This window comes from Citrobacter freundii complex sp. 2025EL-00176, from assembly GCF_053309355.1.
The window spans coordinates 230,419-286,733 of sequence record NZ_JBRYHT010000001.1; the positions used below are offsets into that span (position 1 = coordinate 230,419).

General features: G+C 49.8%; 59 protein-coding genes (1 of these 59 running past the window's edge). 38 read left to right on the forward strand and 21 right to left on the reverse strand.

Annotation, left to right across the window (positions count from 1 at the left end; genetic code table 11):
- Positions 1-23 precede the first annotated feature (23 nt).
- Positions 24-1,784 (reverse strand): 30S ribosomal protein S12 methylthiotransferase accessory factor YcaO, encoded by a 1,761-nt coding sequence (gene ycaO / locus ACVXHP_RS01115; protein ID WP_200007022.1) that lies wholly within the window; start codon positions 1,782-1,784, stop codon positions 24-26.
- A 135-nt stretch (positions 1,785-1,919) separates the two neighbouring features.
- Here ycaO and ACVXHP_RS01120 point away from each other — a divergent pair, with 135 nt between their 5' ends.
- The 13 genes from ACVXHP_RS01120 (at position 1,920) to ACVXHP_RS01180 (ending at position 16,891) form a co-directional block, all read left to right on the forward strand.
- Entirely contained in the window at positions 1,920-2,612 is a 693-nt protein-coding gene (locus tag ACVXHP_RS01120; RefSeq protein ID WP_042309456.1) for a DUF421 domain-containing protein, read from the forward strand.
- A 213-nt stretch (positions 2,613-2,825) separates the two neighbouring features.
- Positions 2,826-3,914, forward strand: a complete 1,089-nt coding sequence (gene serC, locus ACVXHP_RS01125; protein ID WP_016152445.1) for a 3-phosphoserine/phosphohydroxythreonine transaminase — start codon at positions 2,826-2,828, stop codon at positions 3,912-3,914.
- A 68-nt stretch (positions 3,915-3,982) separates the two neighbouring features.
- Entirely contained in the window at positions 3,983-5,266 is a 1,284-nt protein-coding gene (gene aroA, locus ACVXHP_RS01130) for a 3-phosphoshikimate 1-carboxyvinyltransferase (RefSeq protein WP_447570706.1), read from the forward strand.
- Positions 5,267-5,437: 171 nt separating this feature from the next.
- Positions 5,438-6,121 (forward strand): (d)CMP kinase, encoded by a 684-nt coding sequence (gene cmk, locus ACVXHP_RS01135; protein ID WP_032939922.1) that lies wholly within the window; start codon positions 5,438-5,440, stop codon positions 6,119-6,121.
- Positions 6,122-6,234: 113 nt separating this feature from the next.
- Complete coding sequence (rpsA, locus tag ACVXHP_RS01140; protein WP_003035776.1) at positions 6,235-7,908, forward strand: 30S ribosomal protein S1; 1,674 nt, start codon at positions 6,235-6,237, stop codon at positions 7,906-7,908.
- A gap of 159 nt (positions 7,909-8,067) precedes the next feature.
- Positions 8,068-8,352, forward strand: coding sequence for an integration host factor subunit beta (gene ihfB / locus ACVXHP_RS01145; RefSeq protein WP_003035780.1), 285 nt, complete (start codon positions 8,068-8,070; stop codon positions 8,350-8,352).
- 205 nt (positions 8,353-8,557) lie between these two features.
- Complete coding sequence (locus tag ACVXHP_RS01150; RefSeq protein ID WP_447570707.1) at positions 8,558-10,822, forward strand: ComEC family protein; 2,265 nt, start codon at positions 8,558-8,560, stop codon at positions 10,820-10,822.
- A 36-nt stretch (positions 10,823-10,858) separates the two neighbouring features.
- A complete protein-coding gene (gene msbA / locus ACVXHP_RS01155; RefSeq protein ID WP_200007014.1) occupies positions 10,859-12,607 on the forward strand; it encodes a lipid A ABC transporter ATP-binding protein/permease MsbA in 1,749 nt (582 codons plus the stop codon).
- Complete coding sequence (lpxK, locus tag ACVXHP_RS01160; RefSeq protein WP_304697685.1) at positions 12,604-13,581, forward strand: tetraacyldisaccharide 4'-kinase; 978 nt, start codon at positions 12,604-12,606, stop codon at positions 13,579-13,581. Before msbA ends, lpxK begins: the two co-directional genes overlap by 4 nt.
- A gap of 41 nt (positions 13,582-13,622) precedes the next feature.
- A complete protein-coding gene (locus ACVXHP_RS01165) occupies positions 13,623-14,855 on the forward strand; it encodes a winged helix-turn-helix domain-containing protein (RefSeq protein ID WP_447570708.1) in 1,233 nt (410 codons plus the stop codon).
- Positions 14,856-14,906: 51 nt separating this feature from the next.
- Positions 14,907-15,089, forward strand: coding sequence for a protein YcaR (ycaR, locus tag ACVXHP_RS01170; RefSeq protein WP_003035793.1), 183 nt, complete (start codon positions 14,907-14,909; stop codon positions 15,087-15,089).
- Positions 15,086-15,832, forward strand: a complete 747-nt coding sequence (gene kdsB / locus ACVXHP_RS01175) for a 3-deoxy-manno-octulosonate cytidylyltransferase (RefSeq protein WP_447570709.1) — start codon at positions 15,086-15,088, stop codon at positions 15,830-15,832. The genes ycaR and kdsB overlap by 4 nt, the downstream gene beginning before the upstream one ends.
- A gap of 165 nt (positions 15,833-15,997) precedes the next feature.
- Positions 15,998-16,891: a YcbJ family phosphotransferase gene (locus ACVXHP_RS01180; protein WP_200007006.1), complete on the forward strand. Its 894-nt coding sequence runs from the start codon at positions 15,998-16,000 to the stop codon at positions 16,889-16,891.
- A gap of 57 nt (positions 16,892-16,948) precedes the next feature.
- On the opposite strand, the gene elyC is transcribed toward ACVXHP_RS01180, so the two are convergent.
- Positions 16,949-17,713 (reverse strand): envelope biogenesis factor ElyC, encoded by a 765-nt coding sequence (gene elyC / locus ACVXHP_RS01185; protein WP_447570710.1) that lies wholly within the window; start codon positions 17,711-17,713, stop codon positions 16,949-16,951.
- Between the two features lie 135 nt (positions 17,714-17,848).
- Here elyC and cmoM point away from each other — a divergent pair, with 135 nt between their 5' ends.
- From cmoM to ACVXHP_RS01220, 7 genes are all read left to right on the forward strand, one after another.
- Positions 17,849-18,652: a tRNA uridine 5-oxyacetic acid(34) methyltransferase CmoM gene (gene cmoM, locus ACVXHP_RS01190; RefSeq protein ID WP_447570711.1), complete on the forward strand. Its 804-nt coding sequence runs from the start codon at positions 17,849-17,851 to the stop codon at positions 18,650-18,652.
- A complete protein-coding gene (gene mukF / locus ACVXHP_RS01195) occupies positions 18,645-19,967 on the forward strand; it encodes a chromosome partition protein MukF (RefSeq protein ID WP_061381858.1) in 1,323 nt (440 codons plus the stop codon). Before cmoM ends, mukF begins: the two co-directional genes overlap by 8 nt.
- Entirely contained in the window at positions 19,948-20,652 is a 705-nt protein-coding gene (mukE, locus tag ACVXHP_RS01200; RefSeq protein WP_042309434.1) for a chromosome partition protein MukE, read from the forward strand. The genes mukF and mukE overlap by 20 nt, the downstream gene beginning before the upstream one ends.
- Entirely contained in the window at positions 20,652-25,112 is a 4,461-nt protein-coding gene (gene mukB, locus ACVXHP_RS01205; RefSeq protein WP_447570712.1) for a chromosome partition protein MukB, read from the forward strand. Before mukE ends, mukB begins: the two co-directional genes overlap by 1 nt.
- 261 nt (positions 25,113-25,373) lie before the next feature.
- Entirely contained in the window at positions 25,374-27,125 is a 1,752-nt protein-coding gene (ldtD, locus tag ACVXHP_RS01210; RefSeq protein WP_447570713.1) for a L,D-transpeptidase, read from the forward strand.
- Positions 27,126-27,302: 177 nt separating this feature from the next.
- Positions 27,303-27,851: a YcbK family protein gene (locus ACVXHP_RS01215; protein ID WP_003831948.1), complete on the forward strand. Its 549-nt coding sequence runs from the start codon at positions 27,303-27,305 to the stop codon at positions 27,849-27,851.
- Between the two features lie 28 nt (positions 27,852-27,879).
- A complete protein-coding gene (locus ACVXHP_RS01220) occupies positions 27,880-28,527 on the forward strand; it encodes an MBL fold metallo-hydrolase (protein WP_316130258.1) in 648 nt (215 codons plus the stop codon).
- Positions 28,528-28,581: 54 nt separating this feature from the next.
- On the opposite strand, the gene aspC is transcribed toward ACVXHP_RS01220, so the two are convergent.
- The 15 genes from aspC to ACVXHP_RS01295 all read right to left on the reverse strand — a co-directional run bounded on the left by aspC (position 28,582) and on the right by ACVXHP_RS01295 (position 40,471).
- Positions 28,582-29,772 carry an aspartate transaminase gene (gene aspC / locus ACVXHP_RS01225; RefSeq protein ID WP_316130259.1) on the reverse strand — a complete coding sequence of 397 codons (1,191 nt, stop codon included), beginning with the start codon at positions 29,770-29,772 and terminating at the stop codon, positions 28,582-28,584.
- Between the two features lie 183 nt (positions 29,773-29,955).
- Positions 29,956-31,032 (reverse strand): porin OmpF, encoded by a 1,077-nt coding sequence (ompF, locus tag ACVXHP_RS01230; RefSeq protein ID WP_200006996.1) that lies wholly within the window; start codon positions 31,030-31,032, stop codon positions 29,956-29,958.
- A gap of 605 nt (positions 31,033-31,637) precedes the next feature.
- Positions 31,638-33,038, reverse strand: coding sequence for an asparagine--tRNA ligase (gene asnS / locus ACVXHP_RS01235; protein ID WP_200006994.1), 1,401 nt, complete (start codon positions 33,036-33,038; stop codon positions 31,638-31,640).
- A 166-nt stretch (positions 33,039-33,204) separates the two neighbouring features.
- A complete protein-coding gene (gene pncB / locus ACVXHP_RS01240; protein WP_200006992.1) occupies positions 33,205-34,407 on the reverse strand; it encodes a nicotinate phosphoribosyltransferase in 1,203 nt (400 codons plus the stop codon).
- Between the two features lie 194 nt (positions 34,408-34,601).
- Positions 34,602-35,894, reverse strand: a complete 1,293-nt coding sequence (locus ACVXHP_RS01245) for a tyrosine-type recombinase/integrase (RefSeq protein WP_126318660.1) — start codon at positions 35,892-35,894, stop codon at positions 34,602-34,604.
- Between the two features lie 44 nt (positions 35,895-35,938).
- Entirely contained in the window at positions 35,939-36,196 is a 258-nt protein-coding gene (locus ACVXHP_RS01250) for an excisionase family protein (protein ID WP_126318658.1), read from the reverse strand.
- Complete coding sequence (locus ACVXHP_RS01255; protein WP_126318656.1) at positions 36,180-36,551, reverse strand: hypothetical protein; 372 nt, start codon at positions 36,549-36,551, stop codon at positions 36,180-36,182. Before ACVXHP_RS01255 ends, ACVXHP_RS01250 begins: the two co-directional genes overlap by 17 nt.
- The gene (locus ACVXHP_RS01260; protein WP_191214993.1) at positions 36,551-36,967 is read right to left on the reverse strand and encodes a hypothetical protein; all 417 of its coding nucleotides are present in this window, start codon (positions 36,965-36,967) and stop codon (positions 36,551-36,553) included. The genes ACVXHP_RS01255 and ACVXHP_RS01260 overlap by 1 nt, the downstream gene beginning before the upstream one ends.
- Entirely contained in the window at positions 36,960-37,829 is an 870-nt protein-coding gene (locus ACVXHP_RS01265) for an ORF6N domain-containing protein (protein WP_126318653.1), read from the reverse strand. The genes ACVXHP_RS01260 and ACVXHP_RS01265 overlap by 8 nt, the downstream gene beginning before the upstream one ends.
- Before the next feature lie 12 nt (positions 37,830-37,841).
- A complete protein-coding gene (locus tag ACVXHP_RS01270; protein ID WP_200020305.1) occupies positions 37,842-38,348 on the reverse strand; it encodes a hypothetical protein in 507 nt (168 codons plus the stop codon).
- Positions 38,338-38,577, reverse strand: a complete 240-nt coding sequence (locus ACVXHP_RS01275) for a hypothetical protein (protein ID WP_079936768.1) — start codon at positions 38,575-38,577, stop codon at positions 38,338-38,340. The genes ACVXHP_RS01270 and ACVXHP_RS01275 overlap by 11 nt, the downstream gene beginning before the upstream one ends.
- Positions 38,567-38,914 (reverse strand): hypothetical protein, encoded by a 348-nt coding sequence (locus tag ACVXHP_RS01280; protein WP_079936767.1) that lies wholly within the window; start codon positions 38,912-38,914, stop codon positions 38,567-38,569. Before ACVXHP_RS01280 ends, ACVXHP_RS01275 begins: the two co-directional genes overlap by 11 nt.
- 96 nt (positions 38,915-39,010) lie before the next feature.
- Positions 39,011-39,295 (reverse strand): hypothetical protein, encoded by a 285-nt coding sequence (locus ACVXHP_RS01285; RefSeq protein WP_232018020.1) that lies wholly within the window; start codon positions 39,293-39,295, stop codon positions 39,011-39,013.
- Between the two features lie 60 nt (positions 39,296-39,355).
- On the reverse strand, positions 39,356-39,577 hold the full coding sequence (locus tag ACVXHP_RS01290; RefSeq protein ID WP_079936766.1) for a hypothetical protein: 222 nt from the start codon (positions 39,575-39,577) through the stop codon (positions 39,356-39,358).
- Positions 39,578-39,769: 192 nt separating this feature from the next.
- Positions 39,770-40,471 carry an XRE family transcriptional regulator gene (locus ACVXHP_RS01295; RefSeq protein ID WP_126318649.1) on the reverse strand — a complete coding sequence of 234 codons (702 nt, stop codon included), beginning with the start codon at positions 40,469-40,471 and terminating at the stop codon, positions 39,770-39,772.
- 124 nt (positions 40,472-40,595) lie between these two features.
- Between ACVXHP_RS01295 and ACVXHP_RS01300 the strand changes: the two genes are divergently transcribed.
- The 5 genes from ACVXHP_RS01300 (at position 40,596) to ACVXHP_RS01320 (ending at position 44,965) form a co-directional block, all read left to right on the forward strand.
- A complete protein-coding gene (locus ACVXHP_RS01300; protein WP_047345111.1) occupies positions 40,596-40,823 on the forward strand; it encodes a transcriptional regulator in 228 nt (75 codons plus the stop codon).
- Position 40,824: 1 nt separating this feature from the next.
- Entirely contained in the window at positions 40,825-41,118 is a 294-nt protein-coding gene (locus ACVXHP_RS01305) for a hypothetical protein (RefSeq protein WP_126318647.1), read from the forward strand.
- 426 nt (positions 41,119-41,544) lie between these two features.
- Positions 41,545-43,164, forward strand: coding sequence for a DEAD/DEAH box helicase (locus ACVXHP_RS01310; protein WP_191214982.1), 1,620 nt, complete (start codon positions 41,545-41,547; stop codon positions 43,162-43,164).
- Complete coding sequence (locus tag ACVXHP_RS01315; protein ID WP_079938072.1) at positions 43,161-44,132, forward strand: toprim domain-containing protein; 972 nt, start codon at positions 43,161-43,163, stop codon at positions 44,130-44,132. The genes ACVXHP_RS01310 and ACVXHP_RS01315 overlap by 4 nt, the downstream gene beginning before the upstream one ends.
- Positions 44,129-44,965 (forward strand): antitermination protein Q, encoded by an 837-nt coding sequence (locus ACVXHP_RS01320; protein ID WP_447570714.1) that lies wholly within the window; start codon positions 44,129-44,131, stop codon positions 44,963-44,965. Before ACVXHP_RS01315 ends, ACVXHP_RS01320 begins: the two co-directional genes overlap by 4 nt.
- Before the next feature lie 310 nt (positions 44,966-45,275).
- Here ACVXHP_RS01320 and ACVXHP_RS01325 read toward each other — a convergent pair whose 3' ends face one another.
- Positions 45,276-45,488, reverse strand: coding sequence for a KTSC domain-containing protein (locus ACVXHP_RS01325; protein WP_079938070.1), 213 nt, complete (start codon positions 45,486-45,488; stop codon positions 45,276-45,278).
- 554 nt (positions 45,489-46,042) lie between these two features.
- On the opposite strand from ACVXHP_RS01325, the gene cspE reads away from it, so the two are divergent.
- Positions 46,043-46,255, forward strand: a complete 213-nt coding sequence (cspE, locus tag ACVXHP_RS01330) for a transcription antiterminator/RNA stability regulator CspE (protein WP_005127641.1) — start codon at positions 46,043-46,045, stop codon at positions 46,253-46,255.
- 411 nt (positions 46,256-46,666) lie between these two features.
- On the opposite strand, the gene ACVXHP_RS01335 is transcribed toward cspE, so the two are convergent.
- Positions 46,667-46,837 carry a YnfU family zinc-binding protein gene (locus tag ACVXHP_RS01335; RefSeq protein WP_162835200.1) on the reverse strand — a complete coding sequence of 57 codons (171 nt, stop codon included), beginning with the start codon at positions 46,835-46,837 and terminating at the stop codon, positions 46,667-46,669.
- Positions 46,838-47,689: 852 nt separating this feature from the next.
- Here ACVXHP_RS01335 and ACVXHP_RS01340 point away from each other — a divergent pair.
- The 8 genes from ACVXHP_RS01340 (at position 47,690) to ACVXHP_RS01375 (ending at position 50,824) form a co-directional block, all read left to right on the forward strand.
- Entirely contained in the window at positions 47,690-47,878 is a 189-nt protein-coding gene (locus tag ACVXHP_RS01340) for a hypothetical protein (RefSeq protein ID WP_003841950.1), read from the forward strand.
- A gap of 153 nt (positions 47,879-48,031) precedes the next feature.
- A complete protein-coding gene (locus ACVXHP_RS01345; protein ID WP_003841952.1) occupies positions 48,032-48,310 on the forward strand; it encodes a phage holin in 279 nt (92 codons plus the stop codon).
- Positions 48,282-48,830 (forward strand): lysozyme, encoded by a 549-nt coding sequence (locus ACVXHP_RS01350; RefSeq protein ID WP_126318641.1) that lies wholly within the window; start codon positions 48,282-48,284, stop codon positions 48,828-48,830. Before ACVXHP_RS01345 ends, ACVXHP_RS01350 begins: the two co-directional genes overlap by 29 nt.
- A complete protein-coding gene (locus ACVXHP_RS01355) occupies positions 48,809-49,354 on the forward strand; it encodes a DUF2514 domain-containing protein (protein ID WP_126318639.1) in 546 nt (181 codons plus the stop codon). The genes ACVXHP_RS01350 and ACVXHP_RS01355 overlap by 22 nt, the downstream gene beginning before the upstream one ends.
- Before the next feature lie 374 nt (positions 49,355-49,728).
- Positions 49,729-49,941 carry a cold shock protein CspG gene (gene cspG, locus ACVXHP_RS01360; protein ID WP_003841958.1) on the forward strand — a complete coding sequence of 71 codons (213 nt, stop codon included), beginning with the start codon at positions 49,729-49,731 and terminating at the stop codon, positions 49,939-49,941.
- Positions 49,942-49,951: 10 nt separating this feature from the next.
- On the forward strand, positions 49,952-50,140 hold the full coding sequence (ymcF, locus tag ACVXHP_RS01365) for a cold shock small protein YmcF (protein ID WP_126319849.1): 189 nt from the start codon (positions 49,952-49,954) through the stop codon (positions 50,138-50,140).
- A 73-nt stretch (positions 50,141-50,213) separates the two neighbouring features.
- Positions 50,214-50,444 (forward strand): hypothetical protein, encoded by a 231-nt coding sequence (locus ACVXHP_RS01370; protein ID WP_032941334.1) that lies wholly within the window; start codon positions 50,214-50,216, stop codon positions 50,442-50,444.
- 206 nt (positions 50,445-50,650) lie between these two features.
- Positions 50,651-50,824, forward strand: coding sequence for a GnsA/GnsB family addiction module toxin (locus tag ACVXHP_RS01375; RefSeq protein ID WP_003841960.1), 174 nt, complete (start codon positions 50,651-50,653; stop codon positions 50,822-50,824).
- Positions 50,825-51,176: 352 nt separating this feature from the next.
- Here the strand turns inward: ACVXHP_RS01375 and ACVXHP_RS01380 are convergent, their stop codons facing one another.
- Positions 51,177-51,716 (reverse strand): cytochrome b, encoded by a 540-nt coding sequence (locus ACVXHP_RS01380; protein WP_191214975.1) that lies wholly within the window; start codon positions 51,714-51,716, stop codon positions 51,177-51,179.
- 277 nt (positions 51,717-51,993) lie between these two features.
- Between ACVXHP_RS01380 and ACVXHP_RS01385 the strand changes: the two genes are divergently transcribed.
- Positions 51,994-52,356 (forward strand): HNH endonuclease, encoded by a 363-nt coding sequence (locus ACVXHP_RS01385; RefSeq protein ID WP_447570715.1) that lies wholly within the window; start codon positions 51,994-51,996, stop codon positions 52,354-52,356.
- A 135-nt stretch (positions 52,357-52,491) separates the two neighbouring features.
- On the opposite strand, the gene ACVXHP_RS01390 is transcribed toward ACVXHP_RS01385, so the two are convergent.
- Positions 52,492-53,007, reverse strand: a complete 516-nt coding sequence (locus tag ACVXHP_RS01390) for a hypothetical protein (RefSeq protein ID WP_061381138.1) — start codon at positions 53,005-53,007, stop codon at positions 52,492-52,494.
- A 232-nt stretch (positions 53,008-53,239) separates the two neighbouring features.
- Between ACVXHP_RS01390 and ACVXHP_RS01395 the strand changes: the two genes are divergently transcribed.
- From ACVXHP_RS01395 to ACVXHP_RS01405, 3 genes are all read left to right on the forward strand, one after another.
- The gene (locus ACVXHP_RS01395; protein WP_042309017.1) at positions 53,240-53,674 is read left to right on the forward strand and encodes a phage terminase small subunit P27 family; all 435 of its coding nucleotides are present in this window, start codon (positions 53,240-53,242) and stop codon (positions 53,672-53,674) included.
- Positions 53,674-55,395: a terminase large subunit gene (locus tag ACVXHP_RS01400; RefSeq protein WP_447570716.1), complete on the forward strand. Its 1,722-nt coding sequence runs from the start codon at positions 53,674-53,676 to the stop codon at positions 55,393-55,395. The genes ACVXHP_RS01395 and ACVXHP_RS01400 overlap by 1 nt, the downstream gene beginning before the upstream one ends.
- Positions 55,396-55,567: 172 nt before the next feature.
- Positions 55,568-56,315: the 5' portion of a phage portal protein gene (locus ACVXHP_RS01405; protein WP_126318631.1), read on the forward strand. It continues 512 nt past the right edge of the window; 748 of the gene's 1,260 nt are visible here — the first part of the coding sequence; it begins with the start codon at positions 55,568-55,570; its stop codon lies beyond the right edge, outside the window.

A 56,315-nucleotide genomic window follows, 5' to 3' on the forward strand; every position in this document is an offset into this window, starting at 1 on the left:
TACTTCACGCAGGCCGTTTGTCACTATTTTGACCAGTGCGCTGCTTTCGCGCGCTGCAGTTTTTCATAGGCTTTCAGCAGAGACTGATGCGCCGGGAACGCGTGCAGATCGCTGTCCACTGGCTGAAGACCATAAAATGCGGCCTCACCACTCAATGCCGCACTTGCCGCTTCAACCGCATCGGCGCCGTACATGCGGACAAACGCGTTCAGATATTGCAGCGGCTGACGATCCTCTTCCTGAGACAATAGCAGCAGCGTTTGCAGGCAACGGTAGTAGTTTGCACGTTCAGCGCTAAAGACGGAGGCGTTGAATTCCATCGTCCACTCTGTCCATACCAGTGCTTGCTCCAGGTCACCACCGGCCAGCGCCAGCATTACTTTAAGCTCGCCAATGCGCAGGGTGTACCAACCGTTATCCGCCCCGGTCGCCAGACCAAGCAGTTCGCGAACGCGGGTGAAGTCGTCAAAACCTTCTTCATCCAGTTGTTCGATCAGATTGAGATAGTCTTCTTTATCCCACTCACTGCCAGGCAGAGAGAGGATCGTTTCGCGCAGATGAGCACCCATTGCGTTGTTGGCTAACCACAGATCTTCCGCCGGATAGATGTCAGACATGCCCGGAACGATAATGCGGCAAGCGTAAACGCTCAGGTGTTCGTAGTCGGCGATATACACTTCTTTATCGTCAGCGTTGAAGATGGCCATCAGGGTGGCGAACTCTTCTTCCGTAGTGCCGGAGAAATTCCAGTCAACGAACGGATAATCAGCATCCTGCTTGAACAGATCCCAGGAGATCAGACCGCTGGAATCAATGAAGTGGGTTTCAAGGTTAGTGTGTTCAGCCACTTCTTCATCATCGAAGGTCGGCGGGGTGAAGACATCAAGATCTTTCAGACCACGACCCTGCAGCAGTTCGGTAACGGTACGCTCCAGCGCAACGCCGAAATCCGGGTGCGCGCCGAAGGACGCAAAGCAGGTACCGTTGGCCGGGTTGAACAGGACAACGCAAATCACCGGGTATTTGCCGCCCAGCGAACCATCGTAGGCGAAAATCGGGAAACCTTCCGCTTCCAGTTTGGCGATGGACTCCACTACCGCCGGGTAACGCGCCATCACCTCGGCCGGGATTTCCGGCAGGCTGATGCTTTCCGCGATAATGCGGTTCTTCACATAACGTTCAAAGACTTCAGACAGGCCCTGAACGCGCGCTTCATTGGGCGTGTTACCCGCAGACATACCGTTAGAAACGTACAGGTTGCCGATAATATTCATCGGAATATAGACGGTCTGGTTATCAGACTGACGGGTAAACGGCAGGCCGCAGACGCCACGATCTTCATTACCGGATTGCAGGTCGATAAGCATGCTTCCGGTCAATTCGTTTTCTGGATCGTAAAACGCGCGCAGACGCGCATCCAGTAGACCTTCCGGCACGTCGTCGTCTTCCGTCAGCGGGAACCATTTTTCGTTCGGATAATGCACGAACGGGCCGTTGGCGATGGTTTCGCCCAGCCAGAAATCTGCAAAGAAGTAGTTCGTAGACAGACGCTCAAAATATTCGCCCAGCGCGGAGGCCAGCGCCGCTTTTTTCGTCGCGCCTTTACCGTTGGTAAAGCACAGCGCGCATTCTTTGTCGCGAATATGTACAGACCAAACGTTAGGCACGGGGTTCAACCATGAGGCTTCTTCAATCTGAAAACCAAGGTCGAGTAATTTTTGCTGGAAGCGAGCGATGGAGTCTTCCAGAGCGGCATCTTTGCCGGGAATAAATGTTTGCGTCATGAAAATCACTTTTGTCGTACGGAAAGCGCGCAATGATACGGGTTTTCAATGAACGGCGCTATCGCCGCCGGAGCCCAGGCGTAAATAAAACTATTGGCTATGCTTTCACACAGTCATCAATGTTAAGAGCACAAAATGAAAGCATTCGATTTACAGCGTATGGCACTGGATAAGGTGCCAATGGAATTTCTTGGCGAGGTTGCGCTGCGCAGTCTCTATACCTTTATATTGGTTTTTCTGTTTTTAAAGCTAACAGGACGGCGTGGCGTACGGCAGATGTCGCTTTTCGAAGTGCTGATTATTCTTACGCTGGGCTCAGCGGCGGGGGATGTGGCGTTTTATGACGATGTGCCGATGATTCCGGTGCTGGTGGTCTTTATTACCCTGGCGTTGCTTTATCGTATTGTCATGTGGCTGATGTCACACAGCGAAAAGCTGGAAGATCTACTGGAAGGTAAGCCAGTGGTCATCATTGAAGATGGTGAATTGTCATGGTCAAAGCTTAATCGCGCCAATATGACGGAATTCGAATTCTTTATGGAGCTGCGTTTGAACGGCGTAGAGCAACTGGGGCAGGTAAAACTCGCTATTCTTGAGACGAATGGGCAGATCAGCGTTTACTTCTTTGCCGATGAAGACGTAAAACCGGGTCTTAGCATTCTGCCTAAACATTGTACGCAGCGATTTAAGGTGGTACCTGAAACAGGCGACTATGCATGCGTACGGTGTAGTGAAGTGGTGCAAATGAGCGCGGGGGATCATCAATTATGTCCGCGCTGCGCAAATCCAGAATGGTCGAAGGCCAGTCGGGCAAAACGGGTCACCTGACAGCGAAAATCTCGGTTTTTACCCGTCAATCCGATAGATTCTGTTGTGTGACCGATGACTCATTTTTACCCCGCTCAGTTTTACCCATTGCGGCGCGTGTCACTGAATGATAAAACCGATATCCACAGGAATAACTTATACCCAATGTCTGTCACAGGATTATCGTCAATGACAGGATGTTGATTGGATAACAACACAACGTGGTGAGGGGAAATGGCTCAGGTCTTCAATTTTAGTTCAGGTCCGGCAATGCTACCGGCGGAAGTACTTAAACTGGCTCAACAGGATCTTCGCGACTGGAACGGTCTTGGCACGTCGGTAATGGAAATTAGCCACCGCGGCAAAGAGTTTATCCAGGTTGCAGAGGAAGCAGAGCAGGATTTTCGCGATCTCCTCAGCATCCCCTCCAACTATAAAGTGTTGTTCTGTCATGGCGGTGGCCGTGGGCAATTCGCCGGTATCCCGTTAAATATTCTCGGTGATAAAACGACAGCGGATTACGTTGATGCCGGCTACTGGGCCGCCAGTGCAATTAAAGAAGCGAAAAAGTACTGCACGCCAAACGTTATCGATGCCAAAGTCACCGTTGACGGTCTGCGTGCTGTTAAGCCAATGAGCGAATGGCAGCTTTCTGACAACGCGGCGTATCTGCACTATTGCCCGAACGAAACCATCGATGGCATCGCGATTGATGAAACGCCGAATTTTGCCAGCAACGTAGTCGTCACGGCGGATCTCTCTTCTACTATTCTCTCTGCGCCGCTTGATGTTAGCCGCTATGGCGTAATCTATGCCGGGGCGCAGAAAAACATTGGTCCTGCGGGACTGACGATTGTCATCGTACGTGAAGATCTGCTGGGTAAAGCGCATGTATCATGCCCGTCAATCCTCGACTACACCGTGCTGAACGACAACGACTCCATGTTCAACACGCCGCCAACCTTTGCCTGGTATCTGTCTGGCCTGGTCTTTAAGTGGCTGAAAGAGCAGGGCGGTGTTAATGCGATGGATAAAATTAACCAGCAAAAAGCAGAGCTGTTGTATGGCGTGATCGACAACAGCGACTTCTATCGCAACGATGTCGCGAAGTCGAACCGTTCGCGTATGAACGTCCCGTTCCAGCTGGCTGATAGTGCCCTGGATAAACTCTTCCTGGAGGAGTCTTTCGCTGCGGGTCTGCATGCGCTGAAAGGGCATCGCGTGGTCGGCGGTATGCGTGCGTCCATCTATAATGCGATGCCGCTTGAAGGCGTAAAAGCACTGACCGATTTCATGGTCGATTTCGAACGCCGCCGCGGTTAATCAGCTGTACTTTTCATCCCCACAGCCCGTCTGTGGGGTTTTTATATCTGTTTTGAGAGTTGAGTTTCATGGAATCCCTGACGTTACAACCCATTGCGCGGGTGGATGGCACCATCAATCTGCCTGGATCCAAAAGTGTTTCTAACCGCGCTTTGCTGCTGGCCGCATTAGCAAATGGCACCACTGTTCTGACCAACCTGCTGGACAGCGACGATGTCCGTCATATGCTCAATGCACTGAATGCGTTAGGGATTAGTTATACCCTTTCCGCCGATCGCACCCGCTGCGAGATTATCGGCAACGGTGGCGCATTACATGCCGAAGGGGCAGTGGAATTGTTTCTTGGCAATGCCGGAACCGCAATGCGTCCTCTGGCTGCTGCGCTGTGCCTCGGCAGTAATGACATCGTGTTGACGGGTGAACCGCGCATGAAGGAGCGCCCGATTGGCCATCTGGTTGACGCGCTGCGCCAGGGGGGAGCCAACATTGAGTATCTGGAGCAGGAAAACTATCCGCCCTTGCGTCTGCGTGGTGGCTTCACCGGAGGGCAGGTTGAGGTGGACGGCAGCGTGTCCAGCCAGTTCCTCACTGCGCTGTTAATGACTGCACCGCTGGCGCCGCAGGATACCACGATCGCCATTAAAGGCGAGCTGGTATCCAAACCTTATATTGATATCACACTGAATCTGATGAAGACGTTTGGTGTTGAAATTGAGAATCAGAACTACCAGCGCTTTGTTGTGCAGGGGCAGCAGCAGTATCAGTCACCGGGTGCCTATCTGGTTGAGGGCGATGCTTCCTCTGCTTCATACTTCCTCGCGGCGGGCGCCATTAAAGGCGGCACGGTAAAAGTCACTGGGATTGGTCGCAACAGTATGCAGGGCGATATTCGCTTCGCGGATGTACTGGAAAAAATGGGCGCGACCATTACATGGGGCGATGACTTTATTGCCTGTACTCACGGCGAACTGAACGCTGTGGATATGGATATGAACCATATTCCCGATGCGGCGATGACTATTGCCACGGCTGCGCTGTTTGCTAAAGGCACCACGACCTTACGCAACATCTACAACTGGCGCGTCAAAGAGACCGACCGTCTGTTTGCGATGGCGACGGAATTACGCAAAGTGGGCGCGGAAGTGGAAGAGGGGCATGACTTCATCCGCATTACACCACCAGCGACGCTGCAGTTTGCGGATATCGCAACCTATAACGATCATCGTATGGCGATGTGTTTCTCGCTGGTGGCGCTGTCTGACACCCCGGTGACCATTCTTGATCCCAAATGTACCGCCAAAACTTTCCCGGATTATTTCGAACAGCTGGCGCGTATTAGTACACCTGCATGATTTTATTGCCGCACTATCAGGTGCGGCACATTCTGCCATCTCCGATTGTCTATTTCTTCTACACTCAGCTTCAATGATTCTGCATTTTTCACACAAAGATAACGATCGTTGTCGTTGGCGCGTATAATGCGCGGCGTTCACGTTAACGTATGCCCGTTTAAGGAGAAAAAGATGACGGCAATTGCCCCGGTTATTACCATTGATGGCCCAAGCGGTGCAGGTAAAGGCACCTTGTGCAAGGCAATGGCGGAAGCATTGCAATGGCATCTGTTAGATTCAGGCGCGATCTATCGCGTACTGGCGCTCGCAGCGTTACATCACCATGTTGATGTCACCTCTGAAGATGCTCTGGTACCGCTTGCCTCACATCTGGATGTGCGTTTTATCTCAACGGACGGCAACCTGGAAGTCATTCTGGAAGGTGAAGATGTTAGCGGCGAAATCCGCACTCAGGAAGTGGCGAATGCCGCATCCCAGGTGGCTGCTTTTCCCCGCGTGCGCGAAGCGCTGTTACGTCGTCAACGCGCGTTTCGCGAAGCGCCTGGCCTGATTGCCGACGGACGCGATATGGGGACCGTCGTGTTCCCGGATGCGCCGGTGAAAATTTTTCTGGACGCCTCCTCGCACGAACGTGCGCATAGACGTATGCTACAGTTGCAGGAGAAGGGCTTTAGTGTTAACTTTGAACGCCTTTTGGCCGAGATCGAAGAACGCGATTACCGCGATCGTAACCGTGCTGTAGCGCCGCTGGTTCCCGCTGCTGATGCTTTAGTTTTGGATTCAACCCGATTAAGCATTGAGCAAGTGATTGAAAAAGCGTTACAATACGCGCGCCAAAAACTGGCACTCGCTTAAGTGCGACCGAATTTGCAGTACCCCCGTTGCAATGGACTGACAGCGGGTATGTTAAACAACCCCATCCGGCATGGAGCCAGGTGGACGTTAAATATGAAACCTGAAGATTAAACATGACTGAATCTTTTGCTCAACTGTTTGAAGAATCCTTAAAAGAAATCGAAACCCGCCCGGGTTCCATCGTTCGTGGTGTTGTTGTTGCTATCGACAAAGACGTAGTACTGGTTGACGCCGGTCTGAAATCTGAGTCCGCCATTCCGGCAGAGCAGTTCAAAAACGCCCAGGGCGAGCTGGAAATCCAGGTTGGTGACGAAGTTGACGTTGCTCTGGATGCAGTAGAAGACGGCTTCGGTGAAACCCTGCTGTCCCGTGAGAAAGCTAAACGTCACGAAGCTTGGATCACGCTGGAAAAAGCTTACGAAGAAGCTGCAACCGTTACTGGTGTTATCAATGGCAAAGTCAAGGGTGGCTTCACTGTTGAGCTGAATGGTATTCGCGCGTTCCTGCCGGGTTCCCTGGTAGACGTTCGTCCGGTCCGCGACACGCTGCACCTGGAAGGCAAAGAGCTTGAGTTCAAAGTCATCAAGCTGGATCAGAAGCGTAACAACGTTGTTGTTTCCCGTCGTGCCGTTATCGAATCCGAAAACAGCGCAGAACGCGATCAGCTGCTGGAAAACCTGCAGGAAGGCATGGAAGTTAAAGGTATCGTTAAGAACCTCACTGACTACGGTGCATTCGTTGATCTGGGTGGCGTTGACGGCCTGCTGCACATCACCGACATGGCATGGAAACGCGTTAAGCATCCGAGCGAAATCGTAAACGTTGGCGACGAAATCACTGTTAAAGTGCTGAAGTTCGACCGCGAGCGTACTCGTGTATCTCTGGGCCTGAAACAGCTGGGCGAAGATCCATGGGTAGCTATCGCTAAGCGTTATCCGGAAGGTACCAAACTGACTGGTCGCGTGACCAACCTGACCGACTACGGCTGCTTCGTTGAAATCGAAGAAGGCGTTGAAGGCCTGGTTCACGTTTCCGAAATGGATTGGACCAACAAAAACATCCACCCGTCCAAAGTTGTTAACGTTGGCGATGTAGTGGAAGTTATGGTTCTGGATATCGACGAAGAACGTCGTCGTATCTCCCTGGGTCTGAAGCAGTGCAAAAACAACCCATGGCAGCAGTTCGCGGAAACCCACAACAAGGGCGACCGTGTTGAAGGTAAAATCAAGTCTATCACTGACTTCGGTATCTTCATCGGCCTGGACGGCGGCATCGACGGCCTGGTTCACCTGTCTGACATCTCCTGGAACGTTGCAGGCGAAGAAGCAGTACGTGAATACAAAAAAGGCGACGAAATCGCAGCAGTTGTTCTGCAGGTTGACGCAGAGCGTGAGCGTATCTCTCTGGGCGTTAAACAGCTCGCAGAAGATCCGTTCAACAACTGGGTTGCACTGAACAAGAAAGGCGCAATCGTAAACGGTAAAGTCACTGCAGTTGACGCTAAAGGCGCAACCGTAGAACTGGCTGACGGCGTTGAAGGTTACCTGCGCGCTTCTGAAGCTTCCCGTGACCGCGTTGAAGATGCAACTCTGGTTCTGAGCGTAGGCGACGACGTTGAAGCTAAATTCACCGGCGTTGATCGTAAGAACCGTGCAATCAGCCTGTCTGTTCGTGCTAAAGACGAAGCTGATGAGAAAGATGCAATCGCAACTGTTAACAAACAGGAAGATGCAAACTTCTCTAACAACGCAATGGCTGAAGCTTTCAAAGCAGCTAAAGGCGAGTAATATCGAGTACTCTAAATCCTTTGTGCTGTTAACAGCACAAAGGGTGACGAGTAGCTTGACAGATTACAGGATTCGTCCTGTAATCAATGACAAAGGGCGGCTACGGCCGCCCTTAATCAATGCAGCAGCTAATTATGCCTTTAAGGAACCGGAGGAATCATGACCAAGTCAGAATTGATTGAAAGACTTGCAACCCAGCAACCTCATATTCCCGCGAAAGCGGTTGAAGATGCAGTAAAAGAGATGCTGGAACATATGGCCTCGACTCTTGCGCAGGGCGAGCGTATTGAAATCCGCGGTTTCGGCAGCTTCTCTTTGCATTACCGCGCACCACGCACCGGACGTAATCCGAAGACCGGCGATAAAGTGGATCTGGAAGGGAAATACGTTCCGCACTTTAAACCAGGTAAAGAACTGCGCGATCGCGCCAATATTTACGGTTAAGTTTTTAGCGAGACTTAACGCCGAGAAAAGCACCTGTATGGGTGCTTTTTTCATTTCTGCAGGTCCATACTGGAATCCTCATCCCAGTTAATTCGCACGTTACATCCGCCGCTAAATATCAGCGGAACGCATGCCGTATAACAGTAAATTGTCGCCAGACAACCGTTGAGTATTACTGCATACTTCCCGCAACAGGGAGGTATTGATGAAAATAACAACGGTGAGTACGTGTGCATTGTGCGGCATTCTCCCTCTGATGCTATTACCCGCGCTTCCCGAAATGTTGAGCATCGGCGTTGTATTTTTTCTGGCATGTCTGCTCTGTCTTTTTCCTTACAAACATATGCGTTTCGCCGGATTAACCCTGCTGTTTTTTCTTTGGGGAATAATGGCGGCGAAAGATGCGCTTTGGGCGGGTAATACGCTTCCTGCTAAAAACCAGCAGGCAATCGTGCGCATAACCGGAACTGACAATATGACCACGCACTATGGTCAGATCACGCACCTGGAGGGGCGGCGAATCTTTCCTGCGCAGGGAATCGTGCTGTATGGGCAGTACCTGCCCGGCGACGTTTGCGCGGGGCAGACATGGGCGATGACGCTGAAAGTTCGCGCCGTACACGGCCAATTAAATGAGGGCGGATTTGACAGCCAACGTCACGCATTAGCACAGCATCAGCCGCTGACGGGACGGTTCTTGCAGGCTTCGGTCATCGCGCCACAATGTAGCTTGCGTTCGAAGTATCTCTCTTCACTAAAAACCCAGCTCGTCAACTATCCCTGGCAGCAGGTCATACTGGGGCTGGGAATGGGGGAGCGCTTATCTGTATCACAAGAGGTAAAAGCCATTATGCGTGATACCGGCACGGCGCATTTGATGGCTATCTCTGGGCTGCATATTGCGTTTGCCGCACTTTTGGCGGGAGGACTGATTCGCGGTGGACTGTTTTTTATGCCAACCAAATGGATTTACTGGCAGGCTCCGCTGGTTGGCGGGATTATCTGCGCAACATTCTATGCCTGGTTAACGGGGCTTCAGCCTCCTGCATTGCGCACGATTGTCGCGCTGATGGTCTGGGGAGCGCTGAAGCTAAGCGGCAGGCAGTGGAGCGGATGGTCGGTCTGGGTCTGTTGTCTCGCAGCCATCGTGGTGGTGGATCCTCTCGCTATTTTGTCACAAAGTCTGTGGTTGTCTGCTTTTGCCGTCGCGGCGCTGATATTCTGGTATCAGTGGATACCTTTGCCTGCCTGGTCGCTCTCTCGCACTGGACGCATACTGTTGGCCCTCGCTCATCTGCAACTGGGTATGACGATTCTGCTTCTGCCAGTGCAAATTTCGATGTTTCATGGCATTAGCCTGACTTCATTTGTGGCTAATTTATTTGCTGTACCGCTGGTCACGTTTATTTCCGTACCGCTGATATTAGCCGGCATGCTCGTGCATTTAACGGGTCTGGGAGGGCTGGAATCAGGACTGTGGTATTTAGCCGATCGCTCTCTGGCGCTGTTATTTTGGGGACTTAATGCTCTGCCTCAAGGCTGGATCAATATAGATGCCCGCTGGCAATGGCTTGCATTGGCACCTGGGCTAATGCTCATCGCATGGCGACTGAATACCTGGCGTACTCTACCGATGCTTTGTTTCACAGCGCTATTTTTGCTGAGTGAACCGCTCTGGCGAGCACCACGCACGGATGCATGGCAAGTGCATATGCTGGATGTCGGGCAGGGACTGGCGATGGTGATCGCCCGCAATGGGAAAGCGATTCTATATGATACGGGTCTGGCATGGCCTGAGGGCGATAGCGCGCAGCAATTGATCATTCCCTGGTTACGTTGGCACAACCTCGAGCCAGAAGGGATAATTTTAAGCCACGAGCATATGGACCACCGGGGTGGGTTGCGCTCGCTGCAACAAGCCTGGCCATTATTATGGATAAGAAGCCCACTGGGCTGGAAAGGTCATCTCCCGTGTTTTCGCGGGGAACGCTGGCAATGGCAAGGATTAACGTTCAGTGCACACTGGCCCCTGCGTGGAAATACAGCGCAGGGGAATAACCAATCCTGCGTGGTTAAAGTCGATGACGGATACCAGAGTATTCTGCTGACCGGTGATATTGAGTCTCCCGCTGAACAAAAAATGCTAAGTCACTACTGGTCTCATCTGCAGTCAACTGTTATGCAGGTGCCACACCATGGCAGCAATACCTCTTCATCACTGGCGCTGATTCAGCGTGTCGGCGGACAGGCTGCGTTGGCCTCGGCATCCCGTTACAATGCCTGGCGACTGCCTTCCTGGAAGGTGAAGCGGCGCTATCGGCAACAAGATTATCACTGGCTGGATACGCCACATCAGGGGCAGATTACGCTGGATTTTTACCCACATACCTGGCAAATACACAGCATGCGAGATCAGATTTTACCCCGTTGGTATCATCAGTGGTTTGGCGTGTCGGAGGATAACGGGTAGAATATGCGGCTATTCTAACAAATGCTGGTTTTTTGAATGCATAACGATAAAGATCTCTCTACGTGGCAGACGTTTCGCCGACTATGGCCAACCATAGCGCCTTTTAAATCGGGTCTGATCGTGGCGGGTATAGCGTTAGTCCTTAACGCGGCCAGCGATACCTTCATGTTATCGCTCCTTAAGCCATTACTGGATGATGGTTTTGGTAAAACTGACCGCTCGGTGCTGCTGTGGATGCCGCTGGTGGTTATTGGGCTGATGATAGTTCGTGGCTTAACCAGCTATGTCTCCAGCTATTGTATCTCATGGGTGTCAGGCAAAGTGGTTATGACCATGCGCCGCCGCCTGTTTGGTCACATGATGGGCATGCCAGTCTCCTTTTTTGATAAACAGTCTACAGGTACGTTGCTGTCACGTATTACCTATGATTCAGAGCAGGTAGCGTCATCGTCTTCCGGCGCGCTGATCACCGTGGTACGTGAAGGGGCCTCAATTATTGGCTTGTTCATCATGATGTTCTATTACAGCTGGCAGCTGTCATTGATCCTGATAGTACTGGCGCCAATTGTGTCAGTAGCGATTCGTGTGGTTTCTAAGCGCTTTCGTAGCATCAGTAAAAACATGCAAAACACCATGGGGCAGGTTACAACCAGTGCGGAGCAGATGCTGAAAGGCCACAAAGAAGTTCTGATTTTTGGTGGTCAGGAAGTCGAAACCAAACGCTTTGATAAAGTCAGCAACAAGATGCGTTTACAAGGTATGAAGATGGTTTCCGCCTCTTCTATCTCCGACCCTATCATCCAGTTGATTGCGTCTCTGGCTCTGGCCTTCGTGTTATATGCAGCCAGTTTCCCAAGCGTCATGGAAAACCTGACGGCAGGGACCATTACCGTTGTCTTCTCGTCAATGATCGCGCTGATGCGTCCGTTGAAATCGCTGACTAACGTCAACGCGCAGTTCCAGCGTGGTATGGCGGCATGCCAGACCTTATTTACGATTCTGGATAGCGAACAGGAGAAAGATGAAGGTAAACGCGTTATCGAACGCGCTACCGGCGATCTGGAATTCCGCAATGTGACCTTTACTTATCCAGGACGTGAAGTCCCTGCGCTGCGTAACATCAACCTGAATATTCCGGCGGGCAAAACTGTCGCTCTCGTGGGGCGTTCGGGTTCAGGTAAATCCACCATCGCCAGCCTGATTACGCGCTTCTACGATATCGATGAAGGGCAGATTCTGATGGACGGACACGATCTGCGCGAATATACCCTGGCATCCCTGCGCGATCAGGTCGCTTTGGTTTCGCAGAATGTGCACCTGTTTAACGATACGGTCGCGAATAACATCGCCTACGCGCGTACCGATTTGTACAGCCGTGAGCAGATTGAAAAAGCAGCGCAGATGGCCTATGCCATGGATTTCATCAATAAGATGGATAATGGTCTGGATACGGTGATTGGCGAAAACGGCGTATTGCTTTCCGGCGGACAGCGTCAACGTATCGCTATCGCCCGTGCCTTACTGCGTGACAGTCCGATCCTAATCCTTGATGAAGCTACGTCGGCTCTCGATACTGAATCCGAACGCGCGATTCAGGCGGCACTGGATGAGCTGCAGAAAAACCGTACTTCTCTGGTCATCGCACACCGTCTTTCTACCATTGAACAGGCGGACGAAATCATCGTAGTGGAAGACGGTATTATTGTTGAGCGCGGAACCCATAGCGAGCTGATTGAGCAACGCGGTGTGTATGCGCAATTACACAAAATGCAATTCGGTCAATGATCGCACGTATCTGGTCTGGTGAATCGCCGCTGTGGCGCTTATTGCTTCCACTCTCCTGGCTGTATGGCCTGGTGAGTGGCGGGATCCGCTTATGCTACAAGCTTGGGCTCAAGCGCGCATGGCGCGCGCCAGTACCCGTTGTCGTAGTGGGAAACCTTACCGCAGGCGGGAACGGTAAAACGCCGGTGGTGATTTGGCTGGTTGAACGACTACAGCAACGTGGTATCCGCGTGGGCGTGGTTTCTCGTGGTTATGGTGGAAAAGCCGCGGCTTACCCGCTGTTACTGACCGCTGATACCACAACTGCTGAAGCGGGCGATGAACCTGTGCTCATCTACCAGCGCACCGGCGTGCCGGTAGCGGTTTCTCCGAACAGAGCAGATGCGGTCAAAGCGATTTTGGCGCATCAAGATGTGCAGATTATTGTGACGGACGATGGTCTACAGCATTATCGTCTGGCGCGAGATGTTGAAATCGTGGTGATTGACGGCGAACGTCGGTTTGGCAATGGCTGGTGGCTTCCGGCCGGTCCCATGCGGGAACGCGCAGGTCGGCTTAAATCGGTGGATGCGACAATCGTTAACGGTGGCAGTCCACAGCCGGGGGAGATTCCCATGCGACTTGAACCCGGGCTGGCCGTTAATTTACGCACGGGTGAACGCCGTGATGTGGCGCAACTAACCCATATTGTCGCCATGGCGGGTATTGGTCATCCGCCACGTTTTTTTGCCACGCTTGAAGCGTGCGGAGCCAAACCACAAAAATGTATTGCGCTGGCAGATCATCAATCTCTGACCTACAGTGACGTCAGTGCGTTTTCAGACGCAGGGCAAACGCTGGTGATGACGGAAAAAGATGCGGTTAAATGCCGCGCATTTGCTGATGATAACTGGTGGTATTTGCCTGTGGACGCACATTTGTCAGGCGAACGGCCTGAAGTGTTGCTGAATAGCTTAATTTCGCTGACTCGCTAACGGATTCAAGCTGCGGCAGCGAATCATTTATGAGGTCATAAATGTCGTTGCCGCGCCTTTCTCTGACGGATGCTCGTCATCTTCACCTTGCTGCCCAAGGGCTGCTGAAAAAAACACGCCGCCGGGCAAATCCTGCAGATATTCTTGCCACCATCTCGCGCATGTCTTTACTGCAAATCGATACCATTAATATTGTGGCGCGCAGTCCTTACCTGGTGCTGTTCAGTCGATTGGGTGATTATTCCCCGCAATGGCTGGATGACTCGCTACGGCAGGGTGAGCTGATGGAGTACTGGGCGCATGAGGCCTGCTTTATGCCGCGTAGTGACTTTATGCTGATACGCCACCGCATGCTGGCGCCGGAGAAAATGGGCTGGAAATATAAAGCGGCGTGGATGACAGAACATGCCCATGAGATTGAGCAGTTGCTCCAGCATATCCACCATAATGGGCCGGTACGCTCAGTCGATTTTGAACATCCCCGTAAGGGGGCTAACGGCTGGTGGGAATGGAAGCCGCATAAGCGACACCTTGAAGGACTGTTTACTGCCGGGAAAGTGATGGTGGTGGAGCGGCGTAATTTCCAGCGAGTCTATGATTTAACCCATCGCGTCATGCCGCACTGGGATGATGAACGTGACAGGCTTTCACAAGAGGAAGCTGAAATTATCATGCTGGATAACAGCGCCCGTAGTCTGGGAATTTTTCGCGAACAGTGGTTGGCAGACTACTATCGCCTGAAGCGCCCGGGGTTAAAAAACTGGTGTGATGTGCGCAAGGAGCAGCAACAAATTACCCCGGTCGACGTTGAAGGGCTGGGAACCCTGTGGTTGCATAGCGATTTTCAACCGCTGCTTGAGCAGGCGCTGGCGGGTAAATTAACGGCAACGCATAGCACGGTTTTATCGCCGTTTGATCCGGTGGTCTGGGATCGCAAACGGGCAGAGCAGCTATTCGATTTTAGCTATCGGCTGGAATGTTATACGCCAGCAGCGAAACGTCAGTACGGTTATTTTGTCCTGCCGTTGCTGCATCATGGGCAGTTAGTGGGGCGGATGGATGCCAAAATGCACCGTAAAACAGGTGTGTTGGAGGTGATCTCGCTATGGTTACAGGATGGGGTCAAACCTGGCGTTACTCTGCAAAAAGGGTTGTTCCAGGCGATTGATGATTTTGCCCGCTGGCAGCAGGCAACGCGCGTGACGCTGGGGCACTGCCCTGAAGGTTTATTTGCTGGCGCACGGCATGGTTGGGAAATAGCCCCAGCCCGTTAAGCGATTATGTTAATATTTACGGATTCACAATCCGGTCCATCTGGAGGAACTATGGATCATCGTCTGCTTGAAATCATTGCCTGCCCGGTATGCAATGGCAAACTCTGGTTTAACCAGGAAAAACAGGAACTAATTTGTAAACTGGATAACCTTGCTTTCCCACTGCGTGATGGCATTCCCGTTTTACTGGAAACCGAAGCCCGCGTTCTGACTGCGGATGAGAGTAAATCATGAGTTTTGTGGTCATTATTCCTGCGCGTTATGCGTCCACACGTTTGCCGGGCAAGCCACTGCTGGATATCAACGGCAAGCCGATGATCGTGCATGTACTGGAGCGTGCGCGTGAATCTGGCGCTGAACGCATTATCGTTGCCACCGATCATGAAGATGTCGCTCGTGCGGTAGAAGCGGTGGGAGGGGAAGTCTGCATGACCCGTGCCGATCACCAGTCTGGCACCGAGCGTCTGGCGGAAGTCGTCGAGAAATGTGGCTTTAGCGACGATACCGTTATTGTGAACGTTCAGGGTGATGAACCGATGATCCCGGCGATCATTATTCGTCAGGTGGCCGAAAATCTGGCGCAACGCCAGGTTGGTATGGCGACCCTTGCGGCCCCCATTCATAGTGCGGAAGAAGCATTTAATCCCAATGCGGTGAAAGTCGTTCTGGACAGCGAAGGGTATGCTCTCTATTTTTCACGTGCAACCATTCCCTGGGATCGTGACCGTTTTGCCAAAAGCCTGGAAACGGTAGGCGATACCTTCCTGCGTCACCTCGGTATTTACGGTTATCGCGCCGGTTTTATTCGCCGCTATGTTAACTGGCAGCCCAGCCCACTTGAGCATATTGAAATGCTGGAGCAACTGCGTGTGCTGTGGTACGGCGAAAAAATTCACGTGGACGTCGCTAAAGAAGTACCGGGTACCGGCGTAGACACTGCCGAGGATCTTGAGCGCGTTCGCGCTGAAATGCGTTAGTTTTTCTCATGGCACTCCACCCATAATGCCGCGTATTTTTGGGAGGAGTGTCGTATCGTTACGTTTTCCTTGTGCTTTTCTTTTCATCAATTGATCTCATCCGGGTGACATCTGTCTGCGTGACGCTCATTATGAAAGCAGTAGCTTTTATGAGGGCAATCTGAAATGGAACAGTTGCGTGCCGAACTCAGCCATCTGCTGGGTGAAAAACTCAGTCGTATTGAATGCGTGAATGAAAAAGTGGATACCGCCCTGTGGTCACTGTACGACAGTCAGGGCAATCCGATGCCGCTGATGGCGAGAAGTTTCACCACGCCGGGTATGGCGCAGCAGCTGGCATGGAAAACCTCCATGCTGGCGCGCAGTGGCACGGTACGTATGCCGGTCATTTATGGCGTCTTAACGCATGAGGAGCATCCCGGTCCTGATGTGCTCCTGCTTGAGCGTTTACGCGGCGTGCCGGTGGAAGCGCCTGCCCGAACGCCCGAGCGCTGGGAACATTTAAAAGATCAAATCGTAGAAGGTTTGCTGTCATGGCATCGGCAGGATAGCCGCGGCTGCGTGGGTGCGGTGGATAACACGCAAGAGAACATCTGGCCGTCCTGGTATCGCCAGCGTGTCGAGGTATTGTGGAGCACGTTGAATCAGTTCAACAATACCGGACTGACGATGCAGGACAAGCGGATTCTGTTCCGCACCCGTGAATGTTTACCCGACCTATTTGCCGGATTTAATGATAACTGCGTGCTGATCCACGGCAATTTCAGTTTACGCAGCATGCTCAAAGACGCTCGTAGCGATCAGCTCCTGGCAATGGTGGGACCGGGCTTGATGTTGTGGGCGCCAAGAGAATATGAATTGTTCCGCTTAATGGACAATGCGCTGGCGGAGAGCCTGCTTTGGCAATATCTGCAACGCGCGCCAGTGGCGGAGTCATTCATCTGGCGGCGCTGGTTGTATGTGTTATGGGATGAGGTTACGCAACTGGTCAATACCGGACGCTTTAATCGTGCCAACTTTGATCTGGCGACAAAATCCCTACTGCCGTGGCTCGCCTGACTATCCGGCCTGGAATTCTGCGCTGAATCTGTAGGCCTGATAAGAGGCAACATTCTGTCAATGTTCCGCTCCCTTCAGCCACTGCCAGATGCGCCCCAGCGTTTCGTATCCGACACGATCGCTGTGCATTAACCAGACGGGTGAGGGAATAGCCCGTTCCCATGGATTAAGCGGGGAGTCAATCGCTAACTGATTGGCAGGGGCTGGCAGCGGATGTAGCCCGGCCTGCTGGAAGAAAATCATGGCGCGCGGCAAGTGCGACGCGGAGGTCACCAGCAGAAACGGCGCGTTGCCGATGGCCTGCTTTACTGCCGCTGCTTCTTCTTCAGTATCTTTGGGTTGATCCAGTGTAATGATGTCACCAGGCGGCACTCCCAGCGACTGCGCTACGCGGGCGCCAGCTTCTGCGGTACTGACGTTATTCGTTTTTGCGGCCGCGCCGGTAAAGATAAGCTTTGATCCCGGATTAGCGCGCCATAGGCGAATACCTTCATTCAGGCGTGGAAGGCTGTTGTTAATCAGGTTTGAACTCGGCGCCCACTGTGGATTCCAGGTATATCCTCCGCCCAGCACCACAATGTATTCCACTTTTTGCGTATCCTGCCAGGTGGGATAACTGTCCTCAATGGGTTTCAGCAGACTGTCGGCGACGGGTTGCAAACTCAGGAGTAATAGAGCCAGCCAACTCAGGCTGATACACACTTTCCCTGTTTTTTGAAAGCGGCTAAACCAGACCAGCGCCAGGCCAATACCCATCATCGTTAGCATCAGCGGAAGCGGCAGCATCATGCCGCCAATCACTTTCTTCAGCGTAAAAAGCATCCTTTTTGGTTCCTTTTTTAACCATACAGCAGGGGATCTGCAGGGATATTACACCAGGAAGGTTCATTCTCGGCGTGGGTGTGACAAAATAGCGGTTTTACTTAGTCACCCTAAAGCCAGTATGTGGAGAGCCCGATGCGGGATCGCAATTTTGATGACATTGCAGAGAAGTTTTCCCGTAACATTTACGGCACCACCAAAGGTCAATTAAGACAAGCTATTCTTTGGCAGGATTTGGATCGATTATTGGCGACATTCGGCGAGCAAAAATTGCGCATTCTGGATGCCGGCGGTGGTGAAGGGCAAACGGCCATCAAGATGGCGCAACGTGGGCACTTCGTGACATTATGCGATCTGTCAGGCGAAATGATCGCCCGTGCGCAACAGGCGGCAGAGGCAAAAGGTGTGAGCGGAAACATGCATTTTATACAATGCGCCGCTCAGGACGTTACTGCGCATTTGGAAACCCCGGTTGATCTGATATTGTTTCATGCTGTGCTGGAATGGGTGACGGATCCCGTCAGCGTATTGCAGACGCTGTGGTCAGTATTGCGCCCCGGCGGCGCGCTGTCGTTAATGTTCTACAATGCTAACGGTCTGTTGATGCATAACATGGTCGCAGGGAACTTTGACTATGTGCAGGTGGGGATGCCGAAACGTAAAAAGCGCACGCTTTCACCGGACTACCCACGCGATCCGGGGCAGGTTTACCAGTGGCTGGAAGAGATCGGTTGGCAGATAACGAGTAAAACGGGCGTCCGTGTGTTTCATGATTATCTGCGGGATAAACATAAGCAGCATGACGACTACGAAATGTTACTTGAGTTAGAAACGCGCTATTGCCGCCAGGAACCGTATATCAGCCTTGGGCGCTATATTCATGTCACCGCGATTAAAAGTCCGGCCCGAGCCGCAGATGCAAGGATAACCTATGAGTGAATTTTCCCAGACAGTCCCCGAACTGGTTGCCTGGGCCAGAAAAAATGACTTCTCCATCTCTCTGCCGGTAGACAGACTTTCGTTCCTGCTGGCGGTCGCCACTCTGAACGGTGAGCGACTTGACGGTGAGATGAGTGAAGGTGAGCTGGTGGATGCGTTCCGCCATGTGAGTGATGCGTTTGAGCAAACCAGCGAAACCATAGGCGTACGCGCTAACAACGCGATCAACGATATGGTGCGTCAACGTCTGCTGAACCGCTTTACCAGCGAGCAGGCGGAAGGCAATGCCATATATCGTTTAACGCCGCTTGGAATTGGCATCACGGATTACTACATTCGTCAACGCGAATTCTCTACGCTGCGTCTTTCTATGCAGTTGTCGATTGTGGCTGGTGAATTGAAGCGCGCGGCGGATGCGGCAGCGGAAGGTGGCGATGAGTTCCACTGGCATCGCAATGTTTATGCGCCCCTGAAATATTCGGTGGCGGAGATTTTTGACAGTATCGATCTCACCCAGCGCATCATGGATGAACAGCAGCAGCAGGTGAAAGACGATATCGCGCAATTGTTGAACAAAGACTGGCGGGCGGCGATTTCCAGCTGTGAACTGCTGCTTTCTGAAACTTCCGGGACGCTGCGCGAACTGCAGGATACGTTGGAAGCGGCGGGCGATAAGCTACAGGCAAACCTGTTACGCATCCAGGATGCCACGATGACGCATGACGATTTGCATTTTGTCGACCGACTGGTGTTTGACTTACAAAGCAAACTCGACCGCATTATCAGTTGGGGTCAGCAGTCGATTGATTTGTGGATCGGTTACGATCGTCATGTGCATAAGTTTATCCGTACCGCGATTGATATGGATAAAAACCGCGTCTTTGCCCAGCGTTTGCGCCAGTCCGTGCAGACTTATTTTGACGATCCGTGGGCGCTGACTTATGCCAACGCCGACCGTCTGCTGGATATGCGTGATGAAGAGATGGTCCTGCGTGACGAAGAGGTCACCGGTGAGCTTCCGACAGATCTGGAATATGAAGAATTTAACGAGATCCGTGAGCAACTGGCGGCGATTATCGAAGAGCAGTTGGCTATCTACAAATCCAGACAAACGCCACTGGATCTCGGTTTGGTAGTGCGCGAGTATCTGGCGCAATATCCACGTGCGCGTCACTTCGACGTCGCGCGTATTGTTATCGATCAGGCGGTACGTCTTGGCGTAGCGCAAGCAGATTTCACCGGACTGCCAGCCAAATGGCAGCCGATTAATGATTACGGAGCCAAGGTACAGGCGCATGTCATTGACAAATATTGAACAAGTGATGCCGGTAAAGCTGGCGCAGGCGCTGGCGAATCCGTTATTTCCGGCGCTGGATAGCGCATTACGTTCGGGCCGACATATCGGCCTGGATGAACTGGATAATCATGCCTTCCTGATGGATTTTCAGGAATATTTTGAAGAATTTTACAGCCGCTATAACGTGGAACTGATCCGCGCGCCGGAAGGGTTCTTCTATCTTCGCCCGCGTTCAACGACGCTCATTCCGCGTTCGGTTCTGTCCGAACTGGATATGATGGTCGGTAAAATTCTTTGCTATCTCTATCTCAGCCCGGAACGCCTGGCGAATGAAGGGATTTTTACCCAGCAAGAGTTGTACGACGAGCTGTTGACGCTGGCGGATGAAGCGAAACTGCTGAAGCTGGTGAACAATCGTTCAACCGGTTCGGACGTTGACCGTCAGAAGCTACAGGAAAAGGTACGTTCTTCGCTAAACCGTCTGCGTCGCTTAGGCATGGTGTGGTTTCTGGGCCACGACAGCAGCAAATTCCGTATTACGGAATCGGTCTTCCGCTTTGGCGCGGACGTGCGCAGCGGTGACGATCCGCGTGAAGCTCAGCGTCGCTTAATTCGTGATGGCGAAGCGATGCCGGTCGAGAACCGCCTGCAGCTCAACGATGAGCCCGAAGAGAATCAGCCGGACAGTGGAGAAGAAGAATAATGATTGAACGCGGTAAATTTCGCTCACTAACGCTGATTAACTGGAATGGTTTTTTTGCCCGTACGTTCGACCTGGATGAACTGGTCACTACGTTGTCCGGTGGTAACGGTGCGGGTAAATCCACGACCATGGCGGCATTTGTTACGGCGCTCATCCCGGATTTAACCCTGCTGCATTTCCGTAATACCACCGAAGCCGGTGCGACCAGCGGTTCACGTGACAAAGGTCTGCACGGTAAGCTGAAAGCGGGTGTCTGTTACTCAATGCTCGACGTCCTCAACTCCCGCCATCAGCGCGTGGTTGTCGGCGTTCGTCTGCAACAGGTTGCCGGTCGCGATCGTAAAGTGGATATCAAGCCGTTTGCCATTCAGGGGCTGCCGATGTCGGTGCAGCCCACTCAGTTGGTTACGGAAACGCTGAACGAACGCCAGGCGCGCGTCCTGTCTCTCCCTGAGCTGAAAGAGAAGCTTGATGAGATGGAAGGCGTGCAGTTTAAGCAGTTCAATTCGATAACGGATTATCACTCGCTGATGTTCGATCTGGGCATCATTGCCCGTCGTCTGCGCTCTGCGTCCGATCGTAGTAAATTCTATCGTCTGATTGAAGCCTCGCTGTATGGCGGTATCTCCAGCGCTATTACTCGCTCACTGCGTGATTACCTGCTGCCAGAAAACGGTGGCGTGCGCAAAGCGTTCCAGGATATGGAAGCCGCGCTGCGTGAAAACCGCATGACGTTGGAAGCGATTCGCGTAACCCAGTCTGACCGCGATCTGTTTAAGCATTTGATCAGCGAAGCGACCAACTACGTGGCAGCGGATTATATGCGCCATGCCAACGAGCGCCGTATTCATCTGGATAAAGCGCTGGAATATCGTCGTGAGCTGCATACCTCGCGCAAGCAGTTGGCTGCTGAGCAGTATAAGCACGTGGACATGGCGCGCGAACTGGGCGAGCACAACGGCGCAGAGGGCGATCTGGAAGCTGATTACCAGGCCGCGAGCGATCACCTCAACCTGGTGCAAACCGCGCTGCGTCAGCAGGAAAAAATTGAACGCTATGAAGCGGATCTCGAAGAATTACAGGTCCGTCTCGAAGAACAAAATGAGGTCGTTGCGGAAGCCGTTGACCGCCAGGATGAAAACGAAGCCCGCGCGGAAGCTGCTGAGCTGGAAGTGGATGAGCTGAAAAGTCAGCTTGCCGATTACCAGCAGGCGCTGGACGTCCAGCAAACGCGAGCTATCCAGTATACTCAGGCGATTCAGGCGTTAAGCCGGGCCAAAGAGCTGTGCCACTTACCGGATCTGACAGCCGACAGCGCTGCTGAATGGCTGGAAACCTTCCAGGCTAAAGAGCTGGAAGCCACAGAAAAACTGTTGACGCTGGAACAAAAAATGAGCGTGGCGCAAACCGCGCACAGCCAGTTTGAACAGGCTTATCAGTTGGTGGCGGCTATCAACGGCCCACTGGCGCGTGGTGAGGCCTGGAACGTGGCGCGTGAACTGCTGCGGGAAGGTGTTGAGCAGCGTCACCTGGCGGAACAGGTGCAGCCGTTGCGTATGCGACTCAGCGAGCTGGAACAGCGTCTGCGCGAACAGCAGGACGCCGAGCGACTGCTGGCTGAATTCTGCAAACGCCAGGGTAAACAGTTCGATATCGATGAGCTGGAAGCGCTGCATCAGGAGTTGGAAGCGCGCATCGCCGCCTTGTCGGACAGCGTATCGTCTGCCAGCGAACAGCGAATGACGCTGCGTCAGGAACAGGAACAGCTACAGTCGCGTATTCAGCATTTGATGAAGCGCGCGCCGGTCTGGCTGGCCGCGCAAAATAGCCTGAATCAACTTAGCGAACAGTGCGGCGAAGAGTTTACCTCCAGCCAGGACGTAACCGAGTATCTGCAGCAATTGCTGGAGCGCGAGCGTGAAGCTATTGTTGAGCGTGATGAAGTTGGCGCACGCAAAAACGCGGTTGATGAAGAAATTGAACGTTTAAGTCAGCCGGGCGGGGCGGAAGATCAACGTCTGAACGCGCTGGCGGAACGCTTCGGCGGCGTGCTGCTGTCAGAAATTTATGACGACGTTAGCCTTGAAGATGCGCCGTACTTCTCCGCGCTGTACGGTCCTTCACGCCATGCTATCGTGGTGCCGGATCTGTCGCTGATCACCGAACAGCTTGAAGGACTGACGGATTGCCCGGAAGATCTCTATTTTATCGAAGGGGATCCGCAGTCGTTTGATGACAGCGTTTTCAGCGTGGATGAGCTGGAAAAAGCGGTGGTGGTGAAAACCGCCGAGCGCCAGTGGCGTTATTCCCGCTTCCCGACGGTACCCATTTTTGGTCGTGCGGCGCGCGAAAGCCGTATCGAAACCCTGCATGCCGAGCGTGAAGGACTGTCTGAACGTTTCGCCACGCTCTCTTTTGACGTCCAGAAAACCCAGCGTCTGCATCAGGCGTTCAGCCGCTTTATCGGCAGCCATTTGTCGGTGGCGTTTGAAGCCGATCCGGAAGCAGAAATTCGTCAGTTGAACAGCCGCCGCGTTGAGCTGGAGCGTGCGCTGACCAATCATGAAAATGATAACCAGCAAAGCCGTATGCAGTTTGAACAGGCGAAAGAGGGGGTCTCTGCGCTGAACCGCCTGCTGCCGCGTTTGAATCTGCTGGCCGATGACACGCTGGCCGATCGCGTGGACGAAATTCGCGAGCGTCTGGATGAAGCCCAGGAAGCGGCGCGTTTTGTGCAGCAGCACGGCAATCAATTAGCCAAACTGGAACCGATGGTTTCGGTTCTGCAAAATGACCCTGAGCAGTTTGAACAACTGAAGGAAGATTACGCCTATTCCCAGCAGATGCAGCGTGACGCGCGTCAGCAGGCGTTTGCGCTAACTGAGGTCGTACAACGCCGGGCGCACTTTAGCTATTCCGATTCAGCCGAAATGCTGAGCGGCAACAGCGATCTGAACGAAAAACTGCGCCAGCGTCTGGAACAGGCGGAAGCTGAACGTACCCGCGCTCGTGAAGCGCTGCGCAGCCACGCCGCGCAGTTAAGCCAGTACAATCAGGTCATGGCGTCGCTGAAAAGCTCCTATGACACTAAAAAAGAACTGCTCAACGATTTACAACGTGAACTGCAGGATATCGGCGTTCGTGCTGACAGCGGTGCGGAAGAGCGTGCCCGTATCCGTCGTGATGAACTGCATGCGCAGCTCAGCAACAACCGTGCGCGCCGTAACCAACTGGAAAAAGCGCTGACCTTCTGCGAAGCGGAGATGGACAACCTGACCCGCAAACTGCGTAAACTGGAACGCGATTATTTTGAGATGCGCGAACAGGTTGTCACCGCGAAAGCCGGTTGGTGTGCGGTGATGCGCATGGTGAAAGACAATGGCGTTGAACGCCGTCTGCACCGTCGCGAGCTGGCGTATCTTTCTGGTGATGAACTGCGTTCGATGTCGGATAAGGCGTTGGGCGCGCTGCGTCTGGCGGTGGCGGATAACGAACACCTGCGTGATGTGTTGCGCATGTCTGAAGATCCGAGGCGCCCGGAGCGTAAAATTCAGTTCTTTGTCGCGGTTTATCAGCATCTGCGTGAACGTATTCGTCAGGATATTATTCGTACCGACGATCCGGTGGAAGCGATTGAACAGATGGAGATCGAACTGAGCCGTCTGACGGAAGAATTAACCTCGCGTGAACAGAAGCTGGCGATCAGCTCCCGCAGCGTGGCGAACATCATTCGTAAGACGATTCAGCGCGAACAAAACCGTATTCGTATGCTGAACCAGGGTCTGCAAAGCGTATCGTTTGGCCAGGTAAATAGCGTTCGTCTGAACGTCAACGTGCGTGAAACCCACGCCACCTTGCTGGATGTCCTGTCCGAGCAGCATGAACAGCATCAGGATCTGTTTAACAGCAACCGTCTGACCTTCTCTGAAGCGCTGGCGAAGCTGTATCAGCGACTGAATCCGCAGATTGATATGGGACAACGCACGCCGCAAACCATTGGTGAAGAGCTGCTGGACTACCGTAACTATCTGGAAATGGAAGTTGAGGTTAACCGTGGTTCAGACGGCTGGCTGCGTGCTGAATCTGGCGCACTGTCAACCGGTGAGGCGATCGGGACCGGGATGTCGATCCTGGTGATGGTTGTACAAAGCTGGGAAGATGAAGGTCGCAGACTGCGCGGGAAAGATATCTCGCCTTGTCGTCTGCTGTTCCTTGATGAAGCTGCGCGACTTGATGCCCGCTCTATCGCGACCCTGTTTGAACTGTGCGAGCGTTTGCAGATGCAGCTGATTATCGCTGCGCCGGAAAACATCAGCCCGGAGAAAGGCACCACCTACAAACTGGTGCGTAAAGTCTTCCAGAACACCGAGCACGTTCACGTGGTGGGTCTGCGCGGATTTGCCCCGCAGTTACCTGAGCCACTGCCAGGAACTGAAGACGCTTCCTCGCAGGCAAGCTAAGTAAGAAGGCGGCTAAATAGCCGCCTTCTTCTTTTCTGAAAAGCACATAATGCCTGGTGTAATTTCTTTAGACTTCTTTACATTAGGTTAGGCAAAAACTATTTGATGTTTATATACTAAAGGTAAGCCTAACTCGTGGCAGGCTTGCTCGTCATACTTCAGCGTGTATTGGCGTTTTACAGGTCCGACCCCAGCAAAATATAAGGGGAATGCATACGGCCTGGCTACTCAAAGTATGATAAAGAAAACAGGGGGCAAGGGATGTTGCTTAATAAAATGTGTGGTCGTCGGCTGTCGGCAATCAGTTTGTGCCTGGCCGTAACATTCGCTCCACTGTTCAATGCGCAGGCCGATGAGCCTGAAATGATCCCTGGCGATAGCTCAGCGTCCGTCAGTGAACAGCCAACAGCGTTATCGCAACCGCAGGTTCAGTCTTCCGCTACTGCTATCATGGCGGGTATTCAACCGCTGCCGGAGGGCGTGTCTGTCGATAACGCTCGCGCCGAATTACAATCTCAACTTCCCGCAGGCTTCACGCCGGTTTATATGAGCCAGCTGGAATTGCTGTATGCCGCTCGCGAAATGAAACCGATGTGGGAAAATCGAGAGGCGGTAAAAGCGTTTCAGCAACAGTTAGCCGAGGTAGCGATTGCCGGATTTCAGCCGCAATTCACCACCTGGGTCGCATTGCTGACTGACCCGGCGGTAACCGGTCAGGCGCGAGACATCGTGCTGTCTGATGCCCTGATGGGATATCTGCACTTTATCGCGAATATTCCTGTCAAAGGTAATCGCTGGCTCTACAGTAATAAGCCCTATGCGCTGGCAACTCCGCCGATTTCCGTGATCAACCAATGGCAGGTGGCGCTGGACAATGGCCAACTGACTTCGTTTATTACCGGCCTGGCGCCTCAGCATCCGCAGTATGCAGCTATGCATGAATCGTTGCTAAAACTGGTGAGCGATACGCGTCCCTGGCCGCAGTTAACCAGTACCGCGACGCTGCGTCCTGGCGAGTGGAGTAACGATATCCCCGCGTTGCGTGAAATCTTACGCCGTACCGGGATGCTCGAATCAGTCGTCAGTACGGCTGCTAAAGAAGGGCGTAGCGCTTACAGCAGTGATCTGGTCGCGGCGGTGAAGCGTTTCCAAACGTGGCAGGGGCTGGGGGCCGATGGCGCAATTGGACCCGCGACGCGTGACTGGCTGAACGTAACGCCCGCGCAGCGTGCGGGTGTGCTGGCGTTGAATATTCAGCGTTTGCGCCTGCTTCCGAGTGATTTATCTACCGGTATCATGGTGAATATTCCTGCCTACTCGCTGGTTTATTATCAGAACGGCAATCAGGTGCTGGCCTCACGCGTTATTGTCGGGCGTCCCGATCGCAAAACGCCGATGATGAGCAGTGCGCTGAATAATGTGGTCGTTAACCCACCGTGGAACGTACCGCCGACGCTGGCACGTAAAGATATTCTGCCTAAGGTGTGGAATGACCCTGGATACCTTGAGCGTCATGGCTATACCGTAATACGCGGCTGGAATAGCAAAGAGACGATAGATCCGTGGCAGGTTGACTGGGCGACCATCACCGCATCGAATCTGCCGTTCCGCTTCCAACAGGCGCCGGGCGCGCGTAACTCGCTCGGCCGTTATAAATTTAATATGCCGAGTTCAGATGCTATTTATCTGCACGATACGCCAAACCACAACCTGTTCCAGAAAGATACGCGGGCGCTTAGCTCAGGCTGCGTGCGTGTGAATAAGGCATCTGAGCTGGCGAATATGCTGCTACAGGATGCGGGCTGGAATGATTCGCGCATCTCGGACGCCCTGAAGCAAGGGGATACGCGGTACGTGAATATTCGTCAAAATATTCCAGTCAATCTTTACTACCTGACCGCGTTTGTGGGGGCGGATGGGCGGACGCAGTATCGTACAGATATTTACAATTACGATCTGACAGCGCGATCCAGCGCACAAATTGTGTCAAAAGCCGAACAATTAATCAGATAAATGAAGCAGTTCGAGGAAAATGATTGTCGTAAGTTATGTTGGAAATGGGGCTAAATGGCTGCAAGCCCCGTATTTCCTGGGGTTGGGAGCCTTGACGTGGACTACTTAGCCAGATAAGGTTTCCCGCGTGCGCTAGAGCATACATACGATAACATTGACCTTGTAGACCTTAATACCATGGACAAATTTGACGCTAATCGCCGCAAACTGCTGGCGCTTGGTGGCATTGCCCTCGGCGCTGCCATCCTGCCTACGCCTGCGTTTGCCACACTCTCCACCCCACGTCCGCGTATATTGACTTTGAATAACCTGCATACCGGTGAGTCAATAAAAGCAGAGTTTTTTGATGGCAGGGGCTATATTCAGGACGAATTAGCAAAACTTAACCACTTTTTCCGTGATTTTCGGGCCAATAAAGTGAAATCCATTGACCCGGGATTGTTTGACCAACTCTTCCGTCTGCAGGGCCTGCTGGGCACGCGTAAACCCGTACAGCTGATCTCAGGCTATCGCTCAATCGATACCAATAATGAACTCCGTGCGCGCAGCCGTGGTGTCGCTAAGAAAAGCTACCACACGAAAGGCCAGGCTATGGATTTCCATATTGAAGGCATCGCATTAAGTAATATTCGCAAAGCTGCGTTATCTATGCGCGCAGGTGGTGTAGGATACTACCCCAGCAGTAACTTTGTGCATATTGACACCGGACCTGCACGGCACTGGTGATCCGTAAGCTTAATGAAACAGGAGCTGTATGAACTATCGTATTATTCCGGTCACTGCATTTGCCCAGAACTGCTCGTTAATCTGGTGTGAGCAGACACGTCTGGCCGCGCTGGTCGATCCCGGCGGCGATGCCGAGAAAATCAAACAGGAAGTGGATGCCAGCGGTCTGACGCTTATGCAGATCCTGCTTACCCATGGTCATCTTGACCACGTAGGGGCGGCGGCTGAACTGGCACAGCATTATGGTGTACCGGTTATTGGCCCGGAAAAAGAAGATGAGTTCTGGCTAGAGGGGCTGCCTGCTCAGAGCCGGATGTTTGGCCTGGGAGATTGTGAGCCGCTGACGCCCGATCGCTGGTTGAATGAAGGCGACCGGATAAGCGTGGGTAATGTCACATTACAGGTGCTCCATTGTCCGGGTCACACGCCGGGACATGTGGTCTTCTTTGATGAGCAATCAAAGTTACTGATTTCGGGTGACGTGATTTTCAAAGGTGGCGTAGGGCGCAGTGATTTCCCTCGCGGAGATCACAGTCAGCTGATCGATTCGATTAAACGTAAACTGTTGCCATTGGGCGATGACGTGACGTTTATTCCGGGTCACGGTCCACTTTCTACACTGGGTAACGAACGGTTGCATAACCCGTTCCTGCAGGATGAAATGCCTGTCTGGTAAAACCGTTGAAGAATAAAAAAGGCCGCTATTGCGGCCTTTTTTGCGCGCTATCGATTACAGTACTGCGACAATCGCTTCGCACAGCGGCGCCATGTTATCTGGCGTCATTCCGGCTACGTTTACACGTCCGGAGGCGACGGCGTAGACACCAAACTCTTCACGCAGGCGCAGAACCTGCTCTTTGGTCAGGCCGCTGAATGAGAACATGCCGTTCTGTTTGATGATAAAGCTGAAGTCGCGGCTTGCCCCTTTCTCCTGCAGCGTATTCACGAACAGTAAACGCATGCGCTGAATGCGTTGGCGCATATCAGTCAGCTCTTGTTCCCAGATGGCGCGCAGCGCGTCGTTGCTCAGAATCGTAGCGACTACGGATGCGCCGTGGGCTGGCGGGTTGGAATAGTTAGCGCGAATGGCTGATTTCATCTGGCTAAACGCGCGGTCAACGGTTTCAGCATCGGCTGCAACAAGCGTACAGGCACCTACGCGCTCATTGTACAGACCAAAGTTCTTGGAGTAGGAACTGGCGACGATCAGCTCTTTGTGCAGCGCGGCGAATGCGCGCAGACCTTCCGCATCTTCTTCCAGACCACGGGCAAAACCCTGGTAGGCGAAGTCAAACAGCGGCAACCAACCTTTTTCGACGGAAAGCTGAGCCAGCGTTTGCCACTGCTCCAGCGTAGGATCGATACCGGTTGGGTTATGGCAGCAGCCGTGGAATAACACCACATCGCCTGCCTGCGCTTCGCTGAGGCTTGCCAGCAATGCATCAAAGTCTAATGAATGGTTTGCCGCATCGTAATAATTGTATTCACGAACTTCCAGACCGGCAGAGTTAAAGACGCTCTTATGGTTCGGCCAGCTTGGGTTGCTCACCCAAACGCGTTTAGCCGAGGTGTTTTTTGCCAGGAAATCAGCTGCTACACGCAGTGCGCCAGTGCCGCCAGGGGTCTGGGCTGTACGTGCGCGTTTGTCGTTGATAAGCGAACTCTCTTTACCAAACAGTAATTCCTGAGTGCAGCGACCAAACTCTGGAATACCGTCAATGCCAAGATAGTTTTTGGTGGTTTCATTTTCCAGTATATATTGCTCGGCTTTTTTAACGCTGGTCAGTACCGGCGTTTTGCCTGTCTCATCTTTATATACACCGATCCCGAGGTTTATTTTTCCTGGGCGGTCATCGGCACGAAACAAATCAGCCAGACCCAAAATGGGGTCGGCAGGAGCGGCGGTAATGTTCTCAAACATGACGAGGTTCCATAGTGATTACAGAAGAGAAGTCCGCTATCAGGTTAACGGTAGATTTACAAAATGCCAACCGTTACTGACGAAAAGCTGAGGTGTTTTTTTAAGACGCAAGAATCCGCTAGCAGAGATAAAAAAACAGGACCGAAGTCCTGTTTTTAAGGCATTTAACAAAGAGGTCTGCTATTAGAACTGGTAAACGATACCCACTGCAACGGTGTCGTCAGAGCCTACGCCCAGTTTGTTGTCAGAATCGATCTGGTTGATGATGTAATCAACATAGGTGGACATGTTTTTGTTGAAGTAGTAAGTCGCACCCACTTCGAAGTAGTTCACCAGATCTACGTCACCGATACCTTCAATATCCTTACCTTTAGATTTGGTATAGGCGAGGGACGGACGCAGGCCGAAGTCGAACTGGTACTGAGCAACCAACAGCACGTCTTCAGTTTTGTTAGCATAACCGTTAGCGATACGGGTAGCGTTACGGGTTTCGCTGTAGTTCGCCGCCAGGTAGATGTTGTTCGCATCGTACTTAACGCCGGTCGCCCACTGCTCAGCTTTGTCGCCATGACCGCGCAGAGCCGGGTTCTGCTGGGCATCGGTACGGTCAGCCGCACCATAAGCACCTACGATACCGAAGCCGTCGAATTCGTAGCTGATAGAACCGCCAACGCCATCGCCGTTAGAGCGACGAACGTCATCACGCTCGTTTTTGCCCAGGTACTGAACGGCGAAGTTCAGGCCTTCAACCATGCCGAAGAAGTTAGAGTTACGGTAGGTTGCGAGACCGCCGTTACGCTGGGAGAAGAACTGGTCAGAAGCAGCGGTATCACCACCGAATTCTGGCAGCATATCGGTGTAACCCAGTGCATCGTATACGACGCCGTAGTTACGACCGTAGTCGAAGGAGCCCGCATCGCCGAATTTCAGACCGGCAAATGCCAGACGAGTTTTGTTGCCGTCCTGAGCGTCACTACCGCCTTCGGAGTTATTACCGGCAAAGTTGTATTCCCACTGGCCGTAACCGGTCAGTTGGTCGTTAATCTGAGTTTCCCCTTTGAAACCAAGACGGGCGTATGTCTGATCGCCGTTAGCAGCGTAGGCATTTTCACCGTTGTGCTTGGAAAAATAGTGCAGACCCACGGCTTTACCGTAGACGTCTACTTTGTTGCCATCTTTGTTATAAACTTCTGCAGCGTTAGCTGCCCCGGCTACCAGCAGAGCAGGGATAACCACTGCCAGAATATTGCGCTTCATCATTATTTATTACCCTCATCGGTTTTTATATGACACCTGCCACTGCCGCCAATAAATTCCGTCAATTAAAATTTACGGAACTATTGATGAGAGTTTGGTGTCTTTATGTGTCTGACAGGCATCTTTCCATTCAAACTACCGTTTCGCTACTCTCAAAGTGCTACAAATATAAAGATTTGGTTTCAAAAAGAAAAAATGTGTAACAAAATGTTATTTTTATGCAACTTTGTGAACAACTTCAAACTTCAGATGTCTCCGCGCTAAAAATCGCCGCTGCTATTTCTATTTATATGATTTTCTTATGTTTAATTTTGCTAAGACCGCTTTTTCTCTGTCATGACTAAAAGGACTGATTTTGCCGAAGGCAATTTATGGACATCTGGATTGCTATTTGAGAGGTTAAAAAATGTACTATTTAATCAGAAAATGCTAATCCACAATAAAATTACTGATTATTTTTTGTGCAAATGTGTTGCGGTGAAATATTACGTAACAGGAAGGGGGGAGGTGAAGGGTTGTATTTAACGTGTGATAGGGATCTCTATACCGCGAAGCGGTTACAAAAAAGGCCAGCAATGAAATGCTGGCCTTTGGATTAAAATTCAGGTTTAGAAGCTGGCGTTACGTGGAGTACGCGGGAACGGAATAACATCACGGACGTTCTGCACGCCAGTAACGTAGGCAATCAGACGCTCGAAGCCTAAGCCGAATCCGGAATGCGGAACGGTACCGTAGCGGCGCAGGTCGCGATACCACCAGTAATCTTCTTTGTTCAGCCCCATCTCCAGCATACGGGCATCCAGCACGTCCAGACGCTCTTCACGCTGAGAACCACCGATGATTTCACCGATTCCCGGGGCCAGTACGTCCATTGCCGCAACGGTTTTACCGTCTTCGTTAAGGCGCATATAAAACGCTTTGATATCTTTCGGGTAGTTTTTAACCACGACCGGCGCTTTAAAGTGCTCTTCAGCAAGATAACGTTCGTGCTCGGAAGAGAGATCCACACCCCAGTAAACCGGGTTTTCGAACTGTTTGCCGCATTTTTCGAGAATGCTAACCGCGTCGGTGTAGTCCACCTGCGCGAAGTCGGCGTCAATGAAACGTTCCAGGCGTGAAATCGCGTCTTTGTCGACGCGTTCAGCGAAGAATTTCATATCATCCGCGCGCTCTGCCAGTACGGCCTTGAAAGCATACTTCAGCATGGCTTCAGCCAGGCCTGCCACGTCGTCCAGGTTGGCGAAAGCCACTTCTGGCTCCAGCATCCAGAATTCCGCCAGGTGACGGCTGGTGTTAGAGTTTTCCGCACGGAACGTCGGGCCAAAGGTATAAATTTTGGACAGGGCGCAGGCGTAGGTTTCGCCGTTCAACTGACCGGAAACGGTCAGGAAGGCTTCTTTACCGAAGAAGTCTTTATCGAAATCGACTTTTCCCTGATCGTTACGCGGCAGGTTTTCCAGATCCAGCGTAGAAACGCGGAACATTTCACCTGCACCTTCCGTATCGGAAGCCGTGATCAGCGGCGTGGATACCCAAAAGAAACCCTGCTCGTGGAAAAAACGATGCAGCGCTTGCGCCAGCGTATGACGTACACGCGCTACCGCACCAATCATGTTGGTACGCGGACGCATATGCGCGACTTCACGCAGATACTCAATGCTGTGACGTTTGGCCGCCATTGGGTAGGTGTCAGGATCGTCAACCCAGCCCGTGACTTCAACCTCAGTGGCCTGAATTTCAAAGCTCTGTCCCTGTCCAGGCGACGCAACGACTTTACCCGTTACGATAACTGAACAGCCCGTTGTCAGGCGCAATACGTCCTGATTGTAATTGGGCAGAGAATTATTGATGACGGCCTGTACAGGATCAAAGCAGGAACCGTCATAAACGGCGAGGAAGGAGATGCCAGCTTTTGAATCTCGGCGGGTACGCACCCATCCGCGCACGGTGACTTCGCTGTCAACGGCTACGCGGCCCTGGAGTACGTCGGCTACAGGCACAACGCTCATAATATTCTCTCTGTTAATAGTCGGATATATAAACACATGTCCACCCGTAATGGGGGGTATACCTATGTTACCTGGCATCTGCAATCAGACAAGCAGAATTCGTAGCTGGAGTGAAAGATTTCGGAAATAAACGCGAAAAGGGAGCCGATGTGGCTCCCTGTGAGGACTAACTGGCTTTTTTAATATGCGGTAAATCGAAAGCTTTGCGTAGCGCACGAACAAACGCTTTATCGTGGCAGATAGTTTTACCGGGGCTGTCAGATAACTTCGCCACCGGTTTACCGTTACATTCCACCAGCTTGATAACAATATTGAGCGGCTTAACCTGCGGAATATCACATGTTAGCCGTGTCCCGATACCAAAACTCAACTGCACGCGAGAAGAGAAGTGGCGGTAGAGCTCAATCGCTTTTTTCAGATCAAGGTTATCTGAGAACACCAGCGTTTTGCTCAGCGGATCAATCCCCAGTTTTTCATAATGGGCAATGGCTTTTTCACCCCATTCTACCGGATCGCCTGAGTCGTGACGTAAGCCTTGGTAACGGGTCGCAAACTCGACACCAAAGTCGCGTAAAAACGCGTCCATGGTGATGCAGTCGGTCAGGGCAATCCCGAGTTGGTCAGGATATTCATTTAACCAGGCGGCAAGGGCAACGCGCTGGCTGGTGGCAAGCTCTGGGCTGATTTGCTGATGAGCCTGGAACCACTCATGCGCCTGCGTACCCATCGGGGTTAATGACAGACGACGGGCGAGATCGTAGTTGCTGGTGCCGACAAACCAGGATTCTTGCTGCAAGCGTTTAACAATAGCCTGCTGTACTTCGCGTGAAAAACGACGGCGCGTACCGAAATCCATCAGATGGAAGCGGGACATATCGACATCTTTCGTTAAAGCAGAGAATTCGACTAGTTTGCTTTCCAGCTCATTGAGTGCCTGTGGGACGCCTGATTCAGGCGAACGGTAACGGTGCACCAGTTCGCTGATAACCGCCAGCAGCGGGACTTCCCACATGATCACTTCACGCCATGGACCGGTTAAGCGGATGTTCAGCTTGCCGTTATCGTTGGTGACGCAAACCTGTTCCGGGTTATAGCGGAAATCGCGTAACCAGGCGAGGTAATCAGCTTTAAAGAAAGGCAGGCCGGAGAGCCACTGGTACTCGTCCTCCTGCAGTCGCAGGTGCTGCATAGCATTCACCTGCTCACGAATAGCATCGGCGTAAATACCGAGCAGGTCATCGCCACGGCAACGAAATTCAGCCGCTACCTGTACATCATAGTAGTGGTGAAAAACGGCTTGCTGCATATGCAACTTATAAGCGTCTGTATCCAGCAGCGAGTGCAGAACAGGAGAAGCGAATTGTGTCATAGGTGCGCAGTAGCATCCTCTCACGGGAGCGTTTAGTACAATAAACAACTAAGAAAACCGCTGGAGTATACCCTGTTTAGCGATTTATTGAACCCCGATCACACCATAAGCTGTCTTTCTGGTCGAGGGCAATTCGTGCCGCGTGTTATGAACATGTAGCAATAGGGCTGCTAACCATTTGAATTTAAGGTTTTCTACTGCGCTACTATCATGCTTTGGGGCAGTGATGGGGCAAAACGTGAAAGTGCCTGGTTGAGCAGAGATACCTGTTCGGCGCTCTTCTCTGACATCCACTTTCCATATACCTTGTAAACCATCTGTGCATCTGCATGCCCCATCTGAGTTGCTATAAAGTTTGGGTTCGCTCCCGCAGACAATGACCAGCACGCATAGGTATGTCGAGACTGGTAGGCGTTGCGGTACCGTATTCCGGCGCGCTTGATTATCGGACCCCAAATTTTATTTATGGAATTAACCGCGTAGTGATATCCTCTTCGTGGCCCACGTTTTACGCATTGAGGGCTGAAAACGAAAGTGCATGGATGTATGACTGACTGGCCATATCCCCGTAATTTCACTTCAACCTCATATTGCCGGCCAAGGCGCGTAAGCTGGGCCTGATTCCTCAGGGCATCAATAGCTGGTTGAATGAGATATATGACCCTGTCAGTGCCTGCGTCTGTTTTTGGCAGGGTGAACTCATCCGTCTGGGTAAGGTTGCGCTTCACAGTGATGGTCCCGGCATGCAAATCGATATCTTCCCAGGCCAGACCGCACAGCTCCCCATGCCTCATTCCGGTATAGACTGCCAGTGACCAGAGATTTCTCATCTGCTGGTGGCTGCATGCCTGGATAAACCTGATGAACTCGTCTGTCGTGAGTGGGTCTGGCTCACCCTTTGCTTTCTTGAGGCGGTTAATTCCGCTAAACGGGTTTTCTTTTGCATAGCCGTTATCAGTGCCAAACTGGAAGATCTCGGCCATCAGCATCATGTAATTGTTCACGGTGGAAGACTTCCGGCCCTTTACCTGCGTCCGGTGATCCTTCTTCATCACATGAAAACCTGTCAGCAACTCCTTCCTTACGTACAGCAAATCCTCAGTGGTAACCGCTGAAACCAACTTGTTTTCGCCAATGCGCGGAAGCATGTTTTTTATGATGGATTCATACCGACTCATGGTGTTTGTGCTGATCTCCATTCGTTTCAGCTCAGACCATTTTTCGGTAAGTTCCAGCACAGTAATTTCCTTTCTATCCTGACCGAACCGGGCAAGGTTCGGCGAGTTTGGGAATTTTTCCGCATAGTTAAAATTCCCCATCCTTATTGCAAAACAGACCGATGAACGAAGCTCACCTGCTATCTTGCGATTTTTGGCTGTGTCAGGGACACCGAGGTTTTCCCTGACACGTTTGCCTTTATACAGAAACCATATGCGGAGTGAACCGCCGTGGTTTTCGACGCCTGTCGGGTATGATGCATTAGCCATTAATCCCTCCTGACGTCCAGGAGCATGGATGAGTGTACTGCTTTTCATGCTTTCTGCGCACCAGGTTGGTTTTTTTTCTGTGCCTCGATCCAAAGGTCGATCGCTTTCCTGTTGTACATACATTCGCTCGAAGGTTTGGGATTACCGTCTGGTGAGACGTGCAGATATTCGCGACCCAGCATCCAGGATTCTTTTCTGGCACGGGTGATGGTCCCGGGTTTAAGCCCGGTAACTGCAATCAAAACCCTCTCGCTAACCCAGTCATTCGGTAGCAAAAGAACGACATCAGCACTGGTCTGCATGGATCTCCTCCACTTTCTCTTTAGCCAGACGTACGCACCGCGCAAAAGAGGAGGGCGTTACAATTTCGCGCAGAGCCTGAACCAGAAAATCATTGTGCTGCTGGTGTAGCTGCAGGTTGCGTTCTTTTTCCTCATGACGCAGGATCGCCAGACGGGCTGTGATGATGCGGCGCTTACTTTTGATCAGCCGCAGCGCGTTCTCTGCCTTTTTGCGCCATGTACTCCAGTCGCTGCTACTGTTCGATCTCGCCAGTTGTTCTTCAATACTGATCTGTGCCTCTTCAGCATTAATCAGTTGCTGCAGGCAATCGCTGATTGTGTTCAAGTTGTCAGTGTCGATTATTGTCTTTTTCATTAGTCACCCACTCTGAATTTACTGACACTCCTATCCCAGCCATCACTACTGTTAACCATTTCTCCCAGCCTTGAGAAACAGGCATTCATCCAGCGCACCCCTCGAGGAGTTAGTGTCGGCACTGTTCCCCAGTCAATGAAATCTGAGTTTTTTCGACCCATATATCTAATAAGATCGAGCATGTTGATGTAATGCGCCCGGCGTCTTTCCATATCCCACCCCTTGTCTTCCAGATACGAATCGATAAAGGCATTAAGCGCTGGCTGGCCTAGTGAAATATCCCCGTACTGATGGCGGTACACCGGGTGATGATGCATGCTGACTAAGTGGAACATGTAGGCATCAGACACCCATGTCAGAGCTTGCTGATGTGCTTCTTGTAATGATCCCGCGGGATACCAGAATTGCTTATTCATGCCCGCAACCCTCCGGCGTATAAATCGCTTTATCGTGGCTGTACTCGCCATTCCAGGTTTTTTTCATTGGCAGATCGCCTTTCATGTATAACTGGTAAAGGCGGTGGCAGCCTTTCTCCAGCAATACCGGAGTAAACTTCGTGAAAGCATCTTTACCGTGTGGGGTGATCTGCGTCTGGTCTTCAGTCAGATACTTATCGCGGGCATAGGAAGCTACACGCCAGCGCGGATCCTTTTCAGGGTCGCGTTGTTCGTTGAACACCCAGTCCCGCCCGAACGCCCACCACATCATTTTGTTGATGTTGACGCCGTTCAGCGCTTTGCAGAACGCCGGGATGGTCATACCTTTAGTGAAATGTTTCTCCAGACTCTCAACTGTGGCGTTGAGGGTTTTGTTTTCCAGTGCAACTGCTTCGGCGTGTTCCTCGGCCTCGATTACCATCAGCGCCAGTTCTTTACGGCCAAGCGCTGCTTGACTTACTGACGCGGAAATGGCGTCGCGCTGTGTGAAGTAAAACTCCACTAGGTCTTCGTGGTAACCCCATGCCTGATCGGTTTCCAGCATTTTTGCGTGGTTGGCCGCACCGCGCTCTGTCCACAACATAAGAGAGCGGGTTTTGTTGGAAATTTGCAGGTAACTAAAAGTCACTCGCAAATTTGCCAGCTCTTCCCCTGTGACTTTGAAGAAGTGTTTTCCTTGAGCAAAGCGGGAAGCGTTGCGTGAATAGTTCATCTTGATGTTGACAATATCAGTACCATACCCGCTCGCCAGCTGCTCAGTGGTCACAACGCGCTGACCGCGATACTCGACGATTTGTAAGTCACGAGCCGCTACTGGTGCTAATTCAGTTTTCATTGCCATCCTCGTTACCCCTTAATGCAAAACTTGTTTCACTGGCAGCTTTTCTCCAGCACGTAGCCGGACAGCTAGATCTGCAAACATGTCGTCGATAAACTCTGCAAACCACGAATGACCGTCTTCTTTCAGGCGCTGATCGTTGGCATAGTAGAACTGGAATACAGCTAGATACCGTTCTTTAGGCTTGTGCTCTATCAGTGTCCCTTCTACATGCTCAATTAACAGGTTTTCGATAAGCTCCCGCGTTAAGCCAAAAACAAACTCACCAGTTTTAAATTGGTATTCACCGTCACGAAGGCCCCAGCGCTTTTCGCATTCAATCAGGTAGAGAAGGGCGACAGTACTGCGCATGGACTGGCAGATGGTTTCTGCCCACTCATGCTGCTCGTTTAAAGTTAGATCTCCTTTGCCATAGCGGTTTTCGTCAAGCATCCAGGCTGGAATTGTGACGTTGGATTGCTGGTGTATTTCTTTTAGCCTGGCGACAAGTTGTTTAACGTTTTCATTTTTGCTAACAGTCATTTGATATCTCCTCAAGGCGTAGCCCCGCTTCGCGAACCATTTCAATAAAAGTGTCCAGTGAGCAAATGTGCTCGTCGTCGAACAGCCGGCGGTCGCATGTCACACGACCTTTTTCGATGTAAAGAACAACGCGCCCTGTGAAATCAGGAAGCACATGTAGATCCACGTTCAACACGGGGCGGGGAATCTGCATTCCCTGATAAGTCATCATTTGCTGGTTAACTTGCATTCTGAGTCTCCTGTTTATTCGTTAACTCTTCAGCCAGCGTTGCAATAACAGCATTCATAAAATCCACGCCAAGCGGTGTTAGCTTGTTAATTCCGGTGCAATTTGAATAATGATTTGAAATTAATATTTCAGCTTCGGCTCGTTTATGATTTTCATGAATCATTGTTTCGAAAAACTTTATTAATGATTTTGTTAAAATGTCGCTATCCAGTTCGACAGGGAGTTTTGTTCCATCATTCATGTCAACTATCTGAAAATAATTACCAGTCCTTCTTTTTAGTGATGCCAGTTTTACCTGTACAAGTCGGCGGCGACGGTTCTCAATCAATATGTTCATAATTACCGCCCGTAAGCCTTGCGCAGAAAAAGGTTTGCAATATGCAGATAACTATTTCCATAAGAGGCAAAGATCTTTGCTGTCTTGTGTGCTTCTTTATCTTTCAGAAACGTCATTATTGCCCCCCATTTTTGAAGTGTTCTTCATTGTCATTGTGGTCATGAAGCAAAGTTCATTAAGTAACGATGTGAATCGCCCAGCCACCTTCACATCAGTGCGTGTGATTGCTGGCATGAGCAATTCAATAAATTCTGCGCGCAATTCCTGAGCGTACTTATTTGCTGTTTCTGCGGTTTTTGCTACGTCATTAATATAGAGAACGACTGATTTGCGATATGTACGATTAACTATTGGTAACTGAATAACATTATTATTTTTCATAAAATATTTCTCAAGGTGAGTTTGTTCGCACCATTAAAGGAGTTTATTGATAAATTAATTTCAAAGTTTATTTGTATCGAAATCTACAATTTTGTCGTTAACTTCTTCCAGTGTTTTAACGACCAGAGTTATAAGAGCATGCTCACGTTCTTCTTCCTGGCTAACCATCGTTTCAAGTAATAGCCATAAAGAAGCAGAGCAACAGCGTAGATCGTGAGACCAGTTCATGAGCATATCGCTTGTTTCAAGTCGGTCTAATTGAACTGTTTTATTGGTTTCCATGCTCCCTCCTACATTAAGTGAGTTAAGCAATTAAGAATGTCGTTTAATTACTTAAGTTGTAATAAGGATGGATCGTTATACGGAAAAGGTCAACCACTAAAGTGATTTTAATTTTAATTTCTAAAGTAATTTGTTGTTTGATAAGCAAAAAAAAAGACCGCCTAAGCGGTCTGATTCGATAAGTTGGAGGGGTTAGGCAAAACGCTTGATCGCGGCAGATTGCTTAACTAATACTTTCGCTAAAACGTGGAACTGATCTTCATCAGTGGCATCAATTTGCCAAGAGCTATACAGCTTGTTATCTGATAGGACAACCAAGCTGTTCTTCTGCATCTGCAGCCGTTTTATATGAATGGTTTTACCGAACACAAACACGTAAATTCCGTCGCCGTCAAAGTAATTAACCGTTGTGTCAACAAAGATAAAGTCACCTGGATCAATGGTTCCCTCCATGCTGTCGCCCCTAACTGTAATCACTTTTATTGCGGAAGCAGGCCGGTTACCAAACATGCTTCTGGCATGCTCCTCTGTGAACTCAATGGCGCGAATGGTTTCGATAAACTCAGAAGACAAAAATGTGCCGGGGCCTGCACTCGCCTGTATATCCAGCAACTCAACCCTGTAAGCGCCAGTGCTAACAGACTCCACTACCTTCATGGGCAGCAGCTCAGAAGATTGATCGCTTACTGGCATTTCACCTGAAGCAAGCCATTCGGGTCGAACATTCAGAGCTTTTGCTAGCTCTACTGTTCTGCGCGAGCCAGAGGCATTGCCTGACGTTAACTTCCAAATACTTGATTGCGACATCCCAACTAATTTAGCCAGGGATGCTTGAGTCATTCCCGCCGCTCTCATGGCTTCCGTTAGCCTATCTGCAAAAGTGTTATTCGACATAATGATTACTCCAAAAGTTGTTAAAAATTTAGACCAAATGAAGAATCAAGTCAAAAAGTAATTGGCATCCTTGCAAGTAATTACTCTAATCGCTAAAGTAATATTTAATTACTAAGGGGGGTTTATGATTTCAGAGCCTATCGATATAGCAATCAGATGTGCCGGAAGCCAGGGCGCGCTTGCAAAGCAGTGTGGTGTATCGCAAGCAACGGTCTGGAAATGGCGTCATGGGAAAAAAGTTAAGGCCGAGCATGTATTGAAAATTGTGGCTGCGGCCAGTGGCCAAGTAGCTGCATATCAAATCAGACCTGACTTGCCGGAGCTATTCCCAAAGCCAGAAAAAGAGCAGTGATATGGCTCTTGATTATCAACCGGTTGATATGCCCGTGGCTTTTAGCCAGGCCGATGCCGATTGGATCAAGCAGCAGTTACTGAGCCTGACGCCAGCAGCACGGCAAAAAGCCATTCAGCGTTATGCCGCTGTGTATCAGGATACGTTCGAGTCTGAACCCGCTTCCTACCGCAAGGAGAACCGGGCAAGGCATGAAGCAAATATGCGGCTTCGCCTGTTTGTGAGAAATCACGGCAGGGCTTTACAGGGGTATACCGCCGAACCACCCCTGGCAGGAACGCCAACGCGTTCCTGACTGTTGCGGGTTTAAAGGTACCCGGACAAAAACAGGATTAAAGGTGCCTGTTCAGGTTGGCAACCCACTAACTCAACTCCCTGTATGTACTAGGTAAGTAGTACGTTTTATGGGGAAGAGGGAAAGGGGGGTAAGGGGGGATTGGGTGTAGGGGTAGGAATAGGGTCTTTTCCAACAGGAGAGATCCATTGGTTTAGTAGATCACTGTCTTAAGGGCGCAATTAAAAAAACGTCTGTATCAGCAAGGCAGTACAAAGCGCTCAGGCGCTGAGAAACAAAAAGAGTTCTTTCTGGAAGAGTGATTTTTCAGGGGAGCTGAATCAGAAGAGAGGCTGGCAGCCTTTGGGGAAGCCACCAGCCATGTGAGGGGGAATCCATGAAAACCACATCACAGAATTATTATCTCATCACCACGGGGGCCGCACAATGCAGCTGATGATCACACCGAATTTTGCACAGGAACGAGCACTTAACCAGCTGCGCCGTAACTGGAAGGATACAGAAACCTTCATGGTGTACTCGCCGACGGGCAGCGGTAAAACAGGCCTAGCCGCCTTCATCGTTGCCGGGTTCGTCAGTCGTGGTATGCGAGTAATGTTTTGCGCGCCTTACCAGATCCTCATTACCCAAACTGCAAACCGTTTTGTGGAGTATGGGTTGCCGAGTGATGAAATCGGCTATGTCTGGGCGGATCACCCAAACTACGATCCTTCCCTCAAAATACAAATTGCCAGCGCTGATACGCTTATTCGTCGCGTGTTCCCTGACAATATCGATCTGCTGATTATCGACGAAGCGCACCTGCGAAAAAAACGCATCCTGCAGGATATCGAACGCCTGCGCGAAAAAGGCGTGAAAGTGATCGGCCTGTCGGGGACACCGTTTTCTCCGTTCCTGGGCAAATACTATGACCGACTGATTAAGCCAACCACCATCGGCGAGCTGATTCAGCGCGGCGACCTGAGTAAATACGAATTTTACGCGCCCACAAAGCCGGATCTGAAAGGGGTTAAAACCTCTCCGTCCCTGCAGTACGGTACCGACTACAACGAGGCGCAACTGGCGGAGATCATGTGCGGTTCAACGCTGGTGGGCGATATCGTCCAAAACTGGCTGGAGAATGGCCGTGACCTGCCGACAATCGCGTTCTGCGTCAACGTAGACCACGCTAATTTTCTGACTATTCAGTTTAACCAGGCAGGCGTAAATGCAGAGATTATGACTGCAGATACGCCTGCGGAAGAACGCCAAACCATCATTCACCGCTTCGAAACTGGCGCCACAAAAATCATCGTCAGTATAGGGGTGCTAGTTGCCGGGTTCGACAGCGATGTTCGCTGCATTATCTACGCCAGGCCAACTAAGAGCGAAATTCGCTGGCTGCAGGCGCTAGGGCGTGGCTTGCGCACCGCACCGGGTAAAGAGTCCTGCCTCATCTTCGATCACAGCGGCACCGTGCACCGCCTGGGCTATCCGGACTCTATCGAATACGACGATCTTCCGGGTAAATCAGACGGGATGGAGGAGGGTGCGCGCCGCGCAGCTGAGGAACGAGCAGAGAAGCTGCCTCACGAATGCTCACAATGCCACTTCATGAAGCCTGCTGGCGTCTATGTCTGCCCTAAATGTGGCCACAAGCCGCTGTCCGGTGAGGACATTGATACCGACACCGAGCGCAAACTCAAAAAACTGCGTAGCGAGCCGCGCCAGCCGACGAAGGCAGAAAAACAGGACTGGTGGAGTCAGATCAAATTCTATCAGCGCCAGCGCGTATCGCTGGGGAAAAAGCCTGTCAGCGATGCCTGGTGTTCTCACACCTTCCGCGAACGGTTTGGCGAATGGCCTAACGGCCTGAGCGATTACCCGATGGAAATCACACCAACAGTCTCGAACTTCATTATGCACAAGCGGATCGCCTTTGCTAAGCAACGTGAAAAAGAGCAGCGCCTGCAAAAGCAGGCAGAAGAGCAGCCGAACGCGGCAAGAGTTCAGCAGGCGCTTAACCACGTCAGTGAGATCAGACAGCAGTTAGGAAAACGAGCATGAAAACGGTAGAAGCAGCAAAAGGCCAGTGGGCTATGATTTTTGAGCATTACGGACTGCCGCCAATCACCGGTAAAAACCACTTTAAAGGGAAATGCCCGCTGTGTGATTCGGTTGGCAAATTTCGCATCGATGACCGCGACGGCGCAGGAACATGGATCTGCACCTGCGGCTGCGGTACGGGAATGGACTTGGTTACCAAAACCCAGGGGAAACCATTCAACGAGGTTTGCCGCGAAATCGATGCTCTGATCGGCAATACGTTCAGACGTGACAAAGTTCCCGAGGCTAGCGACGCTTCCAAACTTCGGAGAAAGGTGCTCAATAATTTCTCAAAAATGTCACCTCTGCGCGGTACATGCGCCGCTGAATACCTTAACTCACGCGGTATTTATCAACTTCCGGCTGAGGCCGTGCGGCTTAACCCCAAGCAACGGCATAACGGACGGGTGTACCAGTCTATTTATTCACTGGCAACAGACGATAAAGGGGAGCTGTGTTACCTCCATCAGACATTATTGGATGGCGCAAAAAAGGCTGACATCGGGGCCAGCGCCAAGCGGCAGAAATCGCTGCAGGAAGATAACTATCTTGATCACGCTCGTTCGGTTGCTGTCCGTATGTTCCCGGTCGCCAGCACACTTGGCATTGCTGAAGGGATCGAAACTGCGTTGTCTGCTTACCAGATTTACAAAGTGAATACCTGGGCGACCATGACCGCCAATTTTATGAAGAAATTCCGGGTCCCGGCAGGCGTTAAGCATCTGATTATTTTTGCTGACCGTGACGAGAACAGCGCTACGGGTTTGGCTGCTGCCTACGAATGCGCTCACGCAAATCTGGTGGCTAAAAATGACCTGCAGCGCGTGAGCGTGTACTGGCCGGATCACGATGATTTCAACAATATGCTCATGAATGGCGATCAGGTTCGTGAGCTGGTTTTCTATAAAAAACAGCAGGTGGCCGCATGAAACTGGAAGCATCAATCAAACATTTTAGCCCTCAGGGAATGCACATCACCGACGACGTGAAAGGAACATCTCCGGACCGCCTTACAGGAACAGATGTAATGGCGGCGATTGGTACCACCAGCAGCCGTGCGCGCTTCGGTCTGGCTGCTTTCTTCGGAAAGGCCGGTATCAGCAAAGCGGATGAACAGCTCGCAGTTCAGGCACTGGCGCGATATGCGATGGACGCCGCACCAAAGAATGTTCGCAAAGCAGCTGGTGGACAGTTCGGATGGTGCATGCAAATATTGGCACAATTTGCCTTTGCTGAATATTCCCGTTCGGCGGCGACCAGTGTGATATGTCACTGTTGCCGCGGTAGCGGAAGAACAACCCGCGAACAGGTCACACGTAAGGTTTCGTACCCGTGGGGTAAAGCGCCGTACTGGGCCAGCCGATCCCGCGCTGTTCGTCCCTCAGACTGGGAGAAATGGACAGAGGTAACGGAGATTGTGCCAGCGGTCTGCGATGCCTGTGAAGGGAAGGGGGCGATAAGTGCCAGGTGTCGTTGCGGAGGTAAAGGTGAGGTACTCGACCGCATCGCAACAAAAGAACGTGGTGTGCCGGTGTTTAAAACCTGCGAACGCTGCAGCGGAAATGGATTCCCTGCGGTACCGTCTACGGCTGCTCACAAAGCGATTCTCAGACGTCTGCCGGATCTGCATGTAAGAACATGGACCCGTAACTGGAAACCGTTCATGGAATCGCTGGTGGACATCTGCCACAGGCAAGAGCATAAAGCTGATTCAACTTTTCAGGATATAACCAGTTTGTGTGACAATGTGTGTGATATCTAGCATTTTCGCGACGCAGGACTTGATTTTGTCCGAAGTTGTCGTGTATGCTTCTAATCATGTGAAGTTGTATCTGAAGCATTTTAGTCACGGAAGCCCTGCCAGAGGTGGTGGCGCTTCTGTTTTCTGAAAATTCGAAAGCCGTCTGAATTCCTGTATTGCAAAGATTCATTTTAACCAGAGGTAACGAAGACGGGCGTGGTGTTTTATTGGGTACCAACTTCCTGTTCTGGTGGGTGACAAAAACAGGAAGGAACAGAGCGTAGTTTTACGTTATCAACAGCAAAAATCTGTACGGCGTAATTTTCTTGAATCACCCGGTTTTTCGACACAAGAATTTACCTTTAACAACTCCATCAAAGAAACGACTTTTAGATTGTACTGTTAGAAAAGAGTTATAGACGCTTTCTGGAACACCGACATATTGGAAAGTTGAAGAATTTACAAACCCTATCTCCAGAATTTTTTCCAATGGATAGTAACCAATAAATTTAATTTTTGATGATGTCATTTCTTGTCGTTGCATTTTGTCTCCTTCGAAACTCTTAATTTCCTTACTCTGATAATACACAGTTATGAAACGAAAGGGGCATAGTATTTGTAAATACTGCCATTGTATTTGAGTTAACTGGTCAGGTGATATGATTCTCTTTGTTGCGACTAATTCACCAGGACAAGAAAAAACAGAGTAAAAAAACTTTTCTGGAATTTAACTATGATAACTTAAGTTTATTTATAGGTACATGATAAGATTGAAGTATTCGTTTTGTTGCCTATACAGATAATGACTATCGGGTTACTGTCGCGGACCAAAAATACTGATTCTGTTGCCATAGTAACCATTTCTCAGATTTAGCGAATATTTTTTAATGAAAAAATATCTTGCTATTGTTTGTGACTTGTGTGATTAATGAGTGGTTGGTTTGGTACACAGACCCATTAAAGCGGTTTAGTAAAGCAGTTCTCATCTCAAGCGTTATCACTGATAATCCTTCCTTTTGAGCCTTCTTATCGTTACTAATTAGATTGTGTGCGAAAACCTTTTCGCCGTAAGGCTACATAGAATTTAAGGAATTATCAGTGTCTAATAAAATGACTGGTTTAGTAAAATGGTTTAATGAGTCTAAAGGTTTTGGCTTTATTACTCCTGATAATGGTAGCAAAGATGTGTTTGTTCACTTCTCTGCCATTCAAAGTGGTGGTTTTAAAACGCTGAATGAAGGTCAAAAAGTTGAGTTCAGTATTACTGCAGGTGCAAAAGGGCCTTCAGCCGAAAACGTTGTTGCTGCCTGATTTTTTCTGAACTTAAACTAATATGCGATAACGAAGACGGTTTAGACCTGAGTAGACATATTGACAGAAGTAATGGAAGTATTGTTGGATCAGTAGAGTTAAAATGTTACTGATCCGGCATTAAAGGTAACGGTAAGCATATTTCATCTCAATCTCGAATGAGAAAGTATGCTGACCATTGTCGTTGAGTGTAGGTTCACTGCACGAAAAGTATAACGGTAGAGACTGACTGCTTGCTTTACACGATAAAGTACGCAAGGGGATGGTTTTCCCAGATATCACCATAATTACTATTCATTTAATAGGAAAATACTAAACCCGCAGCCAGCGGGTTTTTTATTATCTGTAGCTTAATTAATCTTAAAATACAGATGAAGTGATTCTGTGCGAGAAACAGTATCTCAAACAGATTCAGGCTGCTTCTTTTTGATTCGTCTGGAATACTTTATTGCAATGAGGACAGATTAAAAGGGAACCTTTTTGTACTCTTGAAAAACTGTGTTCAGATTGCTGGGTACAGTTTGGGCAGGTGCATTTGACAAGATAGTTACGGCGTGATTTAGAATCTTTACGTTCTGACATAGGCTTTTCCTTGATGGATGGACTTCAACTTTACCTTAATTTGCCCAGAAAATCTTATTTTTATGAAAAGATGTGGGCTGATAAAAAATATCGGTGACTGAATTGATATAGCCATTAGTAAGATAACGAGTATAGATTGATTGTGATGAGGCACCGAGAAGACAGTGTTTGCGGGAATAGCACTAAGAAAACAGTTTCGCAAAGAACCTGCTGATGAGAACTCTCCTCTCAGGAACAATGTTGTTTTTGAACTGGTTATTTGAACGGATTTTTTACTCTCCCCTCCTGTTCGTCCCAGCCGACTTTGTTTTGCATGAAAGGTAAGCAGGTCGGATTTTGTGCAAACGACATAAATTTATGTTCAAAAAGAGAACCAGATAACAACTCCTGCCAAGGTGATCACTATAGCGGTGAGGCAAACGTTTTTAAATCTCTCTCTTTTAACTGCCTTCACAAACGGGTTTACGGTTTGGCAATGTGGGCACATCAGGGCATGTAAGGTAATCAATTTCCCGCAAAAGGGGCAGGGTTTAGTAATCAATGGTACAAAGTGAATTAAAGGTATATATCCAGATTTTACCACACTTATCGAGTTGTTTTAATGAACACTCTGATATTTCAGACATTTTCACTAGTTGCAGACTTACGCGAAACATCCGCTACGTGCTTTGTTGATAAATCCAGCCCGTGAAGCCTGATCCTTTCATCACACACAGCGCCATCTGAAGAAATCGGAGGTAGGGCTATGACCAGAATGAGCACCATGGACAGCAAACATTGAGTTGTGGCTTCTGGCAACGCTGCATTATCTGTTCCGCTCTATACTATCTGCTGAGTATCGCGGAGGAATGTATGAAAGAAGGGTATTACTGGATTCAGCATGTCGGTGTTGTACAGGTAGCGTACTACACGAATGACACTGTTGATGATCTGGAATCGGGTAAAACAATCACAGGTGTCTGGCATCTGACAAGGGGGGATGACATTTGCCATAACGGTGAAGCAGAGGTGTTAGAAGGTCCTCTCTCTCCGCCAATGTAAACAACTTAACTCACTTCGAGGCTGCCAACTGGCAGCCTTTTTCATTTCAGGCTCACGGGTATCACTCACTACGTGCTTTGTTGATAAATCCAGCCCGTGAAGCCTGACCCTTTAATTACACACAACGCCATCCGAAAAATCGGAGGTAGGGCTATGACCAGAATGAGCACCATTTACAGCAGACTTTCATATGGAACAGGAACCACGCTGACCGGCTGCGGTGTATCAGCGAAGGCATATGCCGAAACAGCTAAAACAGCAAAAGAGGTGTCCTGGATGTTGGCCGACAGAATTGCAGGGTTAAGCCTGAGCGACTGGGCAATTATTGTCGGTATTGCATGCACTGTTATCACCTGTGCAGTGAACTGGTATTACAGGAAAAAGGAAAGGGAGGACCGGCTTAATGGCAATGCCACCAAAGCTGAAGAATAAACTGAGCGCAGCGGTCGTTGGTCTGATTCTTGCGGGGGCTTCCGCACCCGTTATTCTCGATCAGTTTCTGGATGAGAAAGAGGGTAACAGCCTGACGGCATATCGCGACGGCGGCGGAGTGTGGACCATTTGCCGTGGCGCCACGATGGTTGACGGTAAGCCAGTAGTTCAGGGTATGAAGCTGTCTTCTGAGAAATGCGCCCAGGTGAACGCCATAGAACGCGACAAGGCGCTGGCGTGGGTTGAGCAAAATATCAAGGTACCCCTGACCGAACCACAGAAAGCCGGGATCGCATCTTTCTGCCCATATAACATCGGCCCCGGAAAATGTTTCCCGTCTACGTTCTATAAGCGAATAAATACTGGCGACCGTGAAGGCGCCTGTGAAGCGATCCGCTGGTGGATTAAAGACGGCGGCCGCGATTGTCGCCTGACAAAAGGTCAGAAAAATGGCTGTTACGGTCAGGTAGAGCGACGGGATCAAGAAAGTGCGCTGACATGCTGGGGGATAGACCAGTGAATAAAATATTTGCTGTGCTGCTGCTGGTGGCCGGTGCGTTTCTTGCCGGAAGCGTCTGGAGCGACCGTGGCTGGCAGAAGAAATGGGCGGAACGCGACAGCGCTGAATCCTCTCAGGAAGCTAATGTCCAAATTGTCGCCCGTATTATTGAACAGGGGCGAATTATTGCCCGTGATGAGGCCGTTAAAGATGCACAAGCACAAGCCGCTAAAGCAGCTGCTACTGCTGCTAGTCTGTCTGTTACTGTTAGCCAGTTGCGCAACGAAGCAACCAAACTTGCCATCCACCTGGACGCCGCAAAGCACACCGCAAATATTGCCGCTTCCGCCAGAAGCAAAACAGCCGGAGCCGACGCCACAATGCTTGCCGACATGTTCGGAAGTATTACAGCAGAAGCTAAATATTATGCTGAGATTGCTGACGACCGCTTCAATGCCGGATTGACTTGTGAAAGCATTTATGGGGCCATAAGGAATACTAATAGTGGACCGCATAGAAAGATGCTGAATAAAGCGAAAAATTAAGAGGTTAGTACTTTTTATAGGTACTACATTTGAATTGTCCAATGAATGAAATACGACTCGTCCGTGAGTCAAAAATCCCTGACAACTTAGGGTGATAGATAAAGGTCTTAAGCAGCATGGCATAATTTTCAATTTTAGCCATTTAAAATAATTTTTATGTTCAAAATCATGGGTGATTTCCTTACAAAACTAAACCTTGCTATGTTTGGTTAATCATGCGTTAATGAATCTCTGGTTTGTTACGAATTTATCTGAAGCAGTCGCTGTAATAATTTTATTTCTTGTTCCTGTTGAGATTTCCTTGTTAGCTTTTCTCTCTGATAATTTTTTTCGGACCATTCTGCCCAAGGGCTCACTCAATTAAGGTAATTATTATGTCTAATAAAATGACTGGTTTAGTTAAATGGTTCAATCCTGAAAAAGGTTTTGGGTTTATCACCCCTAAAGATGGCAGTAAAGATGTGTTTGTACACTTCTCTGCTATCCAGAGCAATGATTTCAAGACACTGAATGAGAATCAGGAAGTAGAATTTAGTGTTGAACAGGGACCTAAAGGCCCCTCAGCAGTTAATGTCGTGGCTGTATAAGGGTACTGTTATCACTAACAATATTCACTTCAGATGCCCGTGTTGTCACGGATCTCAGTACAGAACGTCAAGCTTTGATGTTACTGAAAAAAATCCTTTCGGAGCAAAATGTATTTTTTGCAAATCAACAATGATAACATTTGATAATGTTGCACTATACATTCGCTCTAGTCAGTCTTCGTTAGATTTTAGAAAATAAATTTCAGGCTCCTTATGGAGCCTTTTTTGTATGCTTAACCGTTCATTTATGTAAGAACCATCACGGTATAATTATGAAAAAAGTAATTGTTTTTTTTAACTCCGAACCAGCAGTAGTTGTATCCGTAATGAAGGGTATTACAACGATAATGCGTGAGTTTCCTAATGGGGAAAAAGCTCATCTACCCGTGATGTCTGCGGGATTTCCATCTCTGACAGGAGACCATAAAATAGTTTATGTAGCCTCCGATCGTGATGTCAGTTCCGAAGAGATTCTCGAAGCAGCATCGAAGCTTTTGAAATGATATCTGATGGTTTCGTTATCGACCCAGATTTCAGCTCAGCGGTTTGTGTGGTTTGTGAGCTATTATTGTATGAGGATTGTACTGCAACCTCTTGATTATTGGGTCTTTCCATTCTATCTTTTAAGCATGTCAGCGCTTTTAAAAGTGCTCCATGGGGAATGTAACATGCCTGGCGTGGATATGTTAGAGATCAAGAGAGGTAAACAATGAACGTTGAAGATTTAAAAAGAAAAACTGAAGCGGATATTTCTGAATTCATTACGAAAAAAATTATTGAACTCAAAAAAAAGACAGGAAAAGAAGTTTCCGACATCCAGTTTACTGCCCGTGAAAAAATGACTGGGCTTGAAAGCTATGATATTAAAATTACATTAATTTAATAGTTATAAGACTCAATTCGAGTGAAAAAGCATTACCTTTCAAGGTAATGCTTTTTTATTTCTGTCATAAAATTAAGAACGTTGTCAAAGCCTTCGCTTCTAATCATAGATTTTCTGGTCGGGTCCTCCTGGTGATTCTGACCACCGAGGGGCTGCAGTTGCGCGGGATTTGGAGCATTTTTGATTTTTCACGCAACCATTTCAGCATTTGATGCTGATGACGGTAACACTATCCCCGTTTGGTTGCATTCTCTGATTCAGAAGAACACAGTGTGCTTCAACTTGACTGAGCAGCCATTACAGCAGGCATTCACTGAGCGCTTGCTGTAATGTTAAACATTAAAATTTGTATTTATTTCTTATCGTTACAATCAGGGATCATCCTCAAAAGAGTGTTATCTTTCTGGACGTAGTGATGAAATAACGCTGCACCAGCATGCGCTGCGATTAAAAAATATCCGATGTTTGCCAGTGTTTCGTGAATATCTTTGATAAGTGATTTTGTTTCCTCGTCAGGAGTAACGAACGATACAACGTTAAAACCTAAGAAACTCCAGTCCTTTCCACCGTAAGCCATAATTGCAATACCTAATAATGGTAGAGCCAAAAAAGAAATGTAGAGCAGGATATGCATTATTTTAGCAGCCACCATCTGCCATGCAGGCGGGGGCGGGGTGATAGCTGGGTCATGATACTTATGTTTAATAATTAACCGTATTATCATTAAAAACCAGACAAATACCCCGGCATTGTAATGTGTTTCTTTCATGAGAAGGTAGGTGTTGCTGCCTTTGGGAAACCATCCGCGCAGCTCCATAGCCGCATAGGTTATCGCTATTAACATAAGAGTTAGCCAGTGTAAGCGAATCTGAATTTTTGAGAATCTAATCATTATTCTTGCCTCAAACAGTGTGTTACATCGAACATAAAGCATGGAGCTTAACAAATCCTTATTTTCGTTGAGAGATTAAGAATCTGTTATTCCATTGACCGCATGAGAATGTTTTGATAATCATTCTCATTTTTTTTGGCCTTTCTGGTAATCCTGGTTGTTACGGGGCGGCGACCGTGCATATTCTCGCTATTTATGAATATTCTCCGCTAGATGCCATTTCCGTTTTTCTCTCCGAGTACAACATAATTTGTATCCAACAAACAGGACTATGCCGATGCCAGCGCGCGCTAAACGCCCATGCCGACACAAAGGGTGTGCGGCAATCACCAACGATGTCAGCGGATATTGTGACCAACACCGACAGCAGCATGCTGGCGATGGCTGGCGTAACTATCAGGTAGGTAAGAGCAGACAAGAACGTGGTTATGGGCGGTCCTGGGAAATCATACGGGAGCGTATCCTACAGCGTGATCAATTCCTGTGTCAGAACCATCGCCGGCAGAAGATAGCGAAGAAAGCGACCAGCGTTGACCACATAATCCCAAAAGCTCATGGCGGTACTGATGACGATTCCAATCTTGAGTCGTTGTGTTGGGAATGCCACAGAGCGAAGACAGCAAGAGAGCGTATTCGATGATAATATTCACTGCTGTAATGCATAAGAACAGTTTCTACATTCATGCAGATACCCGGAAGGAATTTTGGGTGTTTTTAAGTAAAACACTGGGATGGGGCAAATTTGAGTTAATTCGCCCCTCTGACGAGTTTAGCCCTACTGGAGGGTTGTTTGAATTAGTCGAAGTGCGTTCGGCAGATTCAGAACCCCCTGAGTCAGTAACTGTAGGGTCAAATGTTTTATGGCGTCTCCCGGAAGCTCTCGGAGTTTTGAAATCAATCCCTTCTTCTGATCTTCAGATATATTTGCGACACGGATTATATCCTCAAGGGCAACAATCGTGTCATTGTGTAACCGAACGGTTTGAACCTTAAGGATCGCACTTAAGCCGCCATCATCAAGAAGAAAATCAATTCCTTTCTCTGTAATGTTGCAGTACGGGGCGTTGAAAATAAAATCAACGCCAGCCATGGTTTCGCTGCGTACGAAGGGTGTAGAAACAAGACCATGCATTTCAAGGTATAGCATGCACGCCACAAAGTGATCATAGTTATCAAACTTCTCAATGAGGTCTCGCTCCTGTGCCTTGTTTAAAGAGTTAGGAGCACAATCTATAAGAGCGTTGAGGATCTCAAGTTGTAAGGCTCTATCATATTTTCTGGTTTTATCCATTTCTTAGACTCCATCGTTTATTTATTGAGATTAACTGAAGACACTATGCTGAACATCCTGATGGATGACCAGTATCTGCTTTTGCATGCTTTCTTGCTGTCATCTTCAAGGGGGAGGGGGGATCAAATCCCTGACCCCTTTCGCGCTTCAGGACTGCCGCCTGAAGGCCATTTTTGCACGTCATAAATAAGGATCTTTTTTCCGGTAGGTTTCACCTATTAAAAGAGGAGTTATGGCTGGTGGAATTCGATCGTCTGGAGGGGGGAGAAAACCCATCTTACCCGCCGGGCAAAAAAGTAAATTAACCCGAATTGCACCTCCTGCAGAGTTAATGGGGGAGGCTGCTATAAGAATGTGGAAGACCCAGAGCAAAATCCTGATCGAAAGAGGCGTATTTGAACTTGAAGATGCACCCTTACTTTTAGCCTACTGCAATGCCTTCCATCTCATGCTTGAAGCTGAAAAATTACTGGCTTCAGGGCTGACAACTGAAAGTGAAATGGGAGGATTAAAAAAACATCCTGCAGTTAACGTCCGAAATGATTCAGTTTCCCAGATTGCCCGTCTGGGCTCACTTCTGGGGTTAGATCCGCTCAGCCGTATCAGAATGACCAGTGGCAGAAATGCTCCTGACGATGACGGGAATGAATTTGATGAGTTTGACTGATGGCTACATATCCGAACGTCAATGCAGCGAACCAGTATGCAAGAGATGTTGTTGGCGGGAAGATCCTTGCTTGTCAGTTAACTGTGCTTGCCTGTCAACGACACCTTGATGATTTGGAACGTGCGAAGGATCCTGACTGGCCTTACCGGTTTGATAAAAACAAGGCCGAGCGATTTTTGCGCTTTGCTCAGAAGATGCCTCATACGGCCGGTGAATGGGCCAGGAAGAAACTACGCATAGAGTTTGAGCCCTGGCAAAAGTTTGCTCTTGGTGTGCCATTTGGTTGGGTTAATAAGAAGTCCGGATTCCGCCGTTTTTCTGAAATATATATTGAGGTTCCCAGGAAAAATGGGAAGTCCGCAATTGCAGCTGCCGTTGGTAATTATATGTTTTGCGCTGATGGGGAACATGGTGCAGAAGTGTACTGTGGCGCCACTACAGAAAAACAGGCCTGGAAAGTCTTCTCTCCCGCTCTGCAAATGGTAAAAAAACTCCCTGCATTGCGACAAAAATACTCAGTCAAACCCTGGGCAAAGAAAATGACCCGTCCGGATGGCTCTGTTTTTGCGCCAGTCATCGGCGATCCTGGTGACGGCGATTCCCCTTCATGTGCAATTATTGATGAATATCACGAGCACCAAACAGATGCTCTTTATACGACTATGACAACAGGAATGGGGGCAAGGGAACAACCTATCACTCTGATCATTACAACTGCGGGTTATGACATTACTTCTCCGTGTTATGAGAAACGTGCGCAGTTGGTGGAAATTCTACGCCGGAATCGGGTGGGAGAAGAAAACGAAACGATTTTCGGTATTATTTACGGTCTTGATGATGATGACGACTGGACAAAACCTGAAGCATTAATCAAAGCAAATCCAAACTTTGGCATTTCCGTAAAAGAACACTTCCTGCGCGCAAAGCAATTGCTTGGAATATCTAACCCCAGCCAGACGAACAAAATTCTTACCAAGCATTTTAACCGGTGGGTAAGTGCCAAGACGGTTTTCTATGATCTGCAAAAATGGATGGCTGCAGCGGACAATAGTCTCAAGTTGTCTGATTTCGCCGATGAAGATTGCTGGTTGGGGATAGATCTTGCGTCCAAGGTTGACCTGAATGCGGTCGTACCAGTATTCAGACGGGAAGTGGATGGTATTACGCATTTCTACTGTGTCAGTCCGATGTTCTGGGTGCCTGAAGATACGGTTTACTCACCAGATCCCACATTGAAAACCACTTCTGACCGCTATCAGTCATTTGTTAAACAAGAGGTTCTGATACCGACAGAAGGTGCGGAAGTGGACTATCGGCTTATTTTTGAGTCAATCCTTCAATTACGTCAGCGTGTAAAAATCGTTCAGTGTCCTATTGATCCTTACGGTGCAACATCATTACGACACATGCTTGAAGAGGAGGGGCTGGAGCCAGTTGAGATCAGGCAAAACTTCACCAACATGAGTGACCCTATGCGTGAAATTGAGGCCGCGCTGGCATCAGGACGTTTTCATCATGACGGCAACCCTATCATGAACTGGTGCATCCAGAATGTTATTGGGCGTTATTTGCCTGGAAGCGATGATATTGTCCGCCCCGGCAAGGAGGGGAAGCAAAATAAAATTGATGGCGCTGTAGGATTACTTATGGGGATCGGACGGGCCATGCTGAACAGTACAGTAAGTAAATCGGCTTATGATGAGGAAGATATTACATGTTAATCACAGTCCTGAGTTTTATTCTCGGCCTCGTTGGAGTCGGCTTATTGTCGACCGGTGCCTGGCTTATTTCACCCTCCGTCGGATTTATTACTGGCGGTTTGATTTGTCTGCTGTGGTCGTTTTTAATTGCGAGATCCTTATCTACAGGATTTCACAAACCAGGGGGTGAGTAATGTTTATCCCCCAGATGTTTCGGGGTAAATCGCGATCAGGAAGTGGATTCTGGGAAACCATGCTGGGAGGAGTGAGTTCGAGTCAGAGTAAGGCTGGGATAATCATAACTCCTGAAACTGCGATGGCATTATCAGCTGTTCGGGCATGTGTAACTCTTCTGGCTGAATCTGTAGCGCAACTGCCGTGTGAGCTTTACAGACGAGGTGCTAACGGAGCCCGTAAGCGAGCTACTGACCACCCAGTTTATGATCTTGTACATTCCCAGCCTAATAAAAAGGACACCTCTTTCGAGTATTTTGAGCAACAACAGGGCTTGTTAGGGCTGGAGGGCAATTGTTACTCGATTATCGACAGGGACGGGAAAGGTTTCCCGAGGGAACTAATCCCGGTTAATCCCAAAAAAGTCATCGTCCTGAAAGGGCCAGACGGGATGCCCTATTATGAACTCCCCGAAATTGGCGAAACGTTGCCAATGCGCATGATGCATCATGTGAAAGTATTTTCGCTCGACGGTTATATCGGCAGTTCTCCAATCCAGACAAATGCGGATGTACTTGGGTTAAACCTGGCTGTGGAAGAACATGCTGCTCAGGTTTTTCGTCGAGGTACGACGATGAGTGGTGTTATTGAGCGTCCAAAAGAAGCCGCGACAATAAAAAACCAGGATGCAATAGACAGACTGCTGGCAAAATGGACGGATCGTTATTCTGGTGTCAGGAATGCTTTCTCTGTTGCACTCCTCCAGG

Excerpts from the sequence above, each read along its gene's own strand:
- ycaO (WP_200007022.1), bottom strand. The coding sequence starts at position 1,784 with ATGACGCAAACATTTATTCCCGGCAAAGATGCCGCTCTGGAAGACTCC.
- ACVXHP_RS01120 (WP_042309456.1), top strand. The coding sequence starts at position 1,920 with ATGAAAGCATTCGATTTACAGCGTATGGCACTGGATAAGGTGCCAATG.
- serC (WP_016152445.1), top strand. The coding sequence starts at position 2,826 with ATGGCTCAGGTCTTCAATTTTAGTTCAGGTCCGGCAATGCTACCGGCG.
- aroA (WP_447570706.1), top strand. The coding sequence starts at position 3,983 with ATGGAATCCCTGACGTTACAACCCATTGCGCGGGTGGATGGCACCATC.
- cmk (WP_032939922.1), top strand. The coding sequence starts at position 5,438 with ATGACGGCAATTGCCCCGGTTATTACCATTGATGGCCCAAGCGGTGCA.
- rpsA (WP_003035776.1), top strand. The coding sequence starts at position 6,235 with ATGACTGAATCTTTTGCTCAACTGTTTGAAGAATCCTTAAAAGAAATC.
- ihfB (WP_003035780.1), top strand. The coding sequence starts at position 8,068 with ATGACCAAGTCAGAATTGATTGAAAGACTTGCAACCCAGCAACCTCAT.
- ACVXHP_RS01150 (WP_447570707.1), top strand. The coding sequence starts at position 8,558 with ATGAAAATAACAACGGTGAGTACGTGTGCATTGTGCGGCATTCTCCCT.
- msbA (WP_200007014.1), top strand. The coding sequence starts at position 10,859 with ATGCATAACGATAAAGATCTCTCTACGTGGCAGACGTTTCGCCGACTA.
- lpxK (WP_304697685.1), top strand. The coding sequence starts at position 12,604 with ATGATCGCACGTATCTGGTCTGGTGAATCGCCGCTGTGGCGCTTATTG.
- ACVXHP_RS01165 (WP_447570708.1), top strand. The coding sequence starts at position 13,623 with ATGTCGTTGCCGCGCCTTTCTCTGACGGATGCTCGTCATCTTCACCTT.
- ycaR (WP_003035793.1), top strand. The coding sequence starts at position 14,907 with ATGGATCATCGTCTGCTTGAAATCATTGCCTGCCCGGTATGCAATGGC.
- kdsB (WP_447570709.1), top strand. The coding sequence starts at position 15,086 with ATGAGTTTTGTGGTCATTATTCCTGCGCGTTATGCGTCCACACGTTTG.
- ACVXHP_RS01180 (WP_200007006.1), top strand. The coding sequence starts at position 15,998 with ATGGAACAGTTGCGTGCCGAACTCAGCCATCTGCTGGGTGAAAAACTC.
- elyC (WP_447570710.1), bottom strand. The coding sequence starts at position 17,713 with ATGCTTTTTACGCTGAAGAAAGTGATTGGCGGCATGATGCTGCCGCTT.
- cmoM (WP_447570711.1), top strand. The coding sequence starts at position 17,849 with ATGCGGGATCGCAATTTTGATGACATTGCAGAGAAGTTTTCCCGTAAC.
- mukF (WP_061381858.1), top strand. The coding sequence starts at position 18,645 with ATGAGTGAATTTTCCCAGACAGTCCCCGAACTGGTTGCCTGGGCCAGA.
- mukE (WP_042309434.1), top strand. The coding sequence starts at position 19,948 with ATGTCATTGACAAATATTGAACAAGTGATGCCGGTAAAGCTGGCGCAG.
- mukB (WP_447570712.1), top strand. The coding sequence starts at position 20,652 with ATGATTGAACGCGGTAAATTTCGCTCACTAACGCTGATTAACTGGAAT.
- ldtD (WP_447570713.1), top strand. The coding sequence starts at position 25,374 with ATGTTGCTTAATAAAATGTGTGGTCGTCGGCTGTCGGCAATCAGTTTG.
- ACVXHP_RS01215 (WP_003831948.1), top strand. The coding sequence starts at position 27,303 with ATGGACAAATTTGACGCTAATCGCCGCAAACTGCTGGCGCTTGGTGGC.
- ACVXHP_RS01220 (WP_316130258.1), top strand. The coding sequence starts at position 27,880 with ATGAACTATCGTATTATTCCGGTCACTGCATTTGCCCAGAACTGCTCG.
- aspC (WP_316130259.1), bottom strand. The coding sequence starts at position 29,772 with ATGTTTGAGAACATTACCGCCGCTCCTGCCGACCCCATTTTGGGTCTG.
- ompF (WP_200006996.1), bottom strand. The coding sequence starts at position 31,032 with ATGATGAAGCGCAATATTCTGGCAGTGGTTATCCCTGCTCTGCTGGTA.
- asnS (WP_200006994.1), bottom strand. The coding sequence starts at position 33,038 with ATGAGCGTTGTGCCTGTAGCCGACGTACTCCAGGGCCGCGTAGCCGTT.
- pncB (WP_200006992.1), bottom strand. The coding sequence starts at position 34,407 with ATGACACAATTCGCTTCTCCTGTTCTGCACTCGCTGCTGGATACAGAC.
- ACVXHP_RS01245 (WP_126318660.1), bottom strand. The coding sequence starts at position 35,894 with ATGGCTAATGCATCATACCCGACAGGCGTCGAAAACCACGGCGGTTCA.
- ACVXHP_RS01250 (WP_126318658.1), bottom strand. The coding sequence starts at position 36,196 with ATGCAGACCAGTGCTGATGTCGTTCTTTTGCTACCGAATGACTGGGTT.
- ACVXHP_RS01255 (WP_126318656.1), bottom strand. The coding sequence starts at position 36,551 with ATGAAAAAGACAATAATCGACACTGACAACTTGAACACAATCAGCGAT.
- ACVXHP_RS01260 (WP_191214993.1), bottom strand. The coding sequence starts at position 36,967 with ATGAATAAGCAATTCTGGTATCCCGCGGGATCATTACAAGAAGCACAT.
- ACVXHP_RS01265 (WP_126318653.1), bottom strand. The coding sequence starts at position 37,829 with ATGGCAATGAAAACTGAATTAGCACCAGTAGCGGCTCGTGACTTACAA.
- ACVXHP_RS01270 (WP_200020305.1), bottom strand. The coding sequence starts at position 38,348 with ATGACTGTTAGCAAAAATGAAAACGTTAAACAACTTGTCGCCAGGCTA.
- ACVXHP_RS01275 (WP_079936768.1), bottom strand. The coding sequence starts at position 38,577 with ATGCAAGTTAACCAGCAAATGATGACTTATCAGGGAATGCAGATTCCC.
- ACVXHP_RS01280 (WP_079936767.1), bottom strand. The coding sequence starts at position 38,914 with ATGAACATATTGATTGAGAACCGTCGCCGCCGACTTGTACAGGTAAAA.
- ACVXHP_RS01285 (WP_232018020.1), bottom strand. The coding sequence starts at position 39,295 with ATGAAAAATAATAATGTTATTCAGTTACCAATAGTTAATCGTACATAT.
- ACVXHP_RS01290 (WP_079936766.1), bottom strand. The coding sequence starts at position 39,577 with ATGGAAACCAATAAAACAGTTCAATTAGACCGACTTGAAACAAGCGAT.
- ACVXHP_RS01295 (WP_126318649.1), bottom strand. The coding sequence starts at position 40,471 with ATGTCGAATAACACTTTTGCAGATAGGCTAACGGAAGCCATGAGAGCG.
- ACVXHP_RS01300 (WP_047345111.1), top strand. The coding sequence starts at position 40,596 with ATGATTTCAGAGCCTATCGATATAGCAATCAGATGTGCCGGAAGCCAG.
- ACVXHP_RS01305 (WP_126318647.1), top strand. The coding sequence starts at position 40,825 with ATGGCTCTTGATTATCAACCGGTTGATATGCCCGTGGCTTTTAGCCAG.
- ACVXHP_RS01310 (WP_191214982.1), top strand. The coding sequence starts at position 41,545 with ATGCAGCTGATGATCACACCGAATTTTGCACAGGAACGAGCACTTAAC.
- ACVXHP_RS01315 (WP_079938072.1), top strand. The coding sequence starts at position 43,161 with ATGAAAACGGTAGAAGCAGCAAAAGGCCAGTGGGCTATGATTTTTGAG.
- ACVXHP_RS01320 (WP_447570714.1), top strand. The coding sequence starts at position 44,129 with ATGAAACTGGAAGCATCAATCAAACATTTTAGCCCTCAGGGAATGCAC.
- ACVXHP_RS01325 (WP_079938070.1), bottom strand. The coding sequence starts at position 45,488 with ATGCAACGACAAGAAATGACATCATCAAAAATTAAATTTATTGGTTAC.
- ACVXHP_RS01335 (WP_162835200.1), bottom strand. The coding sequence starts at position 46,837 with ATGTCAGAACGTAAAGATTCTAAATCACGCCGTAACTATCTTGTCAAA.
- ACVXHP_RS01340 (WP_003841950.1), top strand. The coding sequence starts at position 47,690 with ATGAAAGAAGGGTATTACTGGATTCAGCATGTCGGTGTTGTACAGGTA.
- ACVXHP_RS01345 (WP_003841952.1), top strand. The coding sequence starts at position 48,032 with ATGACCAGAATGAGCACCATTTACAGCAGACTTTCATATGGAACAGGA.
- ACVXHP_RS01350 (WP_126318641.1), top strand. The coding sequence starts at position 48,282 with ATGGCAATGCCACCAAAGCTGAAGAATAAACTGAGCGCAGCGGTCGTT.
- ACVXHP_RS01355 (WP_126318639.1), top strand. The coding sequence starts at position 48,809 with ATGCTGGGGGATAGACCAGTGAATAAAATATTTGCTGTGCTGCTGCTG.
- cspG (WP_003841958.1), top strand. The coding sequence starts at position 49,729 with ATGTCTAATAAAATGACTGGTTTAGTTAAATGGTTCAATCCTGAAAAA.
- ACVXHP_RS01370 (WP_032941334.1), top strand. The coding sequence starts at position 50,214 with ATGAAAAAAGTAATTGTTTTTTTTAACTCCGAACCAGCAGTAGTTGTA.
- ACVXHP_RS01375 (WP_003841960.1), top strand. The coding sequence starts at position 50,651 with ATGAACGTTGAAGATTTAAAAAGAAAAACTGAAGCGGATATTTCTGAA.
- ACVXHP_RS01380 (WP_191214975.1), bottom strand. The coding sequence starts at position 51,716 with ATGATTAGATTCTCAAAAATTCAGATTCGCTTACACTGGCTAACTCTT.
- ACVXHP_RS01385 (WP_447570715.1), top strand. The coding sequence starts at position 51,994 with ATGCCAGCGCGCGCTAAACGCCCATGCCGACACAAAGGGTGTGCGGCA.
- ACVXHP_RS01390 (WP_061381138.1), bottom strand. The coding sequence starts at position 53,007 with ATGGATAAAACCAGAAAATATGATAGAGCCTTACAACTTGAGATCCTC.
- ACVXHP_RS01395 (WP_042309017.1), top strand. The coding sequence starts at position 53,240 with ATGGCTGGTGGAATTCGATCGTCTGGAGGGGGGAGAAAACCCATCTTA.
- ACVXHP_RS01400 (WP_447570716.1), top strand. The coding sequence starts at position 53,674 with ATGGCTACATATCCGAACGTCAATGCAGCGAACCAGTATGCAAGAGAT.